This is a genomic window from Mesorhizobium sp. M0018 (genome assembly GCF_040323955.1).
Taxonomy (GTDB): domain Bacteria; phylum Pseudomonadota; class Alphaproteobacteria; order Rhizobiales; family Rhizobiaceae; genus Mesorhizobium.
In genome coordinates this window covers 109,593-163,846 of sequence record NZ_JAMYVL010000005.1, presented here as the reverse complement: position 1 = coordinate 163,846, position 54,254 = coordinate 109,593, and the positions used below count along the sequence as shown (strand labels likewise).

At 62.6% G+C, this 54,254-nt stretch carries 62 protein-coding genes, 1 tRNA gene and 3 pseudogenes (2 of these 66 cut by a window edge); 37 read left to right on the top strand and 29 right to left on the bottom strand.

Annotated elements, in window-relative coordinates; genetic code table 11:
- Window positions 1-238 carry the 3' portion of a cell envelope integrity protein TolA gene (gene tolA / locus NKJ81_RS09205; RefSeq protein ID WP_352471136.1) on the top strand. It extends 167 nt beyond the left edge of the window, so only the last 238 of its 405 coding nucleotides appear in the window; the start codon falls outside the window, past its left edge; its stop codon occupies window positions 236-238.
- Between the two features lie 97 nt (window positions 239-335).
- Here tolA and NKJ81_RS09200 read toward each other — a convergent pair whose 3' ends face one another.
- Window positions 336-590 carry a hypothetical protein gene (locus NKJ81_RS09200; RefSeq protein ID WP_352540243.1) on the bottom strand — a complete coding sequence of 85 codons (255 nt, stop codon included), beginning with the start codon at window positions 588-590 and terminating at the stop codon, window positions 336-338.
- 333 nt (window positions 591-923) lie between these two features.
- Here NKJ81_RS09200 and NKJ81_RS09195 point away from each other — a divergent pair, with 333 nt between their 5' ends.
- Window positions 924-1,895 (top strand): DUF2865 domain-containing protein, encoded by a 972-nt coding sequence (locus NKJ81_RS09195; protein WP_352540242.1) that lies wholly within the window; start codon window positions 924-926, stop codon window positions 1,893-1,895.
- 83 nt (window positions 1,896-1,978) lie between these two features.
- On the opposite strand, the gene NKJ81_RS09190 is transcribed toward NKJ81_RS09195, so the two are convergent.
- On the bottom strand, window positions 1,979-2,332 hold the full coding sequence (locus NKJ81_RS09190; protein ID WP_352540241.1) for a hypothetical protein: 354 nt from the start codon (window positions 2,330-2,332) through the stop codon (window positions 1,979-1,981).
- Window positions 2,333-2,986: 654 nt separating this feature from the next.
- On the opposite strand from NKJ81_RS09190, the gene pstS reads away from it, so the two are divergent.
- From pstS to phoB, 6 genes are read left to right on the top strand one after another with little or no spacing between them, the layout of a single operon-like run.
- Complete coding sequence (pstS, locus tag NKJ81_RS09185) at window positions 2,987-4,048, top strand: phosphate ABC transporter substrate-binding protein PstS (RefSeq protein ID WP_352471132.1); 1,062 nt, start codon at window positions 2,987-2,989, stop codon at window positions 4,046-4,048.
- A gap of 59 nt (window positions 4,049-4,107) precedes the next feature.
- A complete protein-coding gene (pstC, locus tag NKJ81_RS09180; protein ID WP_352540240.1) occupies window positions 4,108-5,097 on the top strand; it encodes a phosphate ABC transporter permease subunit PstC in 990 nt (329 codons plus the stop codon).
- A 3-nt stretch (window positions 5,098-5,100) separates the two neighbouring features.
- Window positions 5,101-5,952: a phosphate ABC transporter permease PstA gene (gene pstA, locus NKJ81_RS09175; RefSeq protein WP_352471130.1), complete on the top strand. Its 852-nt coding sequence runs from the start codon at window positions 5,101-5,103 to the stop codon at window positions 5,950-5,952.
- On the top strand, window positions 5,949-6,752 hold the full coding sequence (pstB, locus tag NKJ81_RS09170) for a phosphate ABC transporter ATP-binding protein PstB (protein WP_352451144.1): 804 nt from the start codon (window positions 5,949-5,951) through the stop codon (window positions 6,750-6,752). Before pstA ends, pstB begins: the two co-directional genes overlap by 4 nt.
- A 32-nt stretch (window positions 6,753-6,784) precedes the next feature.
- Window positions 6,785-7,492: a phosphate signaling complex protein PhoU gene (gene phoU, locus NKJ81_RS09165; RefSeq protein WP_023678534.1), complete on the top strand. Its 708-nt coding sequence runs from the start codon at window positions 6,785-6,787 to the stop codon at window positions 7,490-7,492.
- Between the two features lie 16 nt (window positions 7,493-7,508).
- Window positions 7,509-8,198, top strand: a complete 690-nt coding sequence (gene phoB / locus NKJ81_RS09160) for a phosphate regulon transcriptional regulator PhoB (protein WP_031212149.1) — start codon at window positions 7,509-7,511, stop codon at window positions 8,196-8,198.
- Window positions 8,199-8,207: 9 nt separating this feature from the next.
- Here the strand turns inward: phoB and NKJ81_RS09155 are convergent, their stop codons facing one another.
- Window positions 8,208-9,452, bottom strand: coding sequence for an ROK family protein (locus tag NKJ81_RS09155; RefSeq protein WP_352540239.1), 1,245 nt, complete (start codon window positions 9,450-9,452; stop codon window positions 8,208-8,210).
- 285 nt (window positions 9,453-9,737) lie between these two features.
- On the opposite strand from NKJ81_RS09155, the gene xylF reads away from it, so the two are divergent.
- From xylF to NKJ81_RS09135, 4 genes are all read left to right on the top strand, one after another.
- The gene (gene xylF / locus NKJ81_RS09150; RefSeq protein ID WP_352540238.1) at window positions 9,738-10,778 is read left to right on the top strand and encodes a D-xylose ABC transporter substrate-binding protein; all 1,041 of its coding nucleotides are present in this window, start codon (window positions 9,738-9,740) and stop codon (window positions 10,776-10,778) included.
- Window positions 10,779-10,919: 141 nt separating this feature from the next.
- Entirely contained in the window at window positions 10,920-12,284 is a 1,365-nt protein-coding gene (locus NKJ81_RS09145) for a sugar ABC transporter permease (protein WP_352540237.1), read from the top strand.
- A 15-nt stretch (window positions 12,285-12,299) separates the two neighbouring features.
- A complete protein-coding gene (locus tag NKJ81_RS09140; RefSeq protein ID WP_352471126.1) occupies window positions 12,300-13,100 on the top strand; it encodes an ATP-binding cassette domain-containing protein in 801 nt (266 codons plus the stop codon).
- A gap of 129 nt (window positions 13,101-13,229) precedes the next feature.
- The gene (locus tag NKJ81_RS09135; RefSeq protein WP_352540236.1) at window positions 13,230-14,852 is read left to right on the top strand and encodes a CHASE domain-containing protein; all 1,623 of its coding nucleotides are present in this window, start codon (window positions 13,230-13,232) and stop codon (window positions 14,850-14,852) included.
- A 98-nt stretch (window positions 14,853-14,950) separates the two neighbouring features.
- Here the strand turns inward: NKJ81_RS09135 and NKJ81_RS09130 are convergent, their stop codons facing one another.
- The 5 genes from NKJ81_RS09130 to NKJ81_RS09105 all read right to left on the bottom strand — a co-directional run bounded on the left by NKJ81_RS09130 (window position 14,951) and on the right by NKJ81_RS09105 (window position 18,255).
- A complete protein-coding gene (locus NKJ81_RS09130) occupies window positions 14,951-15,196 on the bottom strand; it encodes a YMGG-like glycine zipper-containing protein (protein ID WP_006328050.1) in 246 nt (81 codons plus the stop codon).
- Window positions 15,197-15,540: 344 nt separating this feature from the next.
- Window positions 15,541-15,711 (bottom strand): hypothetical protein, encoded by a 171-nt coding sequence (locus tag NKJ81_RS09120; protein WP_352540235.1) that lies wholly within the window; start codon window positions 15,709-15,711, stop codon window positions 15,541-15,543.
- A 132-nt stretch (window positions 15,712-15,843) separates the two neighbouring features.
- Window positions 15,844-16,878 carry a sensor histidine kinase gene (locus NKJ81_RS09115; RefSeq protein ID WP_352451150.1) on the bottom strand — a complete coding sequence of 345 codons (1,035 nt, stop codon included), beginning with the start codon at window positions 16,876-16,878 and terminating at the stop codon, window positions 15,844-15,846.
- Window positions 16,879-17,069: 191 nt separating this feature from the next.
- Window positions 17,070-17,234, bottom strand: coding sequence for a DUF1328 domain-containing protein (locus tag NKJ81_RS09110; RefSeq protein WP_023678541.1), 165 nt, complete (start codon window positions 17,232-17,234; stop codon window positions 17,070-17,072).
- Window positions 17,235-17,460: 226 nt separating this feature from the next.
- Entirely contained in the window at window positions 17,461-18,255 is a 795-nt protein-coding gene (locus NKJ81_RS09105; RefSeq protein ID WP_352471123.1) for a response regulator, read from the bottom strand.
- Between the two features lie 217 nt (window positions 18,256-18,472).
- On the opposite strand from NKJ81_RS09105, the gene NKJ81_RS09100 reads away from it, so the two are divergent.
- The gene (locus tag NKJ81_RS09100; RefSeq protein ID WP_023678543.1) at window positions 18,473-18,676 is read left to right on the top strand and encodes a NepR family anti-sigma factor; all 204 of its coding nucleotides are present in this window, start codon (window positions 18,473-18,475) and stop codon (window positions 18,674-18,676) included.
- Between the two features lie 3 nt (window positions 18,677-18,679).
- Window positions 18,680-19,231, top strand: a complete 552-nt coding sequence (locus tag NKJ81_RS09095; protein WP_023678544.1) for a sigma-70 family RNA polymerase sigma factor — start codon at window positions 18,680-18,682, stop codon at window positions 19,229-19,231.
- Window positions 19,232-19,260: 29 nt separating this feature from the next.
- Here the strand turns inward: NKJ81_RS09095 and NKJ81_RS09090 are convergent, their stop codons facing one another.
- A complete protein-coding gene (locus NKJ81_RS09090; RefSeq protein ID WP_502893706.1) occupies window positions 19,261-19,581 on the bottom strand; it encodes a response regulator in 321 nt (106 codons plus the stop codon).
- A 286-nt stretch (window positions 19,582-19,867) separates the two neighbouring features.
- On the opposite strand from NKJ81_RS09090, the gene NKJ81_RS09085 reads away from it, so the two are divergent.
- Together NKJ81_RS09085 and NKJ81_RS09080 are read left to right on the top strand one after the other, a co-directional pair.
- A complete protein-coding gene (locus NKJ81_RS09085; protein WP_023678546.1) occupies window positions 19,868-20,194 on the top strand; it encodes an ElaB/YgaM/YqjD family protein in 327 nt (108 codons plus the stop codon).
- Between the two features lie 10 nt (window positions 20,195-20,204).
- The gene (locus tag NKJ81_RS09080) at window positions 20,205-20,684 is read left to right on the top strand and encodes a hypothetical protein (RefSeq protein ID WP_352540234.1); all 480 of its coding nucleotides are present in this window, start codon (window positions 20,205-20,207) and stop codon (window positions 20,682-20,684) included.
- A gap of 48 nt (window positions 20,685-20,732) precedes the next feature.
- On the opposite strand, the gene NKJ81_RS09075 is transcribed toward NKJ81_RS09080, so the two are convergent.
- On the bottom strand, window positions 20,733-22,259 hold the full coding sequence (locus tag NKJ81_RS09075) for a sensor histidine kinase (RefSeq protein ID WP_352540233.1): 1,527 nt from the start codon (window positions 22,257-22,259) through the stop codon (window positions 20,733-20,735).
- Window positions 22,260-22,405: 146 nt separating this feature from the next.
- On the opposite strand from NKJ81_RS09075, the gene NKJ81_RS09070 reads away from it, so the two are divergent.
- A complete protein-coding gene (locus tag NKJ81_RS09070; protein ID WP_292659198.1) occupies window positions 22,406-22,579 on the top strand; it encodes a hypothetical protein in 174 nt (57 codons plus the stop codon).
- 58 nt (window positions 22,580-22,637) lie between these two features.
- Here the strand turns inward: NKJ81_RS09070 and NKJ81_RS09065 are convergent, their stop codons facing one another.
- Window positions 22,638-23,558 (bottom strand): diacylglycerol/lipid kinase family protein, encoded by a 921-nt coding sequence (locus tag NKJ81_RS09065; RefSeq protein ID WP_352471119.1) that lies wholly within the window; start codon window positions 23,556-23,558, stop codon window positions 22,638-22,640.
- 252 nt (window positions 23,559-23,810) lie between these two features.
- Here NKJ81_RS09065 and NKJ81_RS09060 point away from each other — a divergent pair, with 252 nt between their 5' ends.
- Entirely contained in the window at window positions 23,811-25,178 is a 1,368-nt protein-coding gene (locus tag NKJ81_RS09060; protein WP_352540232.1) for a PRC-barrel domain-containing protein, read from the top strand.
- Window positions 25,179-25,230: 52 nt separating this feature from the next.
- On the opposite strand, the gene NKJ81_RS09055 is transcribed toward NKJ81_RS09060, so the two are convergent.
- Window positions 25,231-26,808 carry an alkaline phosphatase family protein gene (locus NKJ81_RS09055; protein WP_352540231.1) on the bottom strand — a complete coding sequence of 526 codons (1,578 nt, stop codon included), beginning with the start codon at window positions 26,806-26,808 and terminating at the stop codon, window positions 25,231-25,233.
- A 223-nt stretch (window positions 26,809-27,031) separates the two neighbouring features.
- Here NKJ81_RS09055 and NKJ81_RS09050 point away from each other — a divergent pair, with 223 nt between their 5' ends.
- The 4 genes from NKJ81_RS09050 to NKJ81_RS09035 all read left to right on the top strand — a co-directional run bounded on the left by NKJ81_RS09050 (window position 27,032) and on the right by NKJ81_RS09035 (window position 30,147).
- Entirely contained in the window at window positions 27,032-27,964 is a 933-nt protein-coding gene (locus tag NKJ81_RS09050) for a VOC family protein (RefSeq protein WP_352540230.1), read from the top strand.
- Between the two features lie 10 nt (window positions 27,965-27,974).
- Window positions 27,975-28,610, top strand: coding sequence for an alpha/beta hydrolase (locus NKJ81_RS09045; RefSeq protein ID WP_352451159.1), 636 nt, complete (start codon window positions 27,975-27,977; stop codon window positions 28,608-28,610).
- Window positions 28,603-28,902: a GNAT family N-acetyltransferase gene (locus tag NKJ81_RS09040; protein ID WP_352451160.1), complete on the top strand. Its 300-nt coding sequence runs from the start codon at window positions 28,603-28,605 to the stop codon at window positions 28,900-28,902. Before NKJ81_RS09045 ends, NKJ81_RS09040 begins: the two co-directional genes overlap by 8 nt.
- 186 nt (window positions 28,903-29,088) lie before the next feature.
- Window positions 29,089-30,147, top strand: coding sequence for a dipeptidase (locus NKJ81_RS09035; protein ID WP_352500772.1), 1,059 nt, complete (start codon window positions 29,089-29,091; stop codon window positions 30,145-30,147).
- A gap of 42 nt (window positions 30,148-30,189) precedes the next feature.
- Here NKJ81_RS09035 and NKJ81_RS09030 read toward each other — a convergent pair whose 3' ends face one another.
- The gene (locus tag NKJ81_RS09030) at window positions 30,190-30,450 is read right to left on the bottom strand and encodes a hypothetical protein (RefSeq protein WP_352471481.1); all 261 of its coding nucleotides are present in this window, start codon (window positions 30,448-30,450) and stop codon (window positions 30,190-30,192) included.
- Between the two features lie 2 nt (window positions 30,451-30,452).
- On the bottom strand, window positions 30,453-30,671 hold the full coding sequence (locus NKJ81_RS09025; protein ID WP_352540343.1) for a hypothetical protein: 219 nt from the start codon (window positions 30,669-30,671) through the stop codon (window positions 30,453-30,455).
- A 113-nt stretch (window positions 30,672-30,784) separates the two neighbouring features.
- On the opposite strand from NKJ81_RS09025, the gene betI reads away from it, so the two are divergent.
- The 5 genes and pseudogenes from betI to NKJ81_RS09000 all read left to right on the top strand — a co-directional run bounded on the left by betI (window position 30,785) and on the right by NKJ81_RS09000 (window position 34,194).
- The gene (gene betI, locus NKJ81_RS09020; RefSeq protein ID WP_502895733.1) at window positions 30,785-31,501 is read left to right on the top strand and encodes a transcriptional regulator BetI; all 717 of its coding nucleotides are present in this window, start codon (window positions 30,785-30,787) and stop codon (window positions 31,499-31,501) included.
- Window positions 31,502-31,577: 76 nt separating this feature from the next.
- Window positions 31,578-32,876 carry a flavin monoamine oxidase family protein gene (locus tag NKJ81_RS09015; RefSeq protein WP_352540229.1) on the top strand — a complete coding sequence of 433 codons (1,299 nt, stop codon included), beginning with the start codon at window positions 31,578-31,580 and terminating at the stop codon, window positions 32,874-32,876.
- A 12-nt stretch (window positions 32,877-32,888) separates the two neighbouring features.
- Window positions 32,889-33,080 (top strand): annotated as a pseudogene (locus NKJ81_RS09010) (aspartate aminotransferase family protein); the annotation flags it as partial.
- A 51-nt stretch (window positions 33,081-33,131) separates the two neighbouring features.
- Window positions 33,132-33,230 (top strand): SDR family oxidoreductase, encoded by a 99-nt coding sequence (locus NKJ81_RS09005; protein WP_352540228.1) that lies wholly within the window; start codon window positions 33,132-33,134, stop codon window positions 33,228-33,230.
- Between the two features lie 169 nt (window positions 33,231-33,399).
- Window positions 33,400-34,194: an inositol monophosphatase family protein gene (locus NKJ81_RS09000; protein WP_352540227.1), complete on the top strand. Its 795-nt coding sequence runs from the start codon at window positions 33,400-33,402 to the stop codon at window positions 34,192-34,194.
- A gap of 23 nt (window positions 34,195-34,217) precedes the next feature.
- Here NKJ81_RS09000 and NKJ81_RS32635 read toward each other — a convergent pair.
- The 6 genes and pseudogenes from NKJ81_RS32635 to NKJ81_RS08975 form a co-directional block, all read right to left on the bottom strand.
- Window positions 34,218-34,331 (bottom strand): annotated as a pseudogene (locus NKJ81_RS32635) (iron ABC transporter substrate-binding protein); the annotation flags it as partial.
- Between the two features lie 312 nt (window positions 34,332-34,643).
- Complete coding sequence (locus NKJ81_RS08995; protein WP_352540226.1) at window positions 34,644-37,175, bottom strand: NAD-dependent epimerase/dehydratase family protein; 2,532 nt, start codon at window positions 37,173-37,175, stop codon at window positions 34,644-34,646.
- Between the two features lie 189 nt (window positions 37,176-37,364).
- Complete coding sequence (locus NKJ81_RS08990) at window positions 37,365-38,252, bottom strand: arginase family protein (protein WP_352540225.1); 888 nt, start codon at window positions 38,250-38,252, stop codon at window positions 37,365-37,367.
- A 377-nt stretch (window positions 38,253-38,629) separates the two neighbouring features.
- Complete coding sequence (locus tag NKJ81_RS08985; protein ID WP_023678569.1) at window positions 38,630-39,130, bottom strand: DUF6496 domain-containing protein; 501 nt, start codon at window positions 39,128-39,130, stop codon at window positions 38,630-38,632.
- Window positions 39,131-39,252: 122 nt separating this feature from the next.
- The gene (locus NKJ81_RS08980; protein WP_352458285.1) at window positions 39,253-39,930 is read right to left on the bottom strand and encodes a dienelactone hydrolase family protein; all 678 of its coding nucleotides are present in this window, start codon (window positions 39,928-39,930) and stop codon (window positions 39,253-39,255) included.
- Window positions 39,931-39,941: 11 nt separating this feature from the next.
- A complete protein-coding gene (locus tag NKJ81_RS08975) occupies window positions 39,942-40,676 on the bottom strand; it encodes a phosphoribosyltransferase (protein WP_352540224.1) in 735 nt (244 codons plus the stop codon).
- A gap of 315 nt (window positions 40,677-40,991) precedes the next feature.
- Here NKJ81_RS08975 and NKJ81_RS08970 point away from each other — a divergent pair, with 315 nt between their 5' ends.
- The gene (locus NKJ81_RS08970; RefSeq protein ID WP_352458287.1) at window positions 40,992-41,402 is read left to right on the top strand and encodes a CBS domain-containing protein; all 411 of its coding nucleotides are present in this window, start codon (window positions 40,992-40,994) and stop codon (window positions 41,400-41,402) included.
- Window positions 41,403-41,490: 88 nt separating this feature from the next.
- Here the strand turns inward: NKJ81_RS08970 and NKJ81_RS08965 are convergent, their stop codons facing one another.
- Entirely contained in the window at window positions 41,491-41,970 is a 480-nt protein-coding gene (locus NKJ81_RS08965) for an Hsp20/alpha crystallin family protein (protein WP_352471471.1), read from the bottom strand.
- Between the two features lie 283 nt (window positions 41,971-42,253).
- Here NKJ81_RS08965 and NKJ81_RS08960 point away from each other — a divergent pair, with 283 nt between their 5' ends.
- Entirely contained in the window at window positions 42,254-42,691 is a 438-nt protein-coding gene (locus NKJ81_RS08960) for a DUF2267 domain-containing protein (protein WP_023677864.1), read from the top strand.
- Between the two features lie 49 nt (window positions 42,692-42,740).
- The gene (locus tag NKJ81_RS08955) at window positions 42,741-43,211 is read left to right on the top strand and encodes a YbhB/YbcL family Raf kinase inhibitor-like protein (protein ID WP_352471470.1); all 471 of its coding nucleotides are present in this window, start codon (window positions 42,741-42,743) and stop codon (window positions 43,209-43,211) included.
- Between the two features lie 24 nt (window positions 43,212-43,235).
- On the opposite strand, the gene NKJ81_RS08950 is transcribed toward NKJ81_RS08955, so the two are convergent.
- Together NKJ81_RS08950 and NKJ81_RS08945 are read right to left on the bottom strand one after the other, a co-directional pair.
- Entirely contained in the window at window positions 43,236-44,711 is a 1,476-nt protein-coding gene (locus NKJ81_RS08950) for an FAD-dependent oxidoreductase (RefSeq protein ID WP_352540223.1), read from the bottom strand.
- Between the two features lies 1 nt (window position 44,712).
- Window positions 44,713-45,765, bottom strand: coding sequence for a hypothetical protein (locus NKJ81_RS08945; protein ID WP_352471468.1), 1,053 nt, complete (start codon window positions 45,763-45,765; stop codon window positions 44,713-44,715).
- A gap of 232 nt (window positions 45,766-45,997) precedes the next feature.
- On the opposite strand from NKJ81_RS08945, the gene NKJ81_RS08940 reads away from it, so the two are divergent.
- Together NKJ81_RS08940 and NKJ81_RS08935 are read left to right on the top strand one after the other, a co-directional pair.
- Complete coding sequence (locus tag NKJ81_RS08940) at window positions 45,998-46,267, top strand: hypothetical protein (RefSeq protein ID WP_352471467.1); 270 nt, start codon at window positions 45,998-46,000, stop codon at window positions 46,265-46,267.
- Window positions 46,268-46,291: 24 nt separating this feature from the next.
- A pseudogene (locus NKJ81_RS08935) lies at window positions 46,292-46,728 on the top strand (YqaA family protein).
- 199 nt (window positions 46,729-46,927) lie between these two features.
- On the opposite strand, the gene NKJ81_RS08930 reads toward NKJ81_RS08935, so the two are convergent.
- From NKJ81_RS08930 to NKJ81_RS08920, 3 genes are all read right to left on the bottom strand, one after another.
- Window positions 46,928-47,701, bottom strand: coding sequence for a sulfite exporter TauE/SafE family protein (locus NKJ81_RS08930; protein ID WP_352471466.1), 774 nt, complete (start codon window positions 47,699-47,701; stop codon window positions 46,928-46,930).
- 223 nt (window positions 47,702-47,924) lie between these two features.
- Window positions 47,925-48,812, bottom strand: a complete 888-nt coding sequence (locus tag NKJ81_RS08925) for a DUF1259 domain-containing protein (protein ID WP_352540222.1) — start codon at window positions 48,810-48,812, stop codon at window positions 47,925-47,927.
- 92 nt (window positions 48,813-48,904) lie between these two features.
- A complete protein-coding gene (locus tag NKJ81_RS08920) occupies window positions 48,905-49,546 on the bottom strand; it encodes a hypothetical protein (RefSeq protein ID WP_352540221.1) in 642 nt (213 codons plus the stop codon).
- A 238-nt stretch (window positions 49,547-49,784) separates the two neighbouring features.
- Here NKJ81_RS08920 and NKJ81_RS08915 point away from each other — a divergent pair, with 238 nt between their 5' ends.
- The gene (locus NKJ81_RS08915) at window positions 49,785-50,690 is read left to right on the top strand and encodes an alpha/beta fold hydrolase (RefSeq protein ID WP_352471462.1); all 906 of its coding nucleotides are present in this window, start codon (window positions 49,785-49,787) and stop codon (window positions 50,688-50,690) included.
- Here NKJ81_RS08915 and NKJ81_RS08910 read toward each other — a convergent pair.
- Window positions 50,685-50,761, bottom strand: a tRNA-Arg gene (locus tag NKJ81_RS08910). The genes NKJ81_RS08915 and NKJ81_RS08910 overlap by 6 nt on opposite strands.
- A gap of 47 nt (window positions 50,762-50,808) precedes the next feature.
- Window positions 50,809-51,501, bottom strand: coding sequence for a winged helix-turn-helix transcriptional regulator (locus NKJ81_RS08905; protein ID WP_352457625.1), 693 nt, complete (start codon window positions 51,499-51,501; stop codon window positions 50,809-50,811).
- 339 nt (window positions 51,502-51,840) lie between these two features.
- On the opposite strand from NKJ81_RS08905, the gene NKJ81_RS08900 reads away from it, so the two are divergent.
- The 4 genes from NKJ81_RS08900 (at window position 51,841) to NKJ81_RS08885 (ending at window position 53,409) form a co-directional block, all read left to right on the top strand.
- The gene (locus NKJ81_RS08900) at window positions 51,841-52,167 is read left to right on the top strand and encodes a DUF1330 domain-containing protein (protein WP_023677873.1); all 327 of its coding nucleotides are present in this window, start codon (window positions 51,841-51,843) and stop codon (window positions 52,165-52,167) included.
- Between the two features lie 115 nt (window positions 52,168-52,282).
- Window positions 52,283-52,813 (top strand): hypothetical protein, encoded by a 531-nt coding sequence (locus NKJ81_RS08895; protein ID WP_352471461.1) that lies wholly within the window; start codon window positions 52,283-52,285, stop codon window positions 52,811-52,813.
- 120 nt (window positions 52,814-52,933) lie between these two features.
- On the top strand, window positions 52,934-53,224 hold the full coding sequence (locus NKJ81_RS08890) for a hypothetical protein (RefSeq protein WP_352471460.1): 291 nt from the start codon (window positions 52,934-52,936) through the stop codon (window positions 53,222-53,224).
- A gap of 41 nt (window positions 53,225-53,265) precedes the next feature.
- Entirely contained in the window at window positions 53,266-53,409 is a 144-nt protein-coding gene (locus NKJ81_RS08885; RefSeq protein WP_352540220.1) for a glycine zipper domain-containing protein, read from the top strand.
- Between the two features lie 72 nt (window positions 53,410-53,481).
- Here NKJ81_RS08885 and NKJ81_RS08880 read toward each other — a convergent pair whose 3' ends face one another.
- Window positions 53,482-54,254, bottom strand: partial view of a M20 aminoacylase family protein gene (locus NKJ81_RS08880; protein WP_352540219.1) — the 3' portion only. 391 nt of this gene lie beyond the right edge of the window; the window shows 773 of its 1,164 coding nt (coding positions 392-1,164); the start codon falls outside the window, past its right edge; it ends in the stop codon at window positions 53,482-53,484.

Genomic DNA, 54,254 nt, shown 5'->3' with positions numbered 1-54,254 from the left:
CAGCTTCAGGCGCGATGGCACGCTGATCGGCCGGCCCAAGCCGACCGCCATCCGCGTCGCCGGCGAGGAGAAGACGCGCCAAGCTTTTGTCGACGCGGCGGTCGCGGCCGTGGACCATTGCCTGCCGTTGAGCTTTTCACCGGCGCTGGCTGAAGGCATCCCGGGCAAGGTGTTCACTCTGCAATTCAACTCGCCCAAACAAGAACAGGCTGCACCGCGAGTGAAGGCTTCGCCTTGATCTTTTCCGACAACCGGATTCCACTTTTCGGGACCTAATGCATGTCGCGCAAAAGCGTGCAGCGGTTTTGCGACAACGACATGCATTACACAAGAACCTAAGCGCGTCGCATGACGCCCGGTCGACCGCGATGCGCTTTAGTGGCCCTTCGTCTCGCCTCGACATGTCGCGCCAGTTCCGGCACCTCGAAGACATAGTCGCTCCAAGCCGATTCCGGTATCTGGCCGGCGAGATAGCACTCCAGCAAAAGCCTCTGCTCGTGGTCGAGTGGCCTCGGTGCGCGTTCATGGTCCAACCAAAGTGAATGGAACAGATTCCTGGTCAGGTCCGCGACAGTGAAGTGGATCGACATTTGCGGTCTCCTCCTTTGGCCGCTCAACGCCGATCCCAGGGCTAAGGTTTCAGCGACGGCCGGCCGGTAACGCCGGATTGATCGCGATGCCGAACCCGCCGCGCGCATCAAACTTCGCCGTGGCGGGCGTCCGCCGGCGTTGCTGCCGGTTCGTCTCAATCTTGAAATAAAAATGTAATATTGAATTTACACGAGTAGATCTAATACACTAGAGCTAAAGTCTCTGGTGGCGGTTTGATCTACTTCAATTAGGAAAAACTGATTTAGCTAGTACTTATCCATAGTCGACAAAGAAATCATGTTCTCGGTGCAACAAGGATAATGGTCGTTCCAATGACACGCTTCTGGCCCCTCACGATTCTGATGCTGGTGTCGGCAATAGCCGTTGCGCTCGGCACATCCTTCTCCTACGCGGATAGCTGCGGTGCCATCAGGAGCCAATTGCTTTCGGCGGGGCGCAGCGGCGGGACCAGCCCCGAGCTTGCCCAACTGCGCCGGCAACTCGCCGCGATTCAAAAGCTTGAGAGACAACGCAGATGCGCAGCGAAAACCGCCGGCTTCTTCTTCAATCCCTGCGCCGACCTGGTCAGCAGCAAGGCGGAGGTGCAACGGCAGATCGCCAGACTGTCGAATTCGAGCAGGGACACGTCCGGACTGAAGGCCAGGTTTGTCGCGCTGGGCTGCGCCGCCCCCGCTGCCAAGAAACAGCCGGCGCAGCAACGCCCGGCACCCAAGGCCCAGTCCGCAGGCACAACAATTGGCGGCAATCGGATGCTGTTTTGCGTTCGCTTGTCGGACGGATATTTCTTCCCCGCGCCAAAATCGCAGTTCGCCAAGAGCGACGATCTGAAGGAAACGGTCGATCAGTGTCGCTACATCTGCGACGATGCCGGCGTCGACCTCTATACGCTGAGCGACGCCACTCGCGAGACCGAGGAGATGGTCGCGCTCGAGTCGGGAAAACCCTATGTGGAGCTACCTGCCGCGTTCCGGTACCGCGACGACGCGAACTTCAAGGCCTGTGACGTCAAGCGCTATTACCAGCGCGTTGCCGAACTCAGGGCACGAACCGTGACACCGGCCAACATGAGCAACGCCATCATTCCGTTGCCGACCGCAAAGCCGGATCTTGGCGTCGTCGCGGAAATTCCTGAATCCGGGATCGAAACTGCCGGTGCGGCTCTCGCAGGGGCAAAAACGTCGGTTTTCGAGGTGCCAGGGACTGCCCAGCATCAGTCGATCGAGAAAGCGATCGGCGCGCGGCCGGTGAGAGTGGTCGGGCCGGCCTTTTTCCCGGCGGACTGACCAGGGCGGGCGATGTTCCGAGACGGCTGGCCGGATAGCCGCTTCAAGGCCTGGAGCCGTGCGCATCGACCGACGTCGGCTGGTTATTCGCAGACCATGCGGGCCCGTTTACCGGGCTCGCTGACATTCTTGCAAGTTAGCGGCTTCGTCGACTCCGGCGACAGCATGGGCGGGTTGTTGGTGACCCTCCTCCGAGGCGTTGCAACGGAAGCCGCGCTCCTGCGCACCGCCGGCCTTTTCGGCGTTTGCGGCGCCACTGGAAAGACGTCGGTCTCCAGTTGCGACTGTTCGGCTTGCGCCTGCGGCGAAGGCCTGTCCCAGAAACGGCGAACATCGAGCGGCTTGGGAATGATGACGGTGCCGTCATAGCTGCGCGCGCAGCCGCTTCCCAGAGGCAGCGCCAGGCACAGGAAGACAGGCAGAATCCGTCGAGACATCAGCAATACCCCTGCAAGCTTATAACGCTGCTTCGGCCTAACCGACAACCGGCGGAATAGGGCGAAGGGAGTAGATACCGTGAAGTAGAAGTCGTCGCACTTCCAGTGGAAGGCGTTGCTCGAAGATCGAGCGCCGGGTCGGGCGCGGATGGAGGTCCAGCGCGAGTTAGAACCTTGCGATTCGTCAACGCTTCCAGCGTAAGGCCATGGTGCGATCGCACCATACCAAAGCCGCGCTCAGTGGCGACAATGGGATATTCGAAGTTCCGCTCCTCCAGTTACGGGCGGGAGCAGCGACCGCCGGCAAGAAACAGGGTCAGATTTACCCCAACGGACCTGTTTCGGCGATGGCGCGGCCATGACACGTTCTGGCTGCATGCAACGCGCTCCCGTCCGGCTTTTTTCTTTTAAAGCCGGTGGCTGCGATCGCCGAGCAGACGATGCCGGCCGGAATTCACGCAAGCTGCTGATTCCAGCGGCAAACCGCGGCCCATGCCGACAAAAGCCCGCGGCCGCTCCTTCTTAACCCGGCTGGACGTCGTTACCGGAGCGACATGAAACTGTCATGCGACTGTAATAATCGGGGGCTATTGGCCTCAGCGGGCGCCGGAGGAATGGCGCCGAGAGACCATATTCCGAACAGGAGCAGGCCACATGAGACATTTCATCCGCTCGGCGGCCGTTGCGATTGCAATGGCTGCGGCGACGACCACCCTCACCCTGTCCGCCGCGCTCGCCGCGGACATCTCCGGCGCCGGCGCCACCTTCCCCTACCCGATCTATGCGAAGTGGGCCGACACCTACAAGAAAGACACCGGCGTTGGCCTTAACTACCAGTCGATCGGTTCCGGCGGCGGCATCAAGCAGATCAAGGCCAAGACCGTTACCTTCGGCGCTTCGGATGCGCCGCTCAAGGGCGACGAGCTTGAAGCGTCCGGACTGGCTCAGTTCCCGATGGTGATGGGCGGCATCGTTCCCGTCGTCAATCTCGAGGGCATCAAGCCGGGCGAGTTGGTTCTCGACGGCCCGACGCTGGCCGACATCTTCCTCGGCAAGATCACGAGCTGGGATGACGAGGCGATCAAGAAGCTCAATCCCGACGTCAAACTGCCTTCGCAGGCGATCGCGGTCGTTCACCGTTCGGATGGTTCGGGCACGACGTTCAACTTCACCTATTACCTCGGCGACGTCAGCGCGGACTGGAAAGAAAAGGTCGGCGTCGACAAGGCCGTGGAATGGCCGGTCGGCATCGGCGCCAAGGGCAATGAGGGCGTTGCCAACAATGTCTCCCAGACCGGCGGCGCGATCGGTTATGTCGAATATGCCTACGCCAAGCAGAACAAGCTCATCCACACCGATATGATCAACAAGGACGGCAAGAAGATCGAGCCCACCGCGGCGGCGTTCTCGGCGGCAGCGGCCAATGCCGACTGGAGCTCGCAGCCGGGCTATGGCGTCATCCTCGCCAACGAGCCGGGCGCCGAGTCCTGGCCGATGACGGCGGCAACGTGGATCCTGCTCTACAAGAAGCCGGATGATGCCGCGACCACCGGCGAAGCGCTCAAATTCTTCGCCTGGGCATACGACAAGGGCGACGAGATGGCCGGCGAGCTGGACTACGTTCCGATGCCCGACAAGGTGGTTGAGAGCGTCAAGGCCATGTGGGCCAAGGAAGTCGTCGGCGACGACGGCAAGCCGCTCTACTCGGCTATGTAATCTCCTCCAGGGAGGGCGTCGACGGCGCCCTCCCTGTTGCCTTTAATCGCGAGGACCCAATGACCATCGCTTCCGATGCCATGCCACCATCTGCAGCAGCCCGGGCCAGGGAAGCTACGGTGCGGCGCTTCGCACTCACAGATGCCATATTTCGCGGACTCACCCGCGCTTCCGCAATCCTTGTGCTGGTCATCCTCGGCGGTGTCGCCATCTCGCTGTTTGCCGGCTCATGGCAGGCGCTGTCGTCGTTCGGTTTTTCTTTCCTGACGACTGAGAGCTGGAATCCCGTTACGGAAAAATTTGGCGCACTGGCGCCGATCTACGGCACCCTGGTGACGGCGGCCATTGCCATCCTGATCGCGGTTCCGATCGGCATCGGCATTGCAATCTTTCTCACCGAGCTCTGCCCGCGCCCGCTCAGGCGCCCGATCGGCATAGCGGTCGAGCTGTTGGCCGGCATTCCTTCGATCATCTACGGGATCTGGGGCCTGTTCGTGTTCGCGCCGTTCCTGCAGACGACGATACAGCCCTTCATCATCAACATCTTCCACGGCGTGCCGGGACTATCCAGCCTTTTCGCCGGCCCTCCTTACGGCATCGGCCTTCTGACCTCGGCGCTGATCCTCGCCATCATGGTGCTGCCCTTCATCACCTCGATCACCAAGGACGTCTTCGATACGGTGCCGGCGGTGCTGAAGGAATCGGCCTATGGCATCGGTTGCACGACCTGGGAAGTGACCCGGCGCGTGGTCATTCCCTATACCCGCATCGGCATCATGGGCGGCGTCATGCTTGGCCTCGGCCGGGCGCTCGGCGAGACCATGGCGGTGACCTTCGTCATCGGCAACGCACATCGCATCAGTGCCTCCCTGTTCGCGCCGGGCACGACGATCTCGGCGACCATCGCCAATGAATTCACCGAGGCCGACGGCGACCTCTACACCTCCTCGCTGGTTTCGCTCGGCCTGATCCTCTTCGTCATCACCTTCCTGATCCTCGCCGCCGCCCGCTATATGCTGATGCGGATCGACGCCCGTACGGGAGCCTGACCGATGTCGACATCCTCATCGCTCCACAGCCGCCGCAAAGCCAGGAATTCGGTGATGATGGCGCTTTGCGTCGTCGCCGCCGGCATCGGGCTTGCCTGGCTGGCGCTCATTCTCGGCGCGTTGGTCTATAAGGGCACAGCCGGGCTTTCGCTCGCGGTCTTCACCGAGATGACGCCACCACCGGGCGAGGCCGGCGGCCTGCTCAATGCCATCGCGGGCAGCCTGCTGATGACGATCATCGCCGTTGTCGTCGGCACGCCGGTCGGCGTGCTGGCGGGAACCTACATGGCCGAGTATGGACGCTTTTCGCGCATCACCACCGTCGTCCGCTTCATCAACGACATCCTGTTGTCGGCGCCGTCGATCATCATAGGCTTGTTTGTCTATGAGCTGATGGTGCGGCCAATGGGACATTTCTCGGCCATTGCCGGCGCCGTTGCGCTTGCCATCCTGGTCATTCCGGTGGTCGTGCGCACCACTGAAGACATGCTCAACCTGGTGCCGAACGCGTTGCGTGAAGCCGGTGCCGCGATCGGCGCGCCGCGCTGGGTGGTGATCCGTTCGGTCGCCTACCGCGCCGCATTGTCCGGCATCGTCACCGGCATATTGCTGGCGATAGCACGCATTTCCGGCGAGACGGCGCCGCTGCTCTTCACCGCGCTCAACAACCAGTTCTGGAGCAGCAATATCAACGCGCCGATGGCCAGCCTGCCGGTGACCATCTTCCAGTTCGCTCTCAGCCCTTACGAGGAATGGCAGCAACTGGCGTGGACCGGCGCACTCATAATCACCCTGACGGTTCTGGGCTTGAGCATCCTCGCCCGCAGCCTTACCGGACGCAGAGAGGACAGATGACACAGATGTTGTCCCCAGACATGACGATGGCCGAAACGGTCGCCGAGAAGACGAAGATCGAGGTCAAGAACCTCAACTTCTACTACGGCCAGAGCAAGGCGCTGAAGGACATCAGTCTGTCGCTGCCCGAGCGCAGCGTCACGGCCTTCATCGGCCCTTCGGGCTGCGGGAAATCGACGCTGCTGCGTGTGTTCAACCGCATCTATGAGCTCTACCCAAAACAGACGGCCGAGGGCCAGGTGCTGCTCGACGGCAAGAACATTCTCGACCGGTCGCAGGATCTCAACCTCCTCAGGACCAAGATCGGCATGGTGTTCCAGAAGCCGACGCCGTTCCCGATGTCGATCTACGAGAACATCGCCTTCGGCGTCAGGCTTTACGAGAACCTCGGCAAGTCCGAGATGGACGGCCGCGTCGAACAGGCGTTGAAGCGCGCCGCGCTGTGGAGCGAGGTCAAGGACAAGCTCAACGCCAGCGGCTTGAGCCTGTCCGGCGGCCAGCAGCAGCGGCTCTGTATCGCCCGCACCGTGGCGGTGAAGCCGGAAGTCATTCTGCTCGACGAACCGGCTTCGGCGCTCGACCCGCTGTCGACTGCCAAGATCGAGGAACTGATCGACGAATTGCAAGCCGACTACACGATCGTCATCGTCACCCACAACATGCAGCAAGCGGCGCGCGTGTCGCGCCAGACGGCCTTCATGTATCTGGGTGAACTGGTCGAGTTCGACCGGACCGAGAAGATATTCACGTCGCCCCGCGAGAAGCGCACGCAGGACTACATCACTGGCCGCTTCGGCTGAGCCGTTCCGATCATGCATATGAGGACAGGACCATGGGCGAACACACAGTCGCTTCTTTCGACGAGGATCTCGAGCAGATCAGCAAGCTGATCCGCGACATGGCCGACCTCGCCGGTTCGATGGTCGGCGGGGCGACCAAGGCGCTGTTGAATTCCGACAACGTGCTGGCGCAACGCGTCGTTTCCGACGACGCCATCATGGATGCGCGTCAACGCGAACTGGACGACCGCGCCATCACCCTGATCGCCAAACGCCAGCCGATGGCCCACGATCTTCGCCATGTGGTCGGAGCGATCCGCATGGCGGGCGACCTCGAACGCATCGGCGACCTTGCCAAGAATATCGCCAAGCGCGTGAGTGCGGTCGGCCTCAGCGCCACGCCGCGGGACCTGTCGCATTCCATCGACGCGATGGCGCAGCTGGTTCTCATCCAGGTGCAGGGTGTCATCGAGGAATATGCTGCAGGCGATGCGGCCGCGTTGGCCAAGCTGCGTGCCGCCGACGAGCGCATCGACGTCAAATACACGTCCGTGTTCCGCGAGCTGTTGACCTACATGATGGAAGATCCGCGCAACATCACCGCTTGCACGCACCTGCTGTTCTGCGCCAAGAATCTGGAGCGGATCGGCGACCATGTCACCAACATCGCCGAAAATGCGTATTATGTGCTGACCGGCGAGCAATTGCCGGTCAATCGTCCGAAGCAGGACGAAACGACAATGTCCGCACCGGTGACATGATGGGGGTGCCCAGCCGATGATCGCACCACGCATAATGGTGGTGGAGGACGAGGAGCCGTTGGGTGTGCTGCTCCGCTACAATCTCGAATCCGAAGGCTACCAGGTCGAGGTGGTGACACGCGGCGACGAAGCCGAGATCCGTTTGCAGGAGAATGTGCCCGACCTTTTGGTGCTCGACTGGATGATACCAGCGGTTTCCGGCATCGAGCTCTGTCGTCGGTTGCGGGTGCGCCCCGAAACCGAGCGGCTGCCGATCATCATGCTGACCGCGCGCGGCGAGGAGAGCGACCGGGTGCGCGGTCTTTCGACCGGCGCCGACGACTATCTGGTCAAGCCGTTTTCGACACCGGAATTCATGGCCAGGGTCAAGGCGCTGCTGCGGCGCGCCAAGCCGGAAGTGCTGTCCAGCGTGCTGAAGGTCGGCGACATCGTGCTCGATCGCGAATCGCACAGGGTCTATCGCAAGAAGAGCGAAATCAGGCTCGGGCCGACCGAATTCCGGCTGCTCGAGTTCATGATGCGGCATCCGGGCCGTGTCTTCTCGCGCAGCCAGTTACTCGATAATGTCTGGGGGGAGACAATCTACATCGACGAACGCACCGTCGACGTGCATGTCGGGCGGCTGCGCAAAGCCGTCAACAACGGCCGGATGCCGGATGTCATCCGCACCATCCGCGGCGCCGGCTATGCGATCAGGGAAGATTGACCCGCCTGGTCAGGCTACGTTCTTTCTGACGCTGGGCCTCATTTGCGCGCCCGGCGCGAAAATCTCCTGGTCGACGAAGCTTAACGCCCGCATCGCGCAGCCTTCGCGGATCAGAGGCAATTCGTTCGGCTCTGTATCGAAGGAGATCGAGCCTGAATGCTGGCCGCCGGCGGTCTGGGCGATTGCCTTCCGCAAGGCCGGCTCGATCAGATCGAAGGCGGCGGCACTGGCGCCGACCATCGCGACCGGTGCCGGATCGATCAGCGCGAACAGCGAGCCGAGACCGAAACCCAGCGCTTCGCCGGCCTTGCGGTAGGCCTCGCGTTCCGGCCCATCTTTCTCGCGCGCCCGGGCCGCCAGTGCGCGCATGTCGGCGTCGCTGACGTCGGCGACCGGTTCGCTGTCTTCGCTCATCTGCCTGGCGTTGCGCCAGATGGCGTAGTTGCCGGCATACGCCTCGATGCAGCCGCGCCGCCCGCAACGGCAGAGCGCGCCGCCCGGACGATGGATCATGTGGCCAAATTCGCCGCCCGAGGAATGCGTCCCGGTGAACAGTTCGCCCTTCAGCACCAGCCCCATGCCGATGCCATGCGAAAGCAGGATGGCGATGAAGTCATCGCGATAGCGATCCGGATTGCGCCAGCGCAAAGCCACCGCCATCATGTTGCAGTCGTTCTCCACCGTTGCCGGGATGCCGAATTCGTCCTCCAGCATGTCGGCAAAGGCGATGTCGGTCTGCGGCGTGATCGGCGACCACAGCATGGCGCGTGCAGGGGAGTCGGTAATGCCCTGAATCGCCAGGGCGATGCGGGCGACACTGCGGACGTCAAGATCTGGATCCTGCAGCCGGCGCCGGACGATGGCCATGCATTCACGGATCAGCTCGTCGCGCGGCATAGTCAGCGTGTCCAGCCGGCGCTGTTCCTCGGCGACCACCTGTCCCGTATAGTCGATAATGGCGGCCGAAAGGAAATTCAGCGACAACACCACGGTCAGCACCGCCGCCGCTTCCGGGTTGAGGGCGAGGCCGACTTGCGGACGACCGCGTTTCAACGAAACGGGCTCACTTGGCTTGCTCTCGGCGAGGATGCCTTCCCGTATCAGGTCGGAAGAAATCGCCGATATGGTCGAATGACTGAGGCCGGTGGTAGCTGCGATCTCAGTACGCGATGGCTGGCCGGCCCGGCGCACCGCCGAGATCACGATCGCCCGGTTGCGCCGGCGCAAATCGTCATGGCGGATTCCGACCGACATTGTTTTGCTTTCCTCCCGGTTGCCGCGGCCGCTCATGAACCGGAAGCCGTCGGTAATGTCCGACAAATAGTGTCGGATGAGGCAAATAGTGTCAGATGCAGGTGGCGCTGTCATCGTTTATTCCGACGCTCGAAAAAACTCGCAGAGTCATCAAAATCCATCAGAATCGATGTTGACAGCAGCCGGAGATCGGGCCAGTATTTTTTCGAGGCTCGAAAAAATTAGAGCTTCTAAGCTGGTCTTTGAGCCAATTGGTCACGCCGTACGCGGCGCAGGGAGGATATGATGAAGAAATTCACGACCGCCATTCTGGCGGGTGTCGCCATGACGCTGGCGCTGGCGTCGGTGGCGCAGGCTAAAGACAAGGTCATCGGCGTTTCCTGGTCGAACTTCCAGGAAGAGCGCTGGAAGACCGACGAGGCCGCAATGAAGGCGGCCATCGAGGCCGCAGGCGACAAGTATATTTCCGCCGACGCACAGTCCAACCCCGGCAAGCAGCTCACCGACGTCGAGAGCCTGATCTCGCAGGGCGCCACCGCACTGATCATCCTGGCGCAGGACGCCTCGGCCATCGGGCCGGCCGTGCAAAAGGCGCTGGACGAAGGTATTCCGGTTGTCGGCTACGACCGGCTGATCGAGAACAAGGACGTCTTTTACCTGACCTTCGACAACAAGGAAGTCGGCCGCATGCAGGCCCGGGAAGTCTTCAAGGTGAAGCCGGAAGGCAACTATGTCTTCATCAAGGGTTCGGGTTCCGATCCGAATGCCGATTTCCTGTTTGCCGGTTCGATGGAGGTGCTGAAGGCGGCAATAGACAGCGGCAAGATCAAGAATGTCGGCGAGGCCTATACCGACGGCTGGCTGCCGGCCAACGCTCAGAAGAACATGGAACAGTTCCTGACCGCCAACGACAACAAGGTCGATGCCGTGGTCGCGGCCAATGACGGCACTGCCGGCGGCGTCGTCGCCGCGCTGACAGCGCAAGGGCTGGCCGGATCGGTTCCGGTTTCGGGCCAGGACGGCGACCACGCCGCGCTGAACCGCATCGCGCTCGGCACACAGACCGTGTCGGTGTGGAAGGATGCGCGCGAGCTCGGCAAGAATGCCGCCGAGATCGCCTCGCAGCTGGCCGACGGCAAGCAGATGACCGACATTGCCGGCGTGAAGGATTTCACCACGCCCGGCGGCAATACCGTCAAGTCGCTGTTCCTGACCCCGGTCGCCATCACCAAGGACAACCTCAACGTCGTCATCGACGCCGGCTGGATCAAGAAAGAAGAGGTCTGCGCCGGCGTGACGGCTGGCACTGTTGCAGTCTGCAACTGAGCCGACGTTTCCGAGAAGTCCGAACGCCGCGGCCGCTCGCCGCGGCGTTTTTCAACAAGAGTTGTTTTTCCGCTTCCGGCGGATAACTTCTAGGCTGCTTCCGGCATCCGCGGCAGACGGCAACCCGGCGGGAGAAACATCATGACCGACACGACGTCCAACACGCCGGTCGACAGCACGGCAGACCGGGCACGGGAATCCGAGCTCGGCATCGTTGCCCGATTTCTCAAGGCAACCGAACTCGACACGCGCATGCTCGGCATGGTCGGCGCGCTGCTGGTCATCTGGGTCGGTCTGCATGTCATTTCCAGCGTACGGCTCGGCGTCAATCCGTTCGACTTCGACAGCCGGACCTTCCTGACGCCACGCAATCTCTGGAACCTGTCGGTGCAGACTTCCGCCGTGGCCATAATGGCCGCCGGAATGGTGCTGGTTATCGTCATGCGCAATATCGACCTGTCGGTCGGTTCCGCCGAAGGTCTGATCGGCGTGGTCATGGGCTTTGCGCAGGTGCATTTCCTGGTGCGAATGATCGGTCTGCAATTAGGCAATCCCTGGATCTGGATCCTGGCACTGGCCATCGGCCTGGCGCTTGGCCTTCTGATCGGAGCGTTCCAGGGATACATCATCGCTTATCTCGAGGTGCCGGCCTTCATCGTGACGCTGGGCGGCCTTCTGGTCTGGCGGGGTGCCGCATGGTGGGTCGCCAGCGGTCAGACGATTGCGCCGCTTGATGCCACTTTCCAGCTGATGGGGGGCGGGCCGGCGGGTTCGATCGGCGCGCGATGGAGCTGGATCGTCGGAATTGTCGCGTGCCTAGCGGTTGTGTTCATGCTGCTCAACGGGCGGGTGCAGCGCAAGCGGTTCCGCTTTCCGTTGCGCCCGATCTGGGCCGAGACGTTCCTCGGTGTCCTCACCTGCGCTGTCATCATGGGCGCCATATGGCTTGCCAATTCCTATCCTTGGCCGGTCGGCATCGTGAACAGATATGCGGCGGCCAACAATATAACGGTTCCCGAAGGCGGGCTGTTCATCGCCCATGGCATCGCCATACCCGTGCTGATGGCTGTAGCCGTAGGGCTGATCATGACCTTCATCGCCAAGCGTACCCGTTTCGGCCGCTATGTCTTCGCCATCGGCGGCAATCCGGAAGCAGCCAACCTTGCCGGTATCAACACGCGCTGGGTGACCATGAAGGTGTTCATGATCATGGGCGTGCTGGCGACGATCGCCGCGGCGATCTCGTCAGCCAGGCAGAACTCGTCGACCAATGCGCTGGGCACGTTGGACGAGCTGCTGGTCATCGCGGCGGCGGTGATCGGCGGCACGTCGCTCGCCGGCGGCTCCGGCACAGTGCTCGGCGCCATGCTCGGCGCGCTTTTGATGCAGTCGCTGCAGTCCGGCATGGTGCTGCTCGGCATCGATTCACCGCTGCAGAGCATCGTTGTCGGCGCCGTGCTGGTGCTCGCGGTGTGGCTCGATACCGTCTATCGCAAACGCGTTTAGGGAGGAGGAACGATCATGGCAGACAAAACCGCTCCCACGGGCACGCCGCTGATCGACATGCGCAACATCTCCATCGCTTTCGGCGGCATTCGCGCCGTCGACGATGCCTCTGTCGACCTTTTCCCGGGCGAGGTGATGGCTTTGCTCGGTCACAACGGTGCCGGCAAATCGACGTTGATAAAAATCCTGTCCGGCGCCTACAAGCGCGATGCGGGCCAGATTTTCGTCAACGGCGAGGAGGCTTCGATCTCCAATCCCCGCGACGCCAAGAAGTACGGCATCGAGACGATCTACCAGACGCTGGCGCTGGCCGACAATGTCGATGCGGCCGCCAACCTGTTTCTCGGCCGCGAGCTGATGACCGGCTGGGGGACGCTCGACGATGTCGCCATGGAGGCCGAGGCGCGCAAAGTGATGGGCAGGCTCAATCCGCGTTTCCAACGCTTCAAGGAGCCGGTGGTAAAGCTTTCGGGCGGCCAGCGGCAGTCGGTGGCGATCGCCCGCGCCATCCTGTTCAATGCTCGCATCCTGATCATGGACGAGCCGACGGCGGCACTCGGGCCGCAAGAGACGGCGCAGGTCGGCGAACTGGTCAGGCAGCTCAAGGCCGACGGCATCGGCATCTTCCTGATCAGCCATGATATTCACGACGTGTTCGAGCTTGCCGACCGTGTCTGCGTCATGAAGAACGGTCGGGTTGTCGGAACGGCGCGCACAACCGACGTCACCCAGGACGAGGTGCTCGGCATGATCATCCTCGGCAAGTGCCCACCCGGCGCCATTCCGGGGCCGGGCGCGCTGAAGATCGCCGCATGAACGAGAATTAGCCGGCTAATCACACGCCGCCAAAATGTGCCAGCCGTCACCATGCTTTGGCCTCGCCATTGTGTTGGCGTCAGGACTTGCCCATAAAGATGCCGAACCGTCCACGGGACGTATCAGCAATTGAAGAAGCTTTTTCCGACCGTCGCTTTTATCGCCGTCGCGCTGATCAGCCTGACGATGGCGGGTTTTGCCTATTTTGCCACCCAGGAGGCGGCCCGCATTAAATTCGAGGCGACGGCAGACGACGCGCTTAACCGGATCGAAAGCCGCATCGACCTGGACCTGTCGCTGCTGCGTTCGACCCGGGCGCTGTTCGACGCACGCAATGGCGGTATCTCGCAGGGCGAGTTCAAGGCTTTCTTCAACGCGCTCGACGTCGACAATAATTTCGCCGGCCTGCGCGGCATCGGTTTCCTCCGCCTGGCGAAAACTGGCAACGAGGCGGCGGTCGAGCGCGACATCCTGCACGATCACGGCGCAAGCCATCCGATCTATCCCGACACGAACTTACCGTGGCGTACGCCCATCGTGCTGTTCGAACCGCTGGATCCGTCCAACAAATCCAGCATCGGCTACGACATGTTCACCGGGCCGGCGCGGCGCGAGGCAATCGAAAAGGCGATGGCCGACGACCAGCAGCACGCCAGCGGGCTCGTGCAGTTCGGCAAGGATACGGGTGCCGCGCAGACCTTTACCGGGTTCCTCGTCTTCGTCCGGCTCAATGTCGAAACCGCGCCGGACGCCGTGAACGCGACGAGATCCTCGACTGCCGGCTTCCTTTATGCGGCCTTCCGCGCCCGTGATCTGTTCCAGGCTGCGCTCAGCCGGGCACCATTGCTGCCGGTCAACACCGAGATCTATGACGGCACGGTGGACAGCGACAACCTGCTGTTCCAATCGGAAACGCCGCCTGTTTCGAGCCTCGGCGACAGGCTGCTGGTCACCCGCAAGGTCACCGTCGCCGGCCGGCCGTGGGTCGTCCTGTTCAGGCCGACAAGTGCTTTCTCGCAACCTTCCTCGCGCGCCATCCCGGTGATGCTCGGATTGTTCGGACTGCTGCTTGCGGGCGCCATCGCGCTGGTGGCCCGCTATCAGGAGCGGGCCTATGAGGCGGTCTCGCTGCTTCACGAAACGACCGAAAAGAGCCTGCTGGAAAAAGACCTGATGCTGCAGGAGATGAAGCATCGCATCAAGAACTCGATCACGCGGGTGCTGGCAATCGCGCGCCAGACAGCATCGCACACCACCGACGTCCAGGAATTCTCGGCTTCTTTCTCGGCCCGGCTGCAGGCGATGGCGGCTTCCCAGGACATGCTGACGCGCTCACGCTGGCAGAAAGCCGATCTCGGCGACCTGCTGCGCATCGAGCTAGGCCAGGTGTTCGGCAGCGAGCTTCCTGAAGGGCTGCTGTCGGGACCGCAGGTTCTTCTCGATGAAAAGACGACGCAGGCACTCGGCCTCGTCTTTCACGAACTGGCGACGAATGCGCTGAAGCATGGCGAAGCCGGCAATTCAGTCGGCGCGCTGAAGGTCGACTGGTCGCTCGAAGCCCGTAGCGGCACCCGGACATTGGCTCTCAACTGGCGCGAGGCCGGTCAGAAGAAGCTCGAGACACCGGCAAAGAGCGGTTTTGGCACCAGACTGATCGATCTCAACGTCACGCGCGAATTGCGTGGCACAATCAGGCGCGATTTTTGCGAAGATGGCTTGAACGTGGAAATCAGGGTTCCGCTGCCGGCCTGAAGCCCCGTCTCGTGGGCCGCGTCGCAACAGCGCTTTAAAGGGCAAACGCGGAGGCAGGTGGCCTGCCTCCGCGTTTGCTGTTCGCCTGGAGCTCGAAACTAGTTGCAGCGAGCTGTGTAGATCCGGCCGTGACGATCTCTGTACTGGCAGTAGCCATTTTGCAGCCGGCGAACGAGCAGACCGCCAATCGCACCAGCGCCGGCGCCGATCAAAGCGCCCTTGCCGCCGCCGACAGCGCCACCAATGAGCGCGCCGCCCACAGTGCCGATACCCACGTTCTCTTCCGTGGTGGTGCAGCCGCTGACCGCAACCACGGCAACCATGGCAATAATCATCTTCCGCATGGAGTCATCCTCACTTTTGTCCTCACTTTAATAAGCTCCAGCCGCCATTTAGCATGAAAGTACGGCCTTTGCCTGCACGATTTCATTGTTGATTAAGATAGTCTTTTTCGGGGCGTGCGCCGTTTGATGCTACCACGAACCCGGAAATCTCCAAGGACGCATCGAGCGTGCCGCTGGGACGCACGTTCCAGACGATCCTGTCATAGTCGTCCCCGAGCGCCGGTCGACGGCAAGGCATCTGGCGACGACATGTTGGGCCTGCCCTGCAGGTCGGTGACCGCGAACGGGCACGGCCGAGCACTCGGGCAGTGGTTTCAAAGCGATCAAGCAGAGGCGAGTTCGATTCAGATCAGTTGGGACGCGGCGGTCAGGACGATCGCGGCCATAAGCGCGACGGCGGCGAAGCGCAGGGGCGAAGCACGAGGCGCGGGCGCTGCGGGCGCGTCGGGATCCTGAAAACCGCCCATCGAGACGCGAGCGGCCTGTTCCAGTCTGTTCAAGTCGGCAGCCGTCAACGCCCATTCCCTTCACTTTGTGCCAAACTCAATCCGGCGGATCGGCACGTTCGCACAGGATCGGACTTTATGGTGAACAGTCGGTTAAAGATGGCGATGCGCAGCAAGCCTTCGCGCGGCGACCGCCGCTCGTTAATCCGTCTCGAAATTACCGTGAGGAACGACAAGGCGGTATTCGAGGCGGTTCCCGGTGATCTCAAGGGTCGCCGTTCCATTCAATGAAGTGGGCACGACGCGTTCGAGCGCGACGCTGCCAAAACGCTTCTCACTGCGCTGATTGTCGTTGGCTCCGATCACTTCGGCCCATGTCAGCGACAGCGCAGGCTCGCCAGCGGAAGCTGCCGTCAGATCGGCCGTCACCTCGACGAAACCGTCGCTGCGCGACAGTGCGCCATAGCTGACCGAATTGACGGCGAGCTCATGCATGGCCAAGCCGATGTGCAAGGCGGCATTGGGGTTGAGATATGGATTTGCGCCGCGGAAACGTAGGCTGTGCAAGGGATCCGCGCCGTACCTGCCGACCTGACCGGAAACCAGCTCGCGCAGCGCCGCTCCCCGCCAGTTGGATGACGTAACCAAATCCTGCGAGGAGGCCAGCGACTGCAGTCGGCCCCGGAAGCGCGTCAGGAAATCGTCAATGCTGCCGGAATAACGGCCCGTCTGGGTGGCGATGCTCTGGATGATGGCCAAAAGGTTCTTGGAGCGATGACTGACTTCGCGCAGCAGCGCCTTCAACGTCTGCTCCCGGCGTTTCTGCTCGGTTGTTTCGACCATGGTGGTCACGACGCCCTGCACCGCGCCGGTCTCGCTGCGGTCGGCGTCTATCCACACCTGAAACCAGCGGGCGCCGTCATCGGCCGGCACGCTGAGCTCAAGATGTTGAGGATTGCCGGAGACGATGACGTCGTGCTTGGCGGCGCCGATACGCTCTGCCTGCGCCGGCGGCAAGATGCCGTTGTTGTCGGAGGCATCGGAAGTCCAGGGCGCGCGCATGTTGCGCGCCCACACCGTCTTCATCTCGCGATCCTGGTACAGGACGGAAATCCCGGCATTGTGCAGTGCATGGAGAAGGGCCCGACCAAGCTGCATCCCGCTTTCGGCGGGATGCAAAGCGATGATCTCATCACTCTGGCCGCGGTCTTTCATTTTTCCGACTCTGGAACGCATCGGTCAATTTGCTCAACCCATGTCGGGCTGAACGGTTCGCGGAAAAATGGGTTCCAAAAGGAGGAGGTTCGTATCAAACCTTAAAAAGCGGTCCGCCGAGCGGCATCCCGTTGGAGGACACTGCCCGGCGGTGGCTGGAAACCGTTTGAGGGGTGCGGCTTCCAGTGTTCGCTTGAATGGCCGCTTGGCATTCACGCTCGTCTGATCAGGCCGGCAATAAGCGATATGATCAGGAAGGCGAGAAAGATGAAGAACAATATCTGCGCTATGCCGGCCGAGGTGCCAGCGATGCCGCCGAAACCAAGCGCACCGGCGATGATCGCCACGACGAGAAATACGAGCGCCCAGTAAAGCATGATCGATCTCCTTCCAATGCTGCGGTGAAAACGTGATTCGCCTCCGTTTGTTCCACCATTTTCCGAAAAAGACGATGCTGAAAATCTTCAGGGCCCGAATTGCCGCGGTGTGTGGAAAGGTCCAGTTGGTTGCCCCAGTTGGTTGCCAGTGAATTGAGCCGGCGTCACTCCCCTCTGATCCTGGGGAGCGGCTGTCTCGGCGGCCGCAGTTCGGCCGCCCGCTGTTTCATGCCGCGGCTTTCGCGTGCCGGTCAAAGAACAGGGCCTGGCTGATAAGAGCCTTGACCATGTCCGGATTGAACGGCTTGGTAACCAGGAATGCCGGTTCCGGCCGCTCGCCGGTGAGCAGGCGCTCGGGAAAGGCGGTGATGAAGATCACCGGTACCGAGGTCGACGACAGGATCTCATTCACGGCCGCTATGCCCGAACTTCCGTCGGCAAGCTGGATATCGGCAAGCACCATCTTTGGCCGCGCCTTGCCGAACATCGCCACCGCCTCGGCGTGGGTGCGCGCCGTTCCGACGACGCGGTGGCCGAGGCTTTCGACCATTTCCTCGATGTCCATGGCGATCAGCGGCTCATCCTCGATGATCAGCACGTCGGTTGCCACCTGACGGGAGATCTCGTTGCTCGCCTGCGCGAGGAGTTCGGAGAATTCCTGTTCGTCGACGTCGAGAATCTCCGCCGCCTCGTCTTCGCTGAAGCCTTCGACCGCCACCAGCAGAAAGGCTTGGCGGGGGCGAGGCGCAATTGCATTCAGATTGGCCGCGGCACGCTGTTCCCATGCCGACTGGGCATGCTCCTGCGGAACGCGAATGGCCACTGAGGTGAAGAGCTTGGCAAAGACCTTGTAGAGCGCGATGCGGTCGTTCGATGCGTTCGGAAAGATGTCGACATCGGCAATGATGGCCTCGAGCATTGCGGCGACCAGCGCGTCGCCGCTCTCCTGCGATCCGGATACTGCGCGCGAGAAGCGACGCAGGAACGGCAGGTGCGGAGCGATGGTTGCTGATAGGCTCATATTGGACGTCTCCCTCATATGACGTGATTGCATGTTACAGCTAAAAAACGGTTCGCAAGCCCAGAGTTGAAAACGCGGGTTCTGCGAAAAAGTTCCGATCATGCGGAACTAAATATATGGGCTGGCGTTTAGGGGCGGGTTGGGCAACCAGACGAGGCTGCCGCTTGCCTTGCGTTATGTGTTGAAGGGCGGCTTAAGGCTGGGACAAAAGGGCGAAATGAAGAACATGACGAAAGCTACCATGGGTGGCGTTGGCAACGGGCGCCGGGCTGCTTCCCGCGACCCGCTTGGGCCGAACTCGGAAATCGGCCGCAAACTCAAACAATACTACGACGAGCTGGTCTCCGACAATGTGCCGGATCGCTTCGCCCAACTGCTCAGCCAGTTGGAAAAAGCCGAACCTGTACAAAAGAAGGACTGAGGCATGGCGGCCGTCTCCCAGGGCTTCAAGACCGACTTGCTCGGCTCGATCCCGAGCCTGCGGGCTTTTGCCGTGTCGCTGACGCAAAACGCCGACAAGGCCGACGACCTGGTGCAGGAAACATTGGTCAAGGCATGGGACAAGCATGAAAGCTTCCAGCCCGGCACCAATCTGAAGGCATGGCTGTTCACGATCTTGCGCAACGAATTCTATTCGCAGATGCGCAAGCGCGGCCGCGAGGTGCAGGACAGCGATGGCGTCATGACGGCCAGGCTTGCCGTTCACCCGGCCCAGCACGGCCAACTTGACCTCGAGGACTTTCGCGGCGCGCTCGAATTGCTGCCAGAAGACCAGCGCGAAGCCATTATCCTCATCGGCGCGTCGGGCTTCTCCTACGAGGAAGCGGCCGAGATCTGCGGCTGCGCCGTCGGAACGATCAAGAGCCGCGTCAGCCGCGCCCGCACACGGCTGCAGGAAATTCTGAAGATCTCCGGTGAAGACGAGTATGGCCCGGACGCAATTTCGGCTCAGGTAACCGGGTCGACGGCTGCGTGAAGCGCGGCGTGTTCGAACCGCTCCGCGCCTCAGCGGAGATGCGTTCGCCTGCAGGCCGCCGCCACTGCCTCGACGAGATCGTCTCCCGAATAGGGCTTGGTGACCAGTCTGACGCTGGGAAAGGATTTCTTGATCTCGTCCGTATCCGAATAGCCCGAGGCAAAGACGAACGGGATGCCCGCTTCACGCAGCCGCGAAGCAAATTGGAGCGTCGAAACGCCGCTCAGCATGAGGTCGACGATGGCCACATCGAACTGCGCGGCAACGTCTTGCTGTTCGATCTCAGTCAGATCACGGGCGATGACCACATTGAGCGCGCCGTAGTCGCGGCAAAGCTGCTCGATATCCATGGCAATCAGGAACTCATCTTCCAGGATAAGAATCCGCAAACCGTCAAGTGATGCGCGCACGCAGCAATATCTCCTTAAATTCGTCTCGATCGTGAAACGGGGAAGTCATGATCGTTATTTGGCATGCTGTCATTTAAAAAAGACGCGCTGGCGCGGATGCGTCGGCCTCGGCCCATGCAAGGCATTTGCAACGCGCGCTGCCGGAGATAGGGTTAGAAGAGGTTCGTGCCGGAACCTTGGGGTCTGTCGGGCGTTTCGACCGAGCAAAAGCATGGAGAGTGAAGCAATGGCGACTGCCGCAGGAAAGGCCGCGAACGAAGCCCGCACGAATTCCGATATTGAGGCCGACATCGCACAACTGAAGGCCGACATCGACCAACTTACCAAGCTGTTGGCCAAAACTGGCGAACATGGCTACGGGGCAGCGCGGCGAGCCGCCGCCGAAAGCGTCGAGCAGTTGCGAACCCAGGGCGAGGCAGCCTTCGACAGCCTGCGCAGCAACGCCAGGGACATCGAGGCGCAGATGATAGCGCATATGCGCGAGAAGCCGGTGACGTCGCTGGCGATCGCCGCCGGCGTCGGGTTCCTCTTCGCGCTTCTCGCGCGCCGCTAGTTCTGCACGCATGGGAATGCTTGCATCGCTGATCTCGGGCCTCGCCTCGGGCGAAACCATTGCGGCGGTGCAACGCGCGCGTGTGGCTGCAATTGTCTATTCGGTCGCAGCGGTCGTAGCGCTGTGCGGCCTCGGCTTCCTGGTCGGGGCGGCCTATATCTGGACGGCGGCCCGCTATGGGCCGATGGCAGCTTCCCTGAGCTTCGGGATCGGCTTTCTCGCAATCGCCGGTCTCATCCTGCTCGTCTACCGGATGTCGGCCGGCTCGCGCGCCAGGCGCCGGGCGAAGCGACGCAACGCTGACATGAAGGCTATCGGCATCACTGCGGCACTCGCCGTGCTGCCGGCGCTGCTCAAGGGCAAAGATGGCCCGGGAAAGGCCAGACTGAGCGCGATTCTCGGCCCGGCGATAGCACTCGCTGCCTACGCCATCTACCGCGAGAACGTGAAGCGCGGCTCCGATGATCCGGATACCGGCAAACGCGAATAGTTCGGAGGGGATAGTTCGGGGCAAACGATTCTGGCGCCGGTCGCAAAATCACAAATCTTCGAGCGGAATCGATATTTCCGCGACCACGCCGTCCGGCCGGAATTCATGGATCACCTCGCTGGAAATGACCTTGGCCAGGCTGCGGCGGATCAGGATCGAGCCGAAGCCATGGCGTTCGGGCGGCGCAACCCGCGGGCCGCCGCTTTCGCGCCAGGCCAGCAACAGACGGCGTGCGCCCTTCCTGCCTTGTACCCTCCAATCGAGATCGACCTTTCCGGAGGAAACCGAGAGCGACCCGTATTGCAGTGCATTGCTTGCCAGTTCATGCAGGATCAGCCCGAGCCCGACTGCCTGGTCGGGTGAGAGCAGGACATCGGCGCCGGAGATCGCCATGCGCGATTGTCCGGCGGCTTGGAACGGCTTTAGCTCGATCTCCACCAGCTCGCGGATGCCGATGCCGCGCCACTCGCGGTCCGACAGCAGGCTGTGCGCAACGCCCAGTGCCTGCAGCCTGGCGCTGAAGGCTTCGAGGAATTCGCTTGGCTGGCGGGCATGGCGAACGGTCTGCGTCGCCAGCGCCTGTACGGTTGCCAAAGTGTTCTTGACGCGGTGATTGAGCTCGCGCAGCAACAGTCGTTGACGTTCGTCGCCAAGCTTGCGTTCGGTAATGTCGTAGTTGACGCCGAAGATCAGCGTCGGCTTGCCATCGCCGTCGCGTTCTATGACGCGGCCGCGTGTTGCGATCCATCGCGGCGGATCGAGGCCTTTGACACGGTATTCGCCAAAATAATCGTCGCTGCCGGTCAGCGCGTCGCGAAAGCGTGTTTCGGTCTGGTGAACGTCGCGCGGGTCGATGGCGGTCAGGATGTCGCGCGCCCTCAGCCTGTTCGACTTCGGCAGGTTGAACAATTCGGACAGCAGGACATCGCAGTCGATCATATCGCTGCGGATATCCCATGCCCAGCTGGCAAGCGAAGCCGCGTCGAGCGCGATAGCGCGCCGCTTTTCCTCTCGGACCAGTGCTGCCTTGGCAATCGCCGCACTGCGGGTTGCATTCTTCAGCGTGAACAGGCTGGCGGCGAGGCCGGCCAGCGCCGACAGCTGGTCGAGCTGGACAGAGGAGGGACGTGCGTGCGGCTTCCGGTCGAGCACGCACAGCGTGCCGATCAGCGCGCCGTCGACTACGATGGGCACGCCTGCGTAAAAGCGGATATGATGCTCGCCGGTGACCAGCGGATTGGCTTTGAACCGCGGATCCGCCGCCGCGTCGGCCACCACCATCGGCACGTCGCCGGCTGCGATGGTATAGGCGCAGAACGATGTCTCGGTTGCGATTTCGGTCTCGTCGAGGCCGATACAGGACTTGAACCACTGCCGCTCAGCATCGACCAGCGTGATCAGTGCGACAGTCGTTTGCATAGCCGAAGCGGCAAGACCGCCGATACGATCGAAATCAGGGTCGGCAGCCCCGTCCAGCGTGTCGAGGCCGTGCAGCACGGCAAGACGGTCCGCGGCGCCCACCACACGGCGAATATCGGCCGGCAGGCCCGGCGTGTTCTGGCTATTGTCGTCCACTATGCCCCCGGAGGCCGGCTCCGCTGATTGGTCAGGCCAACCGGCCCGTCTGCCGCCTTGCAGTGCCGGAACTTTCGCGGCGGGGGACCGTTACCAGCCAACGCCCCGCGAGTTACGCCTGCCGGCGCCAAATATGGAGCCAGACAATGCCAAAAACCATTCCTGAAAACAAAGCCCGTCAAGGGCGGCGGGGTCGGCATGTCCTTCGTATCCTGATCGCCGCGCTGTTGCTGGCTTTTATCGCCTGGGGCGTCGCCGAAATCTACGGCTGGATGATCGAGACGCCGAAGACCGAACAGGGCAACACGCCCAGCGGCTAGGTTCTCTCCATCGCTCGCGCCAGTTTGCATCACGCAACCCCACATCACGCATCCCACGTCAGGCAACCTTTGCCTCGACAGCGCGCGCCGGGACGAGAACATTCAACGCGCGCGGATGGATTTCGACGGTCGTCTCGCGATCGAGCTTTACCAGTTCGCCGTCCATGACGGCCTGAACTTTCCTGTTAGTCGAATGGATTTTCAAAACGGCGCGGTTTGCCTGATGGATTTCGACATGCTCGTTGCCGCGCCATTTCCCACGGGCGACGTCAAAGAGGAACCTGATCAATTCGCCGCGCCGGCGCGCCACGGTGACATAGATGCCCAGCACGCCGCCTGCCGGATTATCGGCATAGGGCAGGTGGCCCTCGCCAAACAGATTGTTGGTGATGCCGATACCGGTGATCCGGGTTCTGATCTCGGCCTCGCCGATCATCAGCGTTACGTTCATCGCCGGTGGATTGTTGATCGTCGCCCAAGCGGCTCGCACCGAGGCGCGCATCTTCCCCAACCGCGAGCCGAATTCCATCTTCTGGCGCAGTTGCACCATCCTGGCGTGCATGCCGATCGAGAATTGATGCACGAAGGGCCGGCCGTTGGCTGTTGCAATGTCAATCGCCATCACCTCGCCGTCGGCAAACGATTTCAGTGCCGCATCGAGGGTCTGCGGGATACCGAGGCCGCGCGCAAAAAGGTTCATTGTGCCAGCCGGCAGAATTGCCAGCGCCTTCTCCCCATTCATCAAACGGGCTGCCGCGGCCGAAATGGTGCCGTCGCCGCCGCCAGCCAGCACGACGTCGATGCCGCGCCTGGAAGCTACGCCGTCCAGCGTGGCGACGATATCCTTGCCGGCGACGATTTCGATATCAATCGAGTGGCCGGCAGTCTCAAGTGTGCTGCGCATCCGACTGGCGAAGGCCTCAAGATCGATGGTGCGCAGGGTGCCCCCGTCCTTGTTCAGCACCGCTGCAAACCGCATGGCCGTTCCATTTTCCAGCACGTATCGGGCCGGGACGGAGCCCCAGCCGGGAGTGGAACGGGGCGGCCGAGAAAATGTTCCTTTCGAGCAACGCGGCGAATCCGAGAACCATTGACATCGCACCGGGTGCACCACGGCTTTTTTCGGAACAACAGTGTGGTCACAACGTTGTGAACATGCAGAAGACGCTGCGCCCGCAGTGACGCCAGGCGGGCACGGCGTGCACGAAATCACCGACGAGGAGACACTAAGATGATCCGCACCCTTTTAACCACGACAGCAGTCGCAACATTGATTGCGACGGGTGCATTTGCGCAGTCGGCGACGACCCCGGCGCCGGCGCAACCACCCGCCGTAGAGAATTCCGCTCCAGCCGCTCCGGTGCAACGCGCCGAGGGCAGCCTTGTCACCAATATCATCGGCGAGTCGGTCTATAACGGCACCGGCGACAATGCAGAGAATATCGGCAAGATCACCGATGTCGTCTTCGACGAGCGCGGCGAGGTAAAATCCGTCGTCATCGGCGTTGGCGGTTTTCTTGGCATAGGAACCAAGAACGTCGTTTTCGACTACAAGAAGATGCAATGGGCCGAAAGAAATGGCGACCGTTGGCTGATAGCGCAAACGACGAAGGATGAGTTGACGGCTCAGCCGGATTTCGACCGGAGGCCTTACGATCCGACTCCGCCACCAGCTTCGGCGGATAATGCGGCGCCTGCCGCCCCTTCCACCAGCGCGCAAAATACAACCCCGGCGCCTGCCGCGCCGGCTGAGCCAGTGAAGCGCGCCGAAGGCAATCTCGCCACCAATATCATCGGCGAGACCGTCTATAACGGCACCGGCGACGACGCCCAAAACATCGGTGACGTGAACGACATCGTCATCAACAAGGAAGCCAAGGCGCAATCGCTGATCATCGGTGTCGGCGGCTTCCTCGGCATCGGCGAAAAGAACGTCGCCTATGACTTCGACAAGGCGCAGTGGGCCGAGAGGAACGGCGATCGCTGGCTGGTCGCGCAAACGACCAAGGAAGAGCTGCAGGCGCAGCCAGACTTCAACCGCAAGGCCTATGATCCGGCCCCGGCAACCACTGCGTCGAACGATGCCAATGCGCCTGCTACCGTCACGCCCACCGTGATGGCCAGCAACACTGCGCCGAACGACAACACCGCAACGACTAACAACGCTGACCAAGCCGGCAAGACGGCTCAAAACGCTCCGGCAGCGGCGCCTCCGGCTAATTCCACGGCCGACCAGACCAAGACCGGGTCGATCGACAAGTCGACGCTAACCGAAATGCCGATGGGCGAAATCCGGGCCGAGGATCTGGTTGGAACCACCGTTTATGGCGCCAACGATGTCAACGTCGGCGAGATCGGCGATATCGTGCTGGGCAGCGACAAGAAGGTCGACGCAGTCATCATCGACGTTGGCGGCTTCCTTGGCGTCGGCGAGAAGGAGGTGGCGGTCGGCATGGACAACCTGAAATTCATGACCGACAAGAACGGCAAGCGCTATCTCTACACGAACTTCACCAAGGAGCAGCTTGAGGCGCAGGCTCCCTATGACAAGGCCAGCTATGCGCAAAATCGCGACAAACAGCGCATGATCATGCGCTAAGCAGCACACAGGCCGACAGAGAAGCCCGCGCCGGCAACGGCGCGGGCTTTGTTTATGTCGAGGGAAAGCCGGCGACATGGCCGGCAACGCCATTGTCCGTCAATTCGGCGAGCGCCAGAGATTGGTCGAGATGCTCGGCCCGCCAGGCGAGCAACTTCTCGGCAAATTCCAACCGCACCGGCAGATAGGCTGGGTCGTCAGCGACGTTGGTCAGCTCGCCGGCATCTTTTTCCAGGTCGAAGAGCAAGGGCGGCAGGCCGCCGCCGAAATTCACATATTTGAACTTTTGCGTGCGGATGACGGCGAGATTGCACTGACGCGGACCGATGCCGAAATAGCGTTCTGCATCACCATCCGCAATCGAGCGGAAATCGAACTCCCAATGCGCCGCATCGCGCCAATTGTCCGGCTCCGTTGCGTCCAGGAAAGGTGCCAGCGAGCGGCCGTCGAGATGCGGCAGGACTTCGCCGCCAGTGAGCTCGAGCCCAGTGAGTTCGACCAAGGTCGGTGCCAAATCGACCGCCTCGGTGAAGCGGTCGACACTGCTGCCGGCCGCCTTGCGGCGGCGCGGATCGCGAATGACCAGCGGAATATGGAAGCTGCCGTCGAAGAAGCCGCCCTTGCCCAGCATGAAATGATCGCCCATCATCTCGGCGTGATCGGAGGTCAGCACGATGACGGTGTCGTCCCATGCATCGGCCGCCTTGACCGCTTGCCAGACGCGGCCAAGCTGCGCGTCGACCTCCGAGATCATGCCGTAATAGAGCGCCCGGATGCGGCGAAAATTATCGTCGCCCCAGTCGCGCACCTTGCCCTCCGAAGCGGGACGGAATTTCGACCGTTCCTGCAGGTTAAGTTCATAGGCGAGATAGGGGTGGCTTGCTGCTTCGGCCTGCCAGCTTTCCGCCCGGTCAAAAGCTGGACCGATGGCCGGATCGTACATGGCGTTGTAAGGCGCCGGCACGATGAAGGGCGGGTGGGGGCTGATGAAGGAAAGATGCGCGAACCACGGGGCATCGCGCTCCTGCTCGCCGAGCCAGCGGATGAATTCGCCGGCCAGGAAGGCCGACGGCGTCTCGTGCTTCGAATAGATTGGCGGACCGTTGCTGATCGCGCCGTTGTTTTCCAGGATTTCGCCCGCCGGGCGGTGAATGGCGGGGGAGCCGGCGCCGGCATCGACGCCGCGCGCCTTGAGCCATGACAGCCAGGGCTTCTGGTGCTCGGGCAGAAGCTGGCGCACGGTGAAGCCGGGCAGCACGCCTTCATAGCTTTTCAGCTGCGGGTCGCCAGGCGCCAGCGTGCGCGGGTCGCGCGCCATGTCGGTATAACCGAACAGCGTCGGATCATAGCCGAGGGCGCGTGCCCAGAGGGCTATGTTGCCGTGGCGGGCGTCGAGCGGTGTGCCGTTGCGGCAGACACGATTGTTCATCTGGTAGAGGCCGGTGTAGAGGCAGGCGCGCGCCGGCGAGCAAGGTGCGGCGCCGCCATAGTGCTTCTGGAACAAAACGCCCTCGGCAGCCAGCGCGTCGGCATTGGGCGTTCTTACCACCTTGTGGCCAGCAGCTGACAGGCAGTCGCCGCGCCACTGGTCGCAGGTGATCAGGAGAATGTTGGGGCGTTTTCCCGTCAACCGCGGTATCCTCACGCTGGCTACATGCGTCGCTCATGGAGCGCAATTTCGGCGAGTATGCAAGCCGGTCCAGTTTGCCGAATGGTGAACAAAACCTGCTTCGTCGTTCACTTTAACAGCACAGTCCATTCTGTGTTTGCCGCCTTTGCGGCCAGGAGGCGGATGCTCATATTTGCGTGGACAGCGGCAAGGGCCGCACCGGCACAAGGAAAGGAGCAGAAACATGCTCGACCAGGTCAAGGGCCTGCATCACGTCACGTCGATGGCCAGCGATGCGCGCCAGAACAATGAATTCTTCACCGGGACGCTCGGTCTGCGGCGGGTCAAGAAAACCGTCAATTTCGACGCACCCGATGTCTACCACCTCTATTACGGCGACGAGGTCGGCACACCCGGCTCGGTGATGACCTATTTCCCGTTTCCCAACATCGGCAAGGGCCGCCATGGCGTTGGCGAGGTCGGCACCACCGCTTACTCGGTGCCTGAGGGCACGCTCGGCTATTGGGAGAAACGGTTTGCCGAGCAAGGCGTCACCGGGCTGTCCCGCGAGGAGACGTTCGGCGAGAAGCGTCTTGCGTTCGCCGGTCCCGACGGCGACGGGTTTGCGCTGGTCGAAGACAGAGCGGACAACCGTGCGCCATGGGCCAAGGGTGGCATTCCCACCGACGTGGCGATCCGCGGCTTTCACTCGGTGTCGCTCAGGCTGAAAGATGGCGGCGCCACCGAAGAGCTGCTGAAATTCATGGGTTATGAGGAGGTCGACAAGTCAGGCAACATCAGGCGGCTGGCGGTGAAGAACGGCAACGGCGCCGACGTCGTCGATATCGAATCGCTGCCAGGGGCCGGCTTCGCCAATCTCGGCGCCGGCTCGGTCCACCATGTTGCTTTCGCCGTCGAGAACCGCACCAAGCAGCTCGAAGTGCGCAAGGCACTCCTCGACACAGGTTATCAGGTGACGCCGGTGATCGACCGCGATTATTTCTGGGCGATCTACTTCCGCACACCGGGGGGCGTGCTGTTCGAAGTCGCCACCAACGAGCCGGGCTTCGACCGCGACGAGGATACCGCCCATCTCGGCGAGGCGCTGAAACTGCCGTCGCAACACCAGCATTTGCGGCCCTATCTCGAGCAGCATCTGCAGAAACTGGAAGACTGAGGGCAGGGTTATGAGCAAGGATTCGTATATTCACAAGGTGCTGCCCGGTTCGCTGGGCGGACCGTTGCTCTTCGTCTTCCATGGCACTGGCGGCGACGAGGATCAGCTTCTGTCGCTTGGGCGCGATCTTGCGCCGCAAGCGACGATCGTCGGCCCGCGCGGCGATGTCTCGGAACAAGGCGCCGCACGCTTCTTTCGCCGTACCGGCGAGGGCGTTTACGACATGGGCGATCTCACGCGAGCGACGGACAAGATGGCCGGCTTCGTCAAGGCACATGTCGAGGCGGCAAAGCCATCTTTGGTGCTAGGCCTCGGTTATTCCAACGGCGCCAACATCCTGGCCTCGGTGCTGTTTGCCGAACCCTCGCTGTTCGACGCAACGGTGCTGATGCATCCGCTGATCCCGTTCGAGCCGGAGGTCAAGGGCAGCCTTGACGGCAGCCGCATCCTGGTCACCGCCGGCAGGCGAGACCCGATCTGTCCGCCTGATTTGACGGCGCGGCTTGAAGCCTATTTGCGCGCCGATGGTGCCGATGTCACAGTCGAGTGGCATGACGGCGGCCATGAGGTGCGGCCGAGCGAGATCGAGGCGGCGCGGCAGTTGTTCGCCGTAGCGCCGGATGAAAGGACCGCAAGCCATGTCTGACCTATTGCCGGAGATCGAGCTGGAGGACCGCGGCTCGAAGGGCCGCTACTTCCTGCGTGGGCCGAGCGGCGCCGAGGCGGAGATGACCTTCACCAAGGTCGGCGAGCACCAGATCATCATCGACCATACCGAAGTGCCGGATGCATTTCGCGGCCAGGGCGCGGGACTTCGCCTCGTCACCCGTGCCGTCGAGGATGCACGTGCGGCGGGCAAGACGATCATCCCGCTTTGCCCGTTCGCCAATGCTCAGTTCCGCCGCCATCCGGAATGGGCGGACGTGCTGAAGCGGTAAGAGACTGCCCCTCGATGAATGACAGGACAAAGGGTGCGCGGCTTTACCGCGTGCCGCTTCGACCATTGGCGGCGTACAAACATAAGGCAAACATGCGGGATTTGCGCAGAGCGCTCGCCTTGCCTAAGTATTGGCAACAACCGGCTCGCCCTCCGCGGCCCGACCACTTCAACCGAATGGCCCTCCATGACCGAATCCGATCTCATTCCCGTCTTCGACGGCCACAACGACACGCTGCTCAGGCTCTACCAGTCGAAGGATGCGGACGTCGAAAAGCTGTTCGTCGAGGGGACGCCGAGTGGCCATATCGACCTGCCGCGCGCGAAGAAAGGCGGATTTGCCGGCGGCATGTTCGCGATCTTCCCGCCGCCTGTCGAGAAATCCAAGCGCGGCGCGGTGCCGCTGGCGCCGAGCGACAGCGAGCCCATGCCGCCCGAGGTTCCGCGCGCCGATGCGCTCAACTCCACCATAGCGATGGCCTCGATCCTGTTCAGGCTGGAGCGGGCTTCGGCGCTCACTGTCTGCCGCACCGCCGGCGATGTGAGGAAGGCGATGGCGCAAGGCTCGATCGCGGCGGTCTTCCACATCGAAGGGGTCGAGGCGATCGACCCTGAGCTCACCCTGCTCGATGTCCTCCACGCAGCCGGCCTGCGCTCGCTCGGTATCGTCTGGAGCCGTCCCAATGCCTTCGGCCACGGCGTGCCGTTCCGTTTCCCGTCGTCGCCCGATACAGGGCCGGGGCTGACCGATGCCGGCAAGGCGCTGGTGAAAGCCTGCAACCAGCTGAAGATCATGATCGATCTTTCGCATCTCAACGAAAAAGGTTTCCGCGACGTCGTCGAGATCAGCGACGCACCGCTGGTCGCGACCCATTCCAACGTGCACGCGATCTGCGGCCATTCGCGCAACCTCACCGAATGGCAGCTCGGCGCGATCCGCGACTCCGGCGGCATGGTCGGGCTGAATTTCGCCACCGGGTTCCTGCGTGAGGACGGCAGGATGAACGCCGACACCAGTCTCGACATCATGGTGCGCCATGTCGATTCGCTGCTGCAGGCGCTGGGCGAAGACGGCGTCGGCCTGGGCTCGGATTTCGACGGCGCCATGATCCCGGCCGTGATAGGCGACGTTGCCGGCCTGCCAAGATTGCTCGACGCTTTCGCGGCTCGCGGCTTCGGGCGCGCGCTGATCGAGAAGATCGCCTATCGCAACTGGCTCGGCATGCTGGAAAAGACCATCGGCTAAGCGGGTGATGCCGGCTTGACCGGAATGCGATTTGGAGGCCGACTATTCGAAACCCATGCGTTTAAGCCAGTCCTGGCCAATGCCGCGGTCGCGGATGATCGGCAGCGGATCGGTCGAATCCAGCCTGGCACAAATACGGTAGGCCTCCAGCGTTTCAGCGCTCATCTCACCGCGTTTGTAGAAGAACATGGCCGCAGCATAGCGGGTGCGGCCCGACCATTTTTCGCCGAGCGGTGTGTTGATCAGCTGCCACTGTTCGGCGGCTTCGGCGTCGAGTTTGGGACTGTCGGTGTCGTCGGCCATATTTAGAAATCCGCAGGCGGATTGGCAGTGCGGCGGCCGAGCCTGACGACCAGCCGCGGCACCAGTTTGGCACGCTTCAGCAGCTTTTGATATTGCAGCTCGCGCCTGGCGTGGATCTCGAGCCAAGGTCCGCTGCAGGCGGGCCCGGCGGCGCTGATCTGGTTTGCATCGCCGGGACTGCTGCCCTTCGCCGACGGTGCCTTCGACGACGTTTTCTCCAAGGATGCAATCTCGACGAGAACATTCGAATATGGGCAGCCATGCAGAAGGTGCTTGACAGTGGCAAACACCGTCCCACTGATCTTCGCGGCCGATGCCGGTCGGCTAGCCGGCGATGCTGGAGACCATCACCCCGATGAAGACAACAGAGGCGCGCGAAGCCCTCCTCGAACCGGCGCGAAAAAGCGATTCCGAAAAGCGCGGCCGCAAAGCGTCGAAAGAGACAAGGCAGGTTCAACTGATCGAAGCGACTATCGATTCATTGGCCAAGCGCGGCTATTCGGAAACGACTATGGCCGACGTCGCCGACGGCGCCGGCCTGTCGCGCGGCATCGTCAATTTCCATTTCGAGAGCAAGGAGAAGCTGCTCGTCGCCACTTTGCAATACATGCATGACGAGTATTCGGCGCATTGGCGCAGCGCCTTGCAAAGGGCCGGCGATGATCCCGCCCGCCAGCTGCAGGCATTGGTGGCAGCCGATTTCAACCGCTCGATCTGCAACAAGCGCAAGCTGGCTGCTTGGTGTGCCTTCTGGGGCGAGGCCAAATCGCGACCGAAATATCAGGCGCTGAGCAGCGCACGTGATGCCGTCTACCAGAACATATTCATCGATCTTTGCGCGGCGCTCAAGCAGAGCGGCTTCTATGCCTATGAGCCGCAAGTCATGGCGCTGGCGCTCAGCGCCATGCTGGATGGTCTGTGGCTGCATTTGATGATGGGCACCGAGGACGCCACACGCGAGACGGCGCTGCAGGCCGCGAACGAGTTCCTGTCTGCGGCATTCCCCAAGCACTATCCGAACTCAGCAGCCCGCGGTGCCAGGCCGGCGTGAACCATCAAAAAGAGGGTGGATCAGCAATGAAGACAATGATCCGGCGCCTGACATTCGAGAAGATCAAGGCCGGCTAATGAAGTTCAAGATCGAACGAGCCGATGTGGCCATCGTCGGCGCCGGCTTCACCGGCCTGTCGGCCGCGCGTGAATTGAACCACGCCGGCATCGATGTCGTGCTACTCGAAGCCCGCGACCGTGTCGGCGGCCGCGTCGAAGCCGTGCAGAACGGGCTCGGCGAGCGGATCGACAGCGGCGGCCAGTTCTTGTGCGAAGACATGCCGGAATTAATGGCGCTGGTGCGAGCGCGCGGCAAGACATTGGTCGAGACCCATGTCGCAGGCGAATTCGTCACGCAGCCGCGAATGAGCGAGGCGCAAGCCGGGCGCACTTACGGCACCGCGATGCGAATGCGCGAGCGGATGAACGCGATCGCACCGACCGACCCGGCCATCGCCGGCTTGACAGTCGCGGCATGGCTCGATCGCCAGAACGATCCCGACGATGCCAAGGCCGCCTTTCGGTCGATGATCGAGGGCCTGTGGTGCCTGGCAATGGAAAGGCTGCCGCTGTGGTACTTGATCGACAATGATCGCCGCATCACTAACGAGGTGTCGGAGCTGCAGTATTTCGTGGGCGAAACCATGCATTCGCTGGCAGATGATCTTGCGCGGGATCTCGGCGATCGACTGCGGCTGAATACAGCCGTCGAGGCTATTGAGCACGGCCCGGGAGGGGTTCGCGTCGTTTCGCCTGCCGGCGTGACCGAGGCACGAGCGGTACTGGTCGCGCTACCGCCGATGATGGCCTCGAGAGTCGATTTCGTGCCACCGCTGCCGGCTGCGCTGGAGAGAGCCCTCGGCGTCTGGGAAAGCGGCGCAGTTATCAAAATGCTTGTGCGCTATCCCAAGGCTTTCTGGCGCGACAGGGGCTTGAGCGGCATGGTGATGTGGCGGGAGCCGCACGGACTTTTTGCCTGCGATGCCAGCAAGGACGAGGATCATGCAGCACTTGTCGTCTTCATCGGCGGGCCGCTGGCGCAGCGCTGGCGGGATATGGACAGCGCGGCGCTACGCGCAACGGTGACATCAAAGCTGCAAGATGCGCTCGGTATCGAGGCGGCCGGCGTCACCGATCTCAGCTATCGCGACTGGACCGGGGATCACTGGAGCGGCGGCGGTTACAGCGATTCGATCGTCGATGCGGCGGCAACGGATGCCGAATGCATTATCCGGGCGGGCGCCCCGCCGGTGCATTTTGCCTCGTCGGAGCTGTCGCCGTCATTTCCGGGCTATGTCGAGGGCGCGATCGTCGCCGGTCGCACTGCTGCGCAAAAAATTATTCAGGTTATCGCCAGCAGAGCCTCAGGGTCATAAGCGAGGCGGATCGAGGTGCCGACCGGCATCGACGCGCATTGCCACGAGCTCGGCCTGTTGGTCCGGCTACTGATCAACATGTGCGTGATGTCGCCGCCACTAACCATCAAGCGCCAGCAGATCGACGATATGGTGTCGATCCTGCGCGAAGGCATTTCGTGCACGATGGACGATCTGCGCCGCGAAGGTGTCTGGCGGAGATAGGGCCTTTATCGCCGGCAATCTCAGCCGTGGCATTGGTCGGCCGCTGGCAACGTGGGCGAGTTCGATGAACTGGGCGGTGCCGCGATCTTCCTGGTTTCCGACGCGTCGAGCTTCATGACCGGCCAGATCATCTATATCGAGGCGACATGACCGGACCCGTATGAGCGCGACTGTCGCTGTCGGGCGCATGGAAGACCGGTCGGCCTCGGGGCCGCCCCGCAAAAGGCAGGGCTCGTCATTTGCACGCTCTTAGCTTCACCGCTAAGCTTCTTTGGCTGGGGTATTTTCCTCAGATCACATTCGCCATCCCAAGGATCTCATGACACCCGACACAGCAACGCGCGAACAGTTCGCCATCGATCTCGCGCGGCGTGCCGGCGCGCTCGGCCTGAAGTATTTTCGCGACCTCGACAGCCTCGCCATCGAGAACAAAGGTCATCAGGACATGGTCTCGCAGGCTGACCGCGAGGTCGAGCTGTTCATCCGTGCGGCAATGAAAGCCGCTTACCCGACCGATGGAATTGTCGGCGAGGAGCATGCCTCGGTCACCGGATCGAGCGGGCATGTCTGGGTGATAGATCCGATCGACGGCACCGCGAATTTCGTGCGGGGCATTCCGGCCTGGTGTGTGGTCATCGCCTGCGCCAAGGACGGCGACACTGTCGTGGGTGTCATCCACGAGCCCTCTACCGGCGAAACGTTCCATTGCCGTAAGGGCGGCGGCGCTTTTCTCAACGGCAAGCCGATCAGGGCAAGCGCGGCCACCAGCCTGACCGACGGCTCATTGGGCACCGGCTTTTCCAACCGCGCCGAAATGCAGAACGTCGCAACGCTCATCGGTTTGCTGTTTTCACAGGGCGGCGTGTTTTTCCGTAACGCATCCGGCGCGTTGATGCTCGCCTATGCGGCCGCCGGCAGGCTGCTCGGCTATGTCGAAGAGCATATGAACGCCTGGGATTGCCTGGCAGGCATGCTGCTGGTGGAAGAAGCCGGCGGCACTATAGTCAAGCCCGACCCAAAGACGGTGCTGGCAAACGGCGCGCTGGTGATTTGCGCCGGCAGCGGCGTGTTCGCCCAGGTCCGCCAGCTCTGCGTGCAATCCTTCAAGCTTTGATCAGAACCGGCCCGCATGAGCAGCGGCGATTTGTATTCCACTGTCAGGCCCTCCTCGGCTGCCCGCAGATGCGGATCGCCGGCTCCGCCCCACCAGATGTCTCCCTTTGGGTTGGCGGCCTCGGCGCGCAATTGCGCCCGCGCCGTCTGCTGGCACCAGACCTCGTCAACGCCGCAAGACATGGTCAGGCTTTCGGCGGACGCCGATGACGACGCGGCCCACATACCGGCGGCGAGGATGCCGGCGCAGAGAATTGCCCTTTTATCATGCTGAAATTCCTCCCTAATTTATTTGCCGACTTGTGAAATGCAGATACGCGGAAAATTCAAGTTGGAAGGGTACGGCCGCCTTTGCGCCTTTCGCCGACTTCCCGCTCGATGTGTTCGACAGGTTGATGCGGATCAATCTTTGCAGCCACCTGGCCGACCGTCCTGCGCCGCCGAACATTCTCAGACGATGGCCCGGTCCCAGCCGCCATAATGCGCAGCGCTGCGCGTGCCGCGCGGCAGGCTGAGCCCGACCAGCAGCGCTCCGATCGCCAGATTGGCGAGGCTCGCCGCCGCGCCGCCGGCGAGCATGAACGGAGAGAGGGCGATCCAGGCTCCAAGCGCTATGTTCACAAAGCGGACGGCGCGCGCCACCTCGGCCATCGCCGTAACGGCGATCATGATGACCAGGCAGCCGGTGACATGATCACTGAAGTAGAGCGGCGGGCTGGTGCCGAAGACAAGCGGCGTGATCATCAGCAGGGCGCCGGCGAGTGTGCTGGCGACAAGGGTCCGGGGGAAATTCACACCGCCAGTGACGAAGTCCCGCGCCACTGCCGATAGCGGCCGGTCGAGATCCGGCGTTGGCGTCTGGTCCTCCGAAAGTGCCGGACCTCCGCACCAGAATGTGCGCCAGAACGGCTCTCCCGCTTGTTTCGCGTGCCAAAGATACTGGCAGCTCGCCAGCACCTCGTCGACCGAATAAGGGATGAGGACGACGGTGACGGCAGCCTGGACGACGCAGAGCGTGCACAGCGCCCCGATGAGCGGTGGCTGGATGATGATGAAGCCGACGCTGACCACACCGAGCGGAACGACCAGCAAGCCGAACAAAAGCACCATCCACGGCATGGTACGCCAGCGGCGGCGATCGCCGATCGCGCCCGCGAGGATATCCAGCGCATAGGCGAAGGCGCCCAGCCCGGCATCGGCGATCGGAAAACCCTTGGAGACCCAGGAGGTGACCACCGCCTCGCTGCCATTGCCGGCCGGCGTTTCGCCCGGGCCGAAGAACGGATCCCAAAGACTGTCGATGTGCCCTAGCTGATAGGCAGCGAGATAGCGCGAGACGAACAGGCCGACAAAGGCGAGGCCGATTATGGGAATGCGCTGGGTGAAGAGGGAGGGCGAATAGCTCCAGCCGAGCGGGCGGTCGTCATCGGCGGCAAGGGCACGCCGGCTGATACCCGGCGTCGGCGGGATCATCACCGCGAACGCGACGATCAGCATGCCGGCCAACGTGTCGGTCGCGTAGGCTCCGGCGCTGGTGGTCCAGAACAGCAGCGGCGCGAACATCACCCAAACCCCGATCGAGGCGGTGATCCATTGCAGCCCGTGCCAGCGCCGGCGCATGCCGACGAGCGCCAGCGACAGGATGGCGAGGCCGGATACGATCTCACTGATGCCGAGCCTGCCGTCGCGCGTCTCCGGCGAGGCGATCTCATGTCCGAGCGCCGGCGGAATCGGTGCTGAAGCGGGATCGAACAGGCCGAGCGTGAAGGGCGACGCCACGAGCCACAGCCCGATCGCAACGTTGGTCAGCGGCGCCCACAGCGTTGCGGCCCGGTGGCGTTCGGTTTCCGCCTCGACCTCGTCGTCCGAGCGCTCGAGCGGGCGCTGCAGCCGTTCGGCGGCCTGGTCGAGCTCGGGCGCGGAAGCGGCGGCCGCCGACGGTTCAAGCTTGTTCTTCTTGTACCAGTCGGTAGGATCCGCCTTCAGCCGCCGGATCATTTCCGGCAAGGTAGCGGTCAGGCGGTGCCGCGGGTTCCAGCCAAGCAGGCGCCTGGCGCGGGAGATGTCGATCTCGTAGTGATCGTCGGCGTTCTCGATCATCCATGGTTTGATGTCGGTCTCCTGGTCGAGAACCTTCTCCTGCATCCAGGCGCCGAGCTTCGTCACCTCTTTCGGCAGGGACAGGGTCCGCCAGGTTTCGCCATGCAGGAGCTGCCCGATCTGCTTCTGCATCTCGTCGTAGGACGGCGTCTCTTCTTCGGCGATCAGCAGTACGGTCTCGTCGGGAAGCGCGCTGCGCCGGTCGACGGTGCGCACCACGGCGTCGACGAGATCGTCCAGATGCAGGTAGGGCTGGCCGGTGGTGATGTCGCCGGTGAAAAGATAGGCGGTCGGCATGCGCTCGAAAATGCGGGCGATCTGCTGGGCGATGAAGGCCGCGTGACAATCCTCGTCATAGACACCCGCCAGTCGCAGGATCGCAACCTTGATGTCGCCGTGCTCCTTCAGGATCAGCGTCTCGGTCTCGGCCTTCGATCTCGGATAGGCCCAGGCCGGATCGATCGGCGATCGCTCGTCGATCCTGGCGCCCTTCGCCGGGCTCGGCGCATGCACCAGCAACGTGCTCGAAAACACGAACTGCTCCGTCTCGAACCCCCTCAGCGCGTTCAGCAGCCGGCGCGTTCCCTCGACGGTCACCGCGCCGTATTTCGGATTATCCTCGCCGGTCGTGTCGTAATAAGCCGCGAGATGGATTACCGAGGCAACGCGGCCGCCGCTCCGCTCGCGCACCTCGGCCAGTGCCTTCGCCACGCTCGCGTCCGAGGTAAGGTCGATCTCGATCGTCTCGACGCCGGGCAAGGATCGTCTGGCAACATCAAGGCCGATGATGTCGTAGCGCTCCATCAAGCCGCGAGCGATGGCCTGGCCCAGAAACCCGCTGCTGCCTGTGATCAGGACGGTGGGACGGGTTTTGCCGGTCATGGCGAATCTCCTTGGCGATAGCCGGGTAGAAGAAGCCGAATGCTTCGGTCGCACACTCGGAACCATGTTCGTTGAGAACGGTTCCCGATGAGGTAGCACCACAGAATGGGTGCGCGCGGCGATCCGTCAGACCGACGGCCATTCGTGCCGGCGGATTGCGTTCGTGCACAAGTGCAGGACTCCCATTGGTCACCGGCCGCGAAGGGAAGCGACCAGAATGTCGATCAGCAGCTTGCCGCAGCGACGATCCGGATCGCGGTCGGGATCATAGATCGTCACCTCCATCCCAATCACGCGTGGATCGTTGCACCATGTGCGAAGGGCTTCGACAGCTTCGTCGGGCAAGACACCGCCGGCCTCCGGCGAATCGACAGCCGACATGATCTCGCTGTCCAGCACGTCGACATCGAAGTGAACGAATACACCCTCGACGTCCTGCCCTGTGATCGCGTCAAGCGCTATGCGTGCCGCATCGGCGAAGCCGCGCTGCCGCACGTCAGCCAAATCCATCCGGTGAACATCGGTTTCGAAGACGGCCTTGGACGTGTAAGTCGCGGGGTCCTGCACATCGCGATAGCCAAACGCGACTACGTCGGCCTCACGGACCAAAGGAGTGTGCTCGCCGAAATCGGTCAGGAGCGTCGGGCCATGGCCGGTCACGAAGGCCAAATCCATGCCCGCGGCTCCCTTTGACGGCGAGGTATCCGGCAATTTGAAATCGGTGTGCCCATCGAAGAAGATAAGGCCGTAGCGGCCACGACGCCGCAGCGCGAGCGCAGGGCCAAGCAACACACTGCAATCGCCGCCGAGCATGAGCAGGAACCCTCCCGAGTTCAGCTCCTCGTCGACCGCTTCGGCAAGCGTCTTGGAATACTGGCGCAGGGCCTGGGCATTGCGCACGCCCGTCGCAGGATCCACCTCAGGCCGATAAAGCGGAGCCCGAACCGAGCGCAACGGACCGGCGCCCAAACGGTCGGCGAGACCAAGCGATTGAAGTGCCTCCGGCGCCTTCCACACGCCGGGCTCCGGCTCACCCTCCTGCGGCATCAGCCCAAGATTAGAGGGCGCGCCGAGCAAAGCGATATGTCTCGTCTGAGTGGTGGCTCGCGGCATTGTCGTGCTGGCAGCTGAGGTCATGATCAGAGTTTCTCCGCGTTATGGGCGATACGCATCATGCTCAAGAAACAGGCTGCGCTTTCCTGACCGGTCTCCCGCTGCCCTTGCCGCCGAGTACCTCCGGTCGGTGTCACGCGTCGGGCAGCATCGCGAGCGACGAGTATTGCTCGTTCAGCGCCACCGTGTCGTCAGCGGTGATTTCGAAGTCGATGTTGTCCCGCGGATGCAGGCTCTGGTTCGCCTTGGGCAGCGGCGTTGTCCCGCGCTGCCGGGGCAGAGCTCGATACCGGTCGTTTGGGCCATATCGGATTTCCAGGAGGCGAACTGCCGTCTTTGAACTATGCGTGGTGTGCGCGCGTTCTGGCGGCCTTCTGCGCCGCCGCCTTCCTTCCGCTGGCGCCTTTCGTCTCGGCGGCCTTCTTGGCGGCGGCCGAGCGCTCCTCAGCCGTCCGGCGCGAGGCCGCACGCTTGGCCTGCTGCGCCAGCGCCTCGTGCGACGCCGTGCTCTTCGGCTCGTGCTCGAGCACCTTGGAGACGGCTTTCGAGACCCGCGGGCGGCGTTTCGGCGTGCGTTCACCCTGGCCGGCCTCATAGGCGTATTCGGCGCTTTTGCGCGTGCTCTCCTTCACCTTGCCCTTTTTGGGCGGGGGCAGGTCTACGCCTGCGCGTCTCGCCTCGGAAAGCCCGATGGCGATGGCCTGCTGGGTCGAGCGCGCGCCGTGCTCGCCGCGGCGGATTTTATCGATCTCCTCGTGCACGAACTCGCCGGCCTGTGTGCTCGGCGATTTGCCCTCGCGCTTGTCCTTTCGGGCCTTCTCGATGGTTTTCTTGTCCGGCATTGTCTTTCTCCCACATACGGGTTGCGACAGCCATTCGGATTGCAGCTGCGCGCGGTCTTATGAGGATCATAACGCGTTGAGCACGCAAATGATCCCGGCACTGGTGATCCAAGCCCCAGCCGTCAGGACGTTGATGCCGATCTGTCCGAAACCAGATGGCGCAAGAACCATCGGCTCGCCAGACCCGCGACTTCGTCCAGGGCGCCAGGCTCCTCGAACAGATGTGTCGCGCCAGGGACAATGGCGAGCTCCTTCTCGCTGCGGAGCGCCGCCAGCGCCGAGCGGTTGAGTGCGATCACTTCCGTGTCCGCGCCTCCGACGACGAGCAAGGTCGGCGCCCGGACGCGCGGCAGGGCGTGCGCTGCAAGATCGGGCCGGCCACCACGCGAAACTACGGCCGCGGCCTGGTCGGGCCGCTCGGCCGCCGCCACCAGGGCGGCACCGGCGCCCGTGCTCGCGCCGAAATAGCCAAGACGCAACCCCGACGTTTCCGGCGAGGCGCCGAGCCAATCCGTGACGCCGACCAGCCGGTCGGCGAGCAGTCCGATATTGAAGCGCAACTCGGCCGTGACCTGGTCGATCCGCTCCTCTTCGGCCGTCAACAGGTCGATGAGGAAGGTGGCGAGGTTCGCCTCGTTCAGCCTTTCGGCCACGTGGCGGTTGCGCGGGCTGTGGCGGCTGCTTCCGCTGCCGTGGGCGAAGAGCACAAGGCCGCGAGCATCCGGGGGCAACGAAAGATTGCCCTCAAGCGTGACAAGTCCCGCGGGAACATGCACGACGTGCTCGCTATCCCGGTCCATATCCACCTCCGCTATGTCGATCTGGTGCCAGGCGCCGGACCCGCGCCCGCGCGCCCAGCCAATTCCTCTTCGGAAGCGGCAGGCTTGTGGGAAGCCGCAGGCTTGCGCACGGACCTGGCGAGGAGCGCGCGGACCTCTTCATCGCTCGTCTGCGAGAAATCCACGTACCAGCGCCCGACACCCAGCAACGGCTCTGGTGTCGTCGCGCAAACGACCTCGTCGGCGTCCGCCCGCATCGCGTCGCAAGTGTCGGGGCTACCGACGGGAACGGCCGCGACAATATGGGCGGCGTGGTTTTTTCGCAGCGCCTTGATCCCGGCCCGCATGGTCGATCCGGTCGCAAGCCCGTCATCCACGAGGATAATGGTTCGTCCATTCAACTGCGGTGGGGGTCGCCCGTCCCTATAGAGGTGCTCGCGGCGCAGAAGCTCTTTTTCCTCCTTTGCAGCGACCGCGTCGATGACATGTGGCGGGATCGCCAGACCGTTGACGATTTCGTCGTTCAGGACACGTACACCTGAGGGCGCGATCGCCCCCATGGCCAGTTCCTCGTGACCGGGGACGCCGAGCTTGCGCACGACGAAGACGTCGAGCGGTGCCTTGAGTGCCTGCGCGACCTCGTAGCCGACCGGCACGCCGCCTCGGGGCAGCGCCAATACGATCACATCGTCGCGGCCGGCAAAGCGAACGAGTTCCCCGGCGAGTTGCCGCCCGGCCTCGCGGCGATCTGAAAAGATGATAGCCATGACCTTCAATCCGCGTGCATCTGTTTTCCCGGTGGATGTTTTTTCACCAGCCTGCGTCCACATTCCGTGGGATGGGTGCGGCACCGGTACCATTTTGGAACTCGCTCGCTGCCTGGACGTTCCAAGAATAGTTTCGATCGCGAGGTGCCGGCACCGGCACGCGCCTCAGCGCGGATCGGGAAGATCGAAGATAGTGATCCGTACATGCCTCGTCCGGCCAGCTGGCAATCTAGCGATGCGTGGCAACAGGTCCGTCTGGCGACTTGTTGCCTCAGCAATCAGGGAAAGGAATATCCCATGCAAGTTCAGGAGATCATGAGCCGTCGGACCGAACTGGTCGGCCCGAACACGACAATCAGGGATGCCGCCCGGAAAATGCGGGCCGACAATCTCGGCGCCCTTCCGGTCGGCGAGAATGACAGGCTGGTCGGCATGGTGACAGACCGCGACATCGTGATGCGCGGCGTCGCCGAGGAGCGCTCAGCCGGCAACACGACCGTTCGCGAGGTCATGTCCGAGCATGTCTATTGGTGCTTCGATGACGCCGATATCACCGATGCGGCGAAGATCATGGCCAAGCATCAGGTGCGTCGTCTTCCGGTGATCAATCACGACAAGCGCCTCGTCGGCGTCATTGCCCTGGCCGACCTCGGGCGGACCGATAAGGAAGCCGCCAAAATCGCTCTCGAAGGCGTTTCCGAGGCAACGGACGATCCCCGGCGCTAGACGCTCGCCTGGGCGGTTGCCGCCGTGCTCGCCGTTCTTCTCCATCTGGGCTGAACGCCGCCTGCTCAGGCAGCCTTCAGTTTGGCAACTATCGCGCTTTCACTTCTATGCGGCGTGTCTTGTCCTTTGCAGCGGGGTTCTTCGGAAGCTCGACAGCCAAAATGCCGTTCCTGAAAGTGGCCTGCACCTTGTCGGCATCGATCTCCGCTTCCAGCGGGATGGTCCGCTGAAACCGGCCATAACTGCGTTCGCTGTAGGTGCGGCCGCCTTCGCCTTCCTTGTGCTCCGAACGCTTCTCGCCCGTAATAAAGAGGGTGTTTTCGCGCAGCTTGAGCTCAACGTCCTTCTGCTCGAGCCCCGGCAATTCGGCGGTGACCTTATAGGCTTGGTCTGTTTCATGTACGTCGACGCTCGGCCAAAGATCGCCGGCCGTAGTCGCTTCGGCCATCGGCGCGAAGAAGTCGTCGAACAGGCGGTCAATCTGCCGGTGGAATGACGTGAGCGGGTCGCGCGCGGATGGGTAGAGGCTGCGCGATGGCGTCCGGGGCGCCAAATCGTGATGTGCCATGGTTCTTCTCCTGTTTTTTGTGTCTGCATCACTCGTCGCCATGTGATCGGCGACGGCAAACAAAACTCGTCCACCCATGAGGATGTTCCGGTGCCGGCCAAGAAAGGTGGTCGAAAAACAGCGGCAAAAAAGCCGGCCCGAATTCCCTCATGACGGGACCTCCGACAACAGACGGGACCTCCGACAATAAATGCGCATCAGGACATGCGCATGGGGGAACAACGGGCAGGTACGGCTGTTTGGTCACATCACCTAGTCGGATTTGAACGGAAGGAGGATTTCGATGAATGCCACCGGACTCGACGTATTCGACAAGACACTGCAGACCACGAACATCTGGCTCGACGAGATCATGGACGAGATTGGACCGGATCGGCAGGTCGCCTGGCACGTTCTCGGAGCGGTGCTGCACGCCCTTCGCGACCGTATGCAGCCGGATCTTGCAGCCCACCTCGGCTCGCAGCTGCCGATCCTGGTGCGCGGCGCCTTCTATGACCAATATCAGCCTTCCAAAGCTCCCGAGAAGATGCGGTCGCTCGACGAGTTTCTGGCCAAGATCAAGGCGGAGCTGGAATTTACCCGCCCGGTCGATTCCAAGGATGCATTCAGGGTCGTGTCCAAGGTACTCGCCCATCACGTCGGAGAAGGACAGATGCACAAGGTCTGGGAATCCCTGCCGGGCGAGATAAGACGCGTCGCCGAAGCTCAGCAAGCGGCGTGAACGGCGCAGGCGCGGGCTTCTCGGTCGCAACCTCCTTGGGGAAATAGCAATGCCACTCACCCTTATCAGCCCGGCGTTCCGGGCAGGCGGAAGAATTCCCGAAAAATATGCGCGTGACGGCCAGAACGTCTCGCCGCCGCTGAAGTGGTCCGGTGTCCCGGATGGTACCAAGAGCCTTGTTCTTGTCGTGCGGGATCCCGATGCACCAAGCGGGATTTTCGGGCACTGGGCGGTGTTCAACATCCCGCCGGATGCCGGGGGACTAGCCGAGGCCGAAGACGGCAAGCCCGGCCCGTCGGCACTCAGGCAAGGCACCAACGATTTCGGCAATGCGTATTACGATGGTCCGCAGCCGCCTGCAGGGCACGGCGTCCACCATTACCACTTCCTGCTGGCCGCGCTCGATGTGCCGAGCCTCAGCGTACCAGGACAGGCGGGCGTGCATCAGGTCTGGAAGCAAGCCCAGAAACACGCATTGGAGGAGACGGAGCTGGTCGGAACCTACGAACGGCCGGCGTGACGCGGGCCGTGTCGGTCGCCGCCTTCACAATGTAATCTGGGCAAGCGGTTTTCGGGCAGGGCCGTGGATGACCGAACCGTCGGCGGCGAAGATCGAGCCGTGGCAGGGACAATCCCAGGTGTGGTCCGCATTGTTCCAGGTTACGGTGCAGCCCTTGTGGGTGCAAATCGCCGAAACCGCCTGGAGTGCGCCTTCGGTGTCTCTCCACGCCGCAATCTTTTCGTCTCCCCTGACGATCACGCCGCCCATACCAGGCGCAATGTCGTGGGTGCTCGAGACGATCGATTGACTGCGGCCGTTCTTGTGGAAGTCCTCAGGATAGGGCCGGGCCGGATCGTAGAGTTTTTGCCATGGGCTCGGGCGGCCGCAGATCAGGTCGGCGATCATCTCGCCCACGGCCGTCCCGTTGGTGATGCCCCAGGCGTTGAAGCCCGTGGCAATGTGGAAGCCGGCGGCCTTGGCGGGATAGGGTTCGCCGGCATATGGGATCCTGTCGGCCGTATCATAGTCCTCATTGCACCAGCGCCAGGCGACGTCGCCGACCGGAAGGTTCTTTCTTGCCCAGTTTTCCAGTTCGACAAACCGCTTGGCCACGTCGCCGTCCCAGCCGGTGTTGAACTTGGGGCCGAGCGTGACCAGCAGTGGCCCTTCGGCATCACGGCCCGTGCGGATGGAATGCGTCGGGTCGTCGATGCCGATGAACATGCCGTCGACAGGGAGGGGATCGTCGATCCGAAAGGCCATGGCGGTGTGGCAGCGCGGTTGCGTCCGGTTCGCCATGCCGACGGGGCTCTTCACCGTCATGTTGGTGGCGACGACGACGTGCCCGGCATCAACGGCGCCGCCATCGGTGACGACGCGCCAGCGACTTGCCTCGTCGATCGAGGTGGCGCGGCTGTTTTCGAAGATCCGACCGCCACGGGCCGTCACCGCTTCCGCCAGGCCAACCAGATACATCGCCGGATTGAACTGCGCCTGGTCGGGGAACCGTAGCGCGGCGGCCGTTACGAAAGGCAGCGGCGCGCGGTCGAAGATCTCGGCCTCCAGCCCGACCTGGCGCGCGGCCTCCGCCTCGGCCGCAATCTCCGCGCAGCGGCGTTCACTGCAGGTGTAGGTATAGGCGTCCTTGCTCTCGAAATCGCAGGCGATGGCGCAGTTGTTAACCCAATCGCGGATTTGGCGCGCGCCGGCGGAATTCGCATCGGCATAGGTCTGCGCCAGGTCCCGGCCAACGCTGTCGATGAGATGACGATAGATCAGCGCATGCTGCGTGGTGATCTTGGCCGTCGAGCGGCCGGTCACCTGGCCGCCTGTGCGCAGGCCTTCGAGGACGACCACCGACCGGCCCGCCTCGCAAAGCCGAAGCGCCGTCGTCAGCCCGACAATTCCAGCACCCACGACAACGGCGTCCGCACGGATCGAACCTTCGAGCTGGGGATAGTTCGTGGAGGCGGCTGCCGCCACCCAACAGCTTCCCGGTTTTCCCAAGAGAATGGCCATTTCAACCGCGCCCCTTGCGTCTCCATGCACTTCCATCGACAACCGCGCCGGCGGAGGAACGTTCCCGAGCTTGGTCGCTTTCAATCATTGTCTCGCCACCCCGGGTCAGAAAAGCGCCGGGAAGGTGCGAGGTGCAGGCCATCACCCAGGTGATCGCCTCGCGGTCGTATTCGTCGCCGGAGCGCCAGTCCTCGAAGAAGGCGTTCAGCCTATCGACACGCCCCGGCCAGATACCGGCGGCCTGCAGGCCGAGCGAAACGCCGTAATTGGTGAAGGCGAACTTGGTATCGCGCAGCCATGGCGCGCGGCTGAAATAACCGGGCGGGTCGACCCACATCGTTTCCAGGGTTCGCAGCGAACGCCTCGTCTGGGCCTCGGCCCACGGCTCGTCGGGAGAGAAATGGGCGAGCCACAGCATCATGCCGAGGCCGAGGTCCTGGTCGATGTCGAGGCTGCGCCAATCGCGCTCCATCAGGGCACGCATCTGCGCGATCTCGGGCGCCAGTTCCTCGTCGTCGAGCATTCGGTAAGAGACGTAGCCGTCATAGGCATCCATGCTGCCGAGGCCGTAGCCGGGGTAAGGACCGCTCAAATCCTCCTGCATCTTCCAGATCACGCCGCGGCCAGGGACCACAAACGCCGGGTGAATGTCCCTCGCCAGCGCAATGCCGCGCTTGCGGTATTCCGGCTTCAGATCGCCGAGACGCGCCAGGGCGAACAGCCACATCGCCAGATAGTGGAAATACTGGCCGTCGCGATCGGCCGCTTCGCCGATCCTCAGTCCGCGCCGGCGGCCGAGCACACGCTCGACATCGGCGACCAGCCGCTCGGCCTCGTCCAGCCAGCGCTCTTCGCCAGTTTCCGCATAAAGCGAGACGTAGAGCACGACCCCGAATGCATCGGTCCACAGATACCGCAAGCCGTTGGGCCAGATGCCTTCGCCGCGCATCCAGTCGAGTTTTTGCAGGACATAATCGACGTCACGCAGCATCGCGCCAAGGCCCGAATCCACGGCAGACTTTGCCGATGTTCGGTTCCATGCGATTGCGGGCATGCGGCATATCTGCCTCCGCTCCGGTTGGCCTTAGCCAGATACCGCGAAACGATCTGATCGGCGGCAGGTTCCTTGGCCGCTTTCACCGGCGCGACCCTCACGATTCTCGCGGAGACTTTGCAGGCTGAAGGAACAGCAGAATTATGATGCGCTGCGCTGGCCACGGATCGGTATCGCAACTGACGCTGCGCCGGAGCCCTTTAAGGTCGCCTGCGGTCTGGCTGCGGGGACGTTGGAAATCGTCGACACACCGGCCGGCGAGCGGACGCGGCTGACCATCGATCGCCAGGCCGACGATCTGGCAGCGACGGTGATCATCGACCGGCCCGGCGGGCCGGAGACGCTTCGCCTCGAACCTGTCGGCGACAACCATCACCGCCTTGAGAGCACCGTCGCCCCTGCCGAACCGCATGAGTTCCAGGCAGGTCTGGTGCTGACCGCGAAAGATCGCGAACAGGTGCTGCCGTTCAAGATGGTCGAACCCGAAGGTCACCATCATTAGGTCGACTGGCGGATATGCGGTTCAATGACCGATCTCGCGGCCTGTGCTGGTCTGTTCCTGGCGGCCTTGCTCGCCGCTACGATCCTGCCGATGCAATCGGAAGCAGTGCTGGTCGAGCTCGTGCTTGCGGATTACTCGCCCTGGCTGCTCATCGGAGTCGCGAGCGTCGGCAACGTGCTTGGATCGGTGATCAACTGGCGGCTCGGGCGAGGCATCGAGCGCTTTCGGGGCCAACGGTGGTTTCCGATGAACCAAGCGCAACTGGACCGCGCGCAAGTGTGGTATCGCCGCTATGGAAAGTGGTCGCTCCTGCTGAGTTGGCTGCCGGTTGTCGGTGATCCGCTAACCGTCGTCGCGGGCGTCCTGCGCGCGAGCCTTTTCGGGTTTTCCTTTTGCTGGTCACTGCCGCCAAGGTCGGCCGCTATCTGGTTCTTGCCGCCGTGACCCTGAGCGCGATCTAATCTCACGAAGCTTCTCGAAGCTGAGCTGGTTAGGTCGGCTGGTTCGAAGAGCCCTGTATGATGCGCGCGGACGGGAAGCGCTAGCTCTTTTTGACGGCGACCTTGTCGAGGGCTGCGCGCAGGCCTTTTGCCAGCTTCTGCGTATCGCGCGACCGGTCAACCAAGCTACGGCGCAGCGCTCCAGCCAACATCGACATTGTTAAGACATTCCTGTGGCCGCGCGCCAGGCCTGCACAACGAAGCTGTGCTGGTTCCAGATCATCAGCGCTCCACTCACAGCCATGAGCGCGACCACAAGGCCGCGGAACTGTCGTCCACTTAGGCGTTCGAGCCAGCGCTTGGCCAGCAGATTGGCAAGCGCAGCGCCCAAACCCGCGGCTGCGCCGTACATGACCGCCTGACCACCGAGCGCGCCGAGTCCGGTGAATACCGCGATCTTGACGACATCGGTCACAAACGAGTTCACCGATTTCGTGGCGACCAACGTCTCCTTCTCCGAACCGTAGTTCAGATAGAGCGAATTCAAGACGGGTCCCACCGTGCCCATCAGCGCCGACAACAGCGCGACGATCAGGCCGGCCGGGAGGAACCACCAGCGGCGGGCTCGGTAGCTCCGCTCGCGCGCGCCGCCGCGAAATTCCCAGACTGCACTGATCAGATAGATCCCTATGAGTATCTGGAGCCATTCCGCCCGACTGTTGGCGAAGAGCCAGGAGCCCGCAGCGGCACCGGCGATGGCGCCGGGCAGGTACCAACGGACCAGGCTCCAATCGATGTCGCGCCGGAAGGCCAGGGCGCGGATGGGATTGCCGATGAGCTCGGTCAAGGTGATGACCGGCGCAACCGCCGCGCTCCCTGTGATGAAAGTCACGGCGGGGATCAGCAATAGACCTCCGCCTCCGGCCGAGAGGGTGTTCAGTGTCCAGGTGAGGAACCCCGCCAACGCCAGGAGGCCTAGTCTAATCCAGTCCATCCGATCAGAACGAAGCGGACCTTTGATCGTTCCGAACGCGTTAGTTCGCAAAAGCCCGGCCCGCCCCTTGAGTCTCGTGTGCGATGGAAAGGTGATCTCAGGCGCAATGCTGGTGGCGGAGAGACGCCGTGCCAGAGAACCATTCCCGAGGCGGCGGGAAGAAGGCCGACGATGCTCCGAGTCGGCCGAACTCCGCCGTTGGACGCGCGCGCGGACGCCCAATCTAGCTCTTTTTGACGGCGACCTTGTCGAGGGCTGCGCGCAGTTCTTTCGCCAGCTTCTGCGCATCGTCGTACGCCCAGAAATGCATGAAGAAGAGCCGCGGTTGCTCATCGAGCATGTGGCTATGCAACGCGGTGATCTCGATGCCGTTGTCCTGCATGGCTTTGATAACCGGATTGACCTCCTTTGCTGTCAGCACAAAATCACCCGTGATCGCCGCCTTGCCGCCACCTGTCGATTGGAAGTTAATCGCTATTGCCGAGCCCATGGCCGCCGGCACTTCCATTCCATTTTCCTCGACCGGCTCAGCGCGCGAGATCGTGAACTGGTAGACCGCGCCATTGGCCTTACCCTTATAACCGATGGTTTGGTCGACACCGGCCGTGTCGAACTCGATCTGTGGTGCGGCTTGCGGCTGGGCGCCGCCTCCCATCGGTGTTTTGCTCAGCGCCAATCCGGCATGAAGCGCTGTGGCGAGCGTAACCGGGTCGCCCTGGCCGAAGACGTGCATGTAGAGTGTCATCGGCTCCGCGCGCAGCAAGTGGTTGTGTACCGCAGTGATCTCGATCCCGCTTTCTTCAAGCTTCTTCATGACCGGGTTCACCTCGTCCTGCGTCAGAACGATGTCGCCCATAACCATTGCCTGATCTCCCATGGGTTCGAACGCAATCCAGCCTCCAAGCGCAAATCCGGGTTTCAGGGCCACGCCGTCGAGCGAAACCTTCAGGTCCGTTCGCGGCAGCCCGACCCGGTAGACGCCATCAGGCGTCTCGGTTCCGGATTTGCCGAGCGCCTTAGCGATTGTTTGCCAATCGGGTGCCGCCGATGCCGGTTGGAGCAGCGCCGACATCGCGATCAGCATTGCTCCGGTCACGAGTTTTGCATGCATGGGATTTCTCCTTGTGATCTGCCCCCCAATTTGTCATGCGGCTGCTGGCTTCGTGGCGGGAGGGTCGGCGCCGCGCATGATCGCGGCAATGATTACGATCGCCGGGTCGCGCTCGAGCCCATTTTTGGATCGGGCTCGCCGGCATATGGAATCCTGTCGGCCGTATCATAATCCTCATTGCACCAGCGCCCCACGACGTCGCCGACCGAAAGGTTCTTTCTCGCCCATTTTTCCAGTTCGGCAAACCGCTTCGCCACGTAGCCGTCATAGGCATCCATGCTGCCGAGACCATAGCCAGGATATGGGCTGCTCAGATCCTCCTGCATCTTCCAGATCACGCCGCGGCCAGGGACCACAAACGCCGGGTGAATGTCCCGCGCCAGCGCAATGCCGCGCTTGCGGTATTCCGGCTTCAGATCGCCGAGACGCGCCAAAGCAAACAGCCACATCGCCAGATAGTGGAAGTACTGGCCGTCGCGATCCGCCGCTTCGCCGATCCTCAGTCCGCGCCGGCGGCCGAGCACACGCTCGACATCGGCCACCAGCCGCTCGGCCTCGTCCAGCCAGCGCTGTTCGCCAGTTTCCGCATAAAGCGAGACGTAGAGCACGACTCCGAATGCATCGGTCCACAGATACCGCAAGCCGTTGGGCCAGATGCCTTCGGCGCGCATCCAGTCGAGTTTTTGCAGGACATAATCGACGTCACGCAGCATCGCGCCAAGGCCCGAATCCACGGCAGACTTTGCCGATGTTCGGTGTCCCGCGATTGTGAGCATGCGGCATGTCTGCCTCCGCTCCGATTGGCCTTAGCCAGATACCGCGAAACGATCTGATCGGCGGCAGGTTCCTTGGCCGCTGTCACCGGCGCGACCGGGAACCCTCGACCTGATCATGAGTTTCGGATCCAGGCGCTCACAACGGGATGCGGGGGTTACCAGTCATTTTCGGAGCCTTTCGATCGAGGAGGCAAAGTTGCGACACCGCCAAATCAGAGTTGACGGAATTACTGTCTTCTTTCGCGAGGAAGGCCCGGCCGACGCTCCGGTGCTTCTGCTGCCGCACGGCTATCCCTGTTCGTCCTATCAGTTTCGAAGGCTGATGCCCGGACTGGCTGATCGCTGGCACACGTTCGCCCCGGATTTTCCTGGCTTCGGCTACAGCGCTACGCCCGACATGGCTGCATTCGGCTACGATTTCGAGACCTATGCCGGGTTTTTGGCGGCTTTCGCGGACGCGCTCGGCCTGTCTCACTATGCGCTCTGGCTGCACGATTACGGCTCGCAGATCGGATTGCGCCACGCCATCGCCTATCCGGAGCGCGTTGCCGCGCTTATCATCCAAAACGGCGACATCTACGAAGACGTGCTCGGCCCGAAATACGCAGCCATCAAGGCGTATTGGAACGACAAGACGCCCGACAAGCATCGCCCGCTGGAAGAAGCGGTGAGCGAGGAGGGCTTCCGGCACGAGTTCATCGGTGAGGTTGGCGAGGCCGTGGCCGAGCGCGTGCCACCGGATCTGTGGAAACTCCATTGGCCTCTGATGGACACGCCGCCCCGTCGGCGGCTTGCGGTCGGCCTGATGGAGAAGCTGGAGGCGAACCTCAACTGGTTCCCGAAATACCAGGCTTATCTGCGCGAACGGCAACCACCGACACTGATCGTCTGGGGTCCCGAGGATGGCTATATGCCGGCCGCATCGGCCCGCGCCTACAAGCGCGACTTGCCGCAAGCAGAGCTCCATCTCCTCGATGGCGCCGGCCACTGGCTACTGGAAACCCATTTCGATGAGGCGCTTGCGTTGGTGCGCGACTTCCTCGCACGCGTTCACAGCCGAGCACCGACGCGACCGTCAGGTAACCAGTTGAAAGCGTGGTGATCCCGACAGGAATCGAACCTGTGACCTACAGATTAGGAATCTGCCGCTCTATCCTACTGAGCTACGGGACCACGCGGCCCGACACATAACCGCTTCGGGACGTTTCGCCAAGAGGCAGCTAGGCCGCTCGCTTGGGTTCGACCGCGAACGGGCTCAGGCCGAGCCAGGTCTGCATTTTGCGCGCGATGTCCTGGTCGCCCGTCAAGATGACTTTCGGCCCGGCCTTCTCGACGGTGATCAGCCCCATCCAGATTTCGGTCATGGTGTGCAGGTCGGTCGAGACGTAGAGATCGACATCGAAGCCCGGATCGTACCAGCAGAGGTCGACCTCGCCGTGCTTCTCGACGATCAGCCACCATGACCGCTTGGAGGCGGGGAGCTCCTGATACAGAAATTGTATCACCGTGCGCCCGTCGGGCAGCGGCGACGCGTTGAGATTGCGCCGCATGTCCCACATCAGCAGCGATGGATCGAGGTTCTTCAGCGACAGCCGCGACTCGACCCATTTCTGGCCCCAAAAACCCATCGCCTCGACGACGGAACGGAGATCCCTGCCTGCCTCGGTCATCCGGTATTCGAAGATGCCTTTCTCGCCGCGCACCTCCTTGCGCTCGACGATCCCGGCCAGTTCGAGCTCCTTGAGCCGTTGCGACAGAAGGGTCGGCGACATTTTGGGGACGCCGCGGCGCAGATCGTTGAAACGGGTCGAGCCCGCCACCAATTCGCGAAGCAGAACCATGGTCCAGCGGGTGCACAGCACCTCCGCGGCCATCGATAACGGGCAGAACTGTTTGTATCCGGACTGGGTCACGATGTTGCCTTCCCCTCAAACTCCGCCGGAACCATAGGCCTTTCCCAGCGACGCGGCGAGTACAGAAACTGTACCGGCCCAGTGCGGTGGAATCGAAGTTCCTGCTTTCTGGGTGGCATCAGCGTTAGGAACTTCAAATCCAAAACCACACTGGAAATCCAAGCACTTGCTGGTGTGGCTTTTGAATCCGAAATTCGCTCGCTGCGTAGCTCCAAAGTGAATGCGAATTTCGGATTCGCCACACCAGTACAGATCGGGGACTGGCTGGCGCGACCCTTGCCATGCGACCCCTCTGCCGCTGCACGGGATACCCCTGTGCACGACCAGGAGACATGACCCATGACCGCTTACGTTATCGCAGACATCAAGGTGAGGGACCCGAAGTGGATGCCGGCCTATGCCGCGTCGGTCCACGACCTCGTTCACAAGCACGGCGGCAGATATCTGTCGCGCAGCGGCAATGTGAAGACGCTCGAAGGCAAGCCGCTCGACACGACGCTGATTGCCTTGATGGCGTTCCCGACCGAGGCCGCGGCGCGCGCCTTCACCGACGATCCTGCCTACGCGCCGTTCGTTTCGGCCCGTCAGGGCGGCAGCGACAGCCGTTTCCAGCTGATCGACAACTCCGATCTGGCCGGAACCATCCCCTATCTGCCGAAGGGATGATCGGCATTCGTCGCATCGGGACAGGGATCTCCCAGCAACAACAGCCACAGCGCCCACCTGCCGGACCTCCTTACTTCCGGCGGCCGGCCGGGCTGTGCTTTTCAAGAAGAATGGAATGACTATGACAATCAACTTTCGCAACAAGTTCCTCGCTGCCGCGGCGCTGCTGTCGGCCTGCACCGCGCTGGCGCAGGCGCATCAGGCAGCGCCCGCGCCCGGTCCCAATCCGCTGGCCGACAAGGTACGCGCGGCCAACAGCCGCTTCGAGAATGTGGCGGCGGCGACCGCCGAGGGCTACGCGCCCATTCCCTGCGCCAGCGGCATCACCGGCGGCGCGATGGGCATCCACTATGTCAATCCCGGCTACCTCAAGGACGACGCGGTCGATGTCGCCAAGCCGGAAGCGGTGATGTACGAGCCGATGGCCGACGGCACGCTAAAACTGATCGCGGTCGAATACATCACCTCGAAAGGCCCGGCCTCGCTCGATGGGCATCTGTTCAACTTCAACAGCGCCCCCAACCGCTACGGCCTCGGCCCGTTCTACGAGCTGCATGTCTGGGCCTGGAAGGGCAACCCGACCGGCGCGTTCGCGGACATGAACCCGAACGTGTCGTGCGAACCGACGACTGCTGTCAGCCAGTAAGCAGCCGAGCCAGGCGGCGCCAACGCCGCCTGGCCGAATGTGGGAGCAGGCCCCAAAGAGGTCGGGATAGCGGAACTTTCGGGACGCCGGCGCGCTTTAGTGTCCCGAAGGAGACACCGCATGAGCGCCACCAAAGAGTTCTTTCAAACGTGGCTGCAGGAGAATGTCGGCAATTTGCCGGCCGAGAGCGAGGTGAGCGTCGCCGTTCTGGCGCAGCAATTCGAGCAGGACGCCGACGCTGCCGGCTATGGCCACGAGGTTCGCGAAGACGAACTCGGCAATATCCAGGAGGCGATCGAGGCAGCCCTGAAGAAGGCGAGGACAGGCGAAGAGCCGCAGGCTGCCGACGACAATGAGCTGGCGCCGGTCATGGAGGCGCTGGAGGTCGAGGATCCGAAGAGCGGACCGTAGCGGTTGCGGCTCTTCCCTTCCACGCTACATGACCGGGCATAATGGATGCCAAACACCTCACACTCGGCGTCGTGATCGGCGTGGCTATCGGCGTCGTGTTGGACAACATTGTTGCGGGCATCGGTATAGGTATTGCTCTGGGCATTGCCTTCGGCTTTGCCCGGAAGTCGTCCGGCCGGAAGTGACCAGCAGAACATGTCCTGCCCGGTTTTGCCGCCCAGAGGTGCGGCGGTTGCCGCACCGCCGATGCCGAATGGCTACGCCGCCAGCGCTGTTTCCGCCAGCTTCACCCAATAGCTCATGCCGTGCGGGATGACCTCGTCGTTGAAGTCGTAGGCTGGGTTGTGCAGGCCGGCGGTATCGCCGTTGCCGATGAAGATGAAGGCGCCCGGCCGCGCTTCAAGCATGTAGGAGAAATCCTCGCCGCCCATCACCGGCTGGATGGCGCGGTGCACATGGCTGTCGCCGGCGACGTCGGCCGCGATGTCGCTGGCAAAGACCGTCTCTTCCGGATGGTTGAAGGTGACGGGGTAATTGGCATTGTAATCAACCTCGATTGTCGCGCCGAAGGCAGCGCCCAGGCCTTGGCAAAGTGCGCGGATGCGCTCCTCTGCCTTCTTGGCGACTTCCTTCTTCAGCGTGCGTACGGTGCCGGCGATCTCGGCGGTCTCGGGAATGACGTTATAGGCGTCGCCGGCATGGAATTTCGTCACCGAGACGACCACCGCCTCGACCGGATCTGTGCTGCGCGAGGCGATCGTCTGCAATGCGCCGACGAGTTGGCTGGTGATGACGATCGGATCGATGGTGCCGTGCGGCATCGCCGCGTGGCCGCCCCGGCCCTTGACGGTGATGGTGAATTCGGCGGTCGCCGCCATGATCGGGCCCGGCCTGATGGCGAACTGGCCGATCGGCAGGCCCGGCATGTTGTGCATGCCGAAAACCTTGGAGATACCGAAGCGCTCCATCATACCGTCCTTGACCATCTCGTTGCCGCCGCCGCCGCCTTCTTCGGCCGGCTGGAAGATGA

Coding starts and splice junctions, on each gene's coding strand:
- NKJ81_RS09085 (WP_023678546.1), top strand. CDS start 19,868: ATGGCGACTGCCGCAGGAAAGGCCGCGAACGAAGCCCGCACGAATTCC.
- NKJ81_RS08890 (WP_352471460.1), top strand. CDS start 52,934: ATGAGCGCCACCAAAGAGTTCTTTCAAACGTGGCTGCAGGAGAATGTC.
- NKJ81_RS09040 (WP_352451160.1), top strand. CDS start 28,603: ATGTCTGACCTATTGCCGGAGATCGAGCTGGAGGACCGCGGCTCGAAG.
- NKJ81_RS08960 (WP_023677864.1), top strand. CDS start 42,254: ATGAATGCCACCGGACTCGACGTATTCGACAAGACACTGCAGACCACG.
- NKJ81_RS09030 (WP_352471481.1), bottom strand. CDS start 30,450: ATGGCCGACGACACCGACAGTCCCAAACTCGACGCCGAAGCCGCCGAA.
- xylF (WP_352540238.1), top strand. CDS start 9,738: ATGAAGAAATTCACGACCGCCATTCTGGCGGGTGTCGCCATGACGCTG.
- NKJ81_RS09190 (WP_352540241.1), bottom strand. CDS start 2,332: ATGTCTCGACGGATTCTGCCTGTCTTCCTGTGCCTGGCGCTGCCTCTG.
- NKJ81_RS08925 (WP_352540222.1), bottom strand. CDS start 48,812: ATGCATGCAAAACTCGTGACCGGAGCAATGCTGATCGCGATGTCGGCG.
- betI (WP_502895733.1), top strand. CDS start 30,785: ATGCTGGAGACCATCACCCCGATGAAGACAACAGAGGCGCGCGAAGCC.
- NKJ81_RS09080 (WP_352540234.1), top strand. CDS start 20,205: ATGGGAATGCTTGCATCGCTGATCTCGGGCCTCGCCTCGGGCGAAACC.
- NKJ81_RS09035 (WP_352500772.1), top strand. CDS start 29,089: ATGACCGAATCCGATCTCATTCCCGTCTTCGACGGCCACAACGACACG.
- NKJ81_RS09095 (WP_023678544.1), top strand. CDS start 18,680: ATGGCGGCCGTCTCCCAGGGCTTCAAGACCGACTTGCTCGGCTCGATC.
- pstC (WP_352540240.1), top strand. CDS start 4,108: ATGACCATCGCTTCCGATGCCATGCCACCATCTGCAGCAGCCCGGGCC.
- NKJ81_RS08955 (WP_352471470.1), top strand. CDS start 42,741: ATGCCACTCACCCTTATCAGCCCGGCGTTCCGGGCAGGCGGAAGAATT.
- NKJ81_RS08965 (WP_352471471.1), bottom strand. CDS start 41,970: ATGGCACATCACGATTTGGCGCCCCGGACGCCATCGCGCAGCCTCTAC.
- pstB (WP_352451144.1), top strand. CDS start 5,949: ATGACACAGATGTTGTCCCCAGACATGACGATGGCCGAAACGGTCGCC.
- NKJ81_RS08985 (WP_023678569.1), bottom strand. CDS start 39,130: ATGCCGGACAAGAAAACCATCGAGAAGGCCCGAAAGGACAAGCGCGAG.
- NKJ81_RS09015 (WP_352540229.1), top strand. CDS start 31,578: ATGAAGTTCAAGATCGAACGAGCCGATGTGGCCATCGTCGGCGCCGGC.
- NKJ81_RS08980 (WP_352458285.1), bottom strand. CDS start 39,930: ATGGACCGGGATAGCGAGCACGTCGTGCATGTTCCCGCGGGACTTGTC.
- NKJ81_RS09070 (WP_292659198.1), top strand. CDS start 22,406: ATGCCAAAAACCATTCCTGAAAACAAAGCCCGTCAAGGGCGGCGGGGT.
- NKJ81_RS09130 (WP_006328050.1), bottom strand. CDS start 15,196: ATGCGGAAGATGATTATTGCCATGGTTGCCGTGGTTGCGGTCAGCGGC.
- NKJ81_RS09090 (WP_502893706.1), bottom strand. CDS start 19,581: ATGGATATCGAGCAGCTTTGCCGCGACTACGGCGCGCTCAATGTGGTC.
- NKJ81_RS09065 (WP_352471119.1), bottom strand. CDS start 23,558: ATGCGGTTTGCAGCGGTGCTGAACAAGGACGGGGGCACCCTGCGCACC.
- NKJ81_RS09050 (WP_352540230.1), top strand. CDS start 27,032: ATGCTCGACCAGGTCAAGGGCCTGCATCACGTCACGTCGATGGCCAGC.
- NKJ81_RS08975 (WP_352540224.1), bottom strand. CDS start 40,676: ATGGCTATCATCTTTTCAGATCGCCGCGAGGCCGGGCGGCAACTCGCC.
- NKJ81_RS09110 (WP_023678541.1), bottom strand. CDS start 17,234: ATGCTTTACTGGGCGCTCGTATTTCTCGTCGTGGCGATCATCGCCGGT.
- NKJ81_RS09140 (WP_352471126.1), top strand. CDS start 12,300: ATGGCAGACAAAACCGCTCCCACGGGCACGCCGCTGATCGACATGCGC.
- NKJ81_RS08885 (WP_352540220.1), top strand. CDS start 53,266: ATGGATGCCAAACACCTCACACTCGGCGTCGTGATCGGCGTGGCTATC.
- NKJ81_RS08945 (WP_352471468.1), bottom strand. CDS start 45,765: ATGCCCGCAATCGCATGGAACCGAACATCGGCAAAGTCTGCCGTGGAT.
- NKJ81_RS09195 (WP_352540242.1), top strand. CDS start 924: ATGACACGCTTCTGGCCCCTCACGATTCTGATGCTGGTGTCGGCAATA.
- NKJ81_RS09200 (WP_352540243.1), bottom strand. CDS start 590: ATGTCGATCCACTTCACTGTCGCGGACCTGACCAGGAATCTGTTCCAT.
- NKJ81_RS09045 (WP_352451159.1), top strand. CDS start 27,975: ATGAGCAAGGATTCGTATATTCACAAGGTGCTGCCCGGTTCGCTGGGC.
- NKJ81_RS09060 (WP_352540232.1), top strand. CDS start 23,811: ATGATCCGCACCCTTTTAACCACGACAGCAGTCGCAACATTGATTGCG.
- pstS (WP_352471132.1), top strand. CDS start 2,987: ATGAGACATTTCATCCGCTCGGCGGCCGTTGCGATTGCAATGGCTGCG.
- NKJ81_RS09145 (WP_352540237.1), top strand. CDS start 10,920: ATGACCGACACGACGTCCAACACGCCGGTCGACAGCACGGCAGACCGG.
- phoU (WP_023678534.1), top strand. CDS start 6,785: ATGGGCGAACACACAGTCGCTTCTTTCGACGAGGATCTCGAGCAGATC.
- NKJ81_RS08970 (WP_352458287.1), top strand. CDS start 40,992: ATGAGCCGTCGGACCGAACTGGTCGGCCCGAACACGACAATCAGGGAT.
- NKJ81_RS09100 (WP_023678543.1), top strand. CDS start 18,473: ATGAAGAACATGACGAAAGCTACCATGGGTGGCGTTGGCAACGGGCGC.
- NKJ81_RS08895 (WP_352471461.1), top strand. CDS start 52,283: ATGACTATGACAATCAACTTTCGCAACAAGTTCCTCGCTGCCGCGGCG.
- NKJ81_RS08995 (WP_352540226.1), bottom strand. CDS start 37,175: ATGACCGGCAAAACCCGTCCCACCGTCCTGATCACAGGCAGCAGCGGG.
- NKJ81_RS08900 (WP_023677873.1), top strand. CDS start 51,841: ATGACCGCTTACGTTATCGCAGACATCAAGGTGAGGGACCCGAAGTGG.
- NKJ81_RS09000 (WP_352540227.1), top strand. CDS start 33,400: ATGACACCCGACACAGCAACGCGCGAACAGTTCGCCATCGATCTCGCG.
- phoB (WP_031212149.1), top strand. CDS start 7,509: ATGATCGCACCACGCATAATGGTGGTGGAGGACGAGGAGCCGTTGGGT.
- NKJ81_RS08930 (WP_352471466.1), bottom strand. CDS start 47,701: ATGGACTGGATTAGACTAGGCCTCCTGGCGTTGGCGGGGTTCCTCACC.
- NKJ81_RS09155 (WP_352540239.1), bottom strand. CDS start 9,452: ATGTCGGTCGGAATCCGCCATGACGATTTGCGCCGGCGCAACCGGGCG.
- NKJ81_RS08950 (WP_352540223.1), bottom strand. CDS start 44,711: ATGGCCATTCTCTTGGGAAAACCGGGAAGCTGTTGGGTGGCGGCAGCC.
- pstA (WP_352471130.1), top strand. CDS start 5,101: ATGTCGACATCCTCATCGCTCCACAGCCGCCGCAAAGCCAGGAATTCG.
- NKJ81_RS09105 (WP_352471123.1), bottom strand. CDS start 18,255: ATGAGCCTATCAGCAACCATCGCTCCGCACCTGCCGTTCCTGCGTCGC.
- NKJ81_RS09115 (WP_352451150.1), bottom strand. CDS start 16,878: ATGCGTTCCAGAGTCGGAAAAATGAAAGACCGCGGCCAGAGTGATGAG.